We start from the raw sequence: 56,112 nt of genomic DNA, 5'->3' as shown, positions 1-56,112 counted from the left end.
GCACCCCGGTCGGCTTGCGACAGAAACAGCATGTCATTAACGATGCACGACAACCGGTGCATTTCTTCGAGATTTGAACCGATGCAATCGCGCAGGTGTTCGTCCTTGTCGTTGCTACGCAAGGCCAACTCGCTGCTGGCGATGATGTTTGCCAATGGGGTTCTCAATTCGTGAGCCACATCGGCATTGAACCCTTCGAGTTGCTGATAGGCTTTTTCCAGTCGATTCAGCAACTCGTTGAAATGATCGACGAGAACTTGCAACTCGGCAGGGATACCCTCTGTTTCCAAGCGCGTGTCGAGGGAAAGGATTGCGAGACTGCGCGTTTGCTCAGCCAGCGTCCGAATGGGGGCCAGTCCGAAATAAACGACCAAGTAGCCGCCAAGGGTGATTGCGGCACTCCCGATCAAGGCAGCCCCCCAGAGGATGGCTGCGAGGCGATCCAGAATCGCTTCATCGGGCGCAGTCTCAAGTGCCAATTCGGCAACGGCAAAATCTGTCCTCTGCGCTTCACCGGGGAGTGCAAACGAATAAAAGCGAGCTTTTGATGGCCACGCACTTGGCATCGAGATGAAGCGAGCCTCACCCAGCCTATCGATTAACTTGAGATGTGAGTCCCGATTGATTTTCAGAAGATCGTCCAGGTCGTGTTCAAGTGATCCCGCTTGCAGGTGTCCCGGTGTTTCTTCAAACAGGTGCCGAATTGCCGTGCTGAGCTTTTCAAGACGCAGGTCCTGTTGTGTTTCAAGGTTGGCTTTGACCGAGAAAAAGACGCCGAGGCACAAACACACCAGAACACCCAAACTCAGCGAAGCGAGCCAGCGTATGAGGCGACTGTTCAGCGTCGGATTGATCATTGTTCTGAGTCTCATTCGCGCAGTTCGAGGACATAGCCCATGCCGCGTACGGTATGCAACAACTGCGTCTCGAAGGGCGTATCCATTTTGGCGCGAAGTCGCTTGATGGAAACTTCGACTACATTGGTGTTGCTATCGAAGTTCATATCCCAAACCTGCTCGGCAATCTCGGTTCGTGACAGCACCTCGCCTTGTTTCCTTAGAAACAGAGAAAGCAGCAGGAACTCCTTGGCACTCAGATCGACGCGCTGACCGTTCCTGGAGACCTTGCGACGAGCCAGGTCCATTTCAAGATCGTGCAGTGCAAGACGGTTCGGCGTGGCTTCCGGTTGCTGCGGCACCGACCGGCGCAGCAGTCCCTGGATTCGAGCGATCAGCTCAGAAAAGGCAAACGGCTTGACCAGATAATCGTCGGCGCCGGTCTGCAAACCGTTAACCCGGTCCTCCACTTTGCCCAGCGCGGTCAGCATCAATACCGGTGTTTGCTTCTTTGTGCGCAAGGCAGCCAACAAGGAGAGCCCGTCCATGCCGGGCAGCATGGAGTCGAGGATGATGGCCGCGTAATCGAACTCCAAGCTCATGTGGAGTCCCGTTACGCCGTCGTGGGCAAGGTCAACGACAAAGCCTGCGGTACCCAATCCTTTTTGCAGGTATTGGGCAAGCTTTTGCTCATCTTCGACAACCAATAGTTTCATTTCTTCACGAATCGAAAGATGTCAATTTTGTAAACTTCCTGTTGGCGTTCTGTCAGTGCTGATTTTTTATAGTTCATCCATGCCGTTCAGTTGTTCGGCATACCCCAAACCCGATGAACCTAAACATCATTGAAGGAGTTCTATCATGAACGTCAAACAAGCCCTTTCCATCCCCGTTCTCTGTGCTGGTTTGGCCCTGTCAGGGCAGGTGTTGGCCGAGTCGGTCATGCACAGCACGCCGGAGGGTACGACAAAATTCTACCCGGCGCACGACTCGGGCAGCAAATCCGCCCAGCAAGTGCAACAGGAGCTCGATGACTTCAAACGCAATCCGGTTAGCGCGGATGGCCAGTATCGTTACGTGGGCGGTGACCAAGGCTGGGCACTGATTCCGCACGAATATGCCTACCGCGATGGGAAATGGCAGCATGTCGACAAACTCCAGCACAACACCCCTGCACCATCCATGAAAATGACACCGGAAGAACGGAAGCAGCACGATGCATTGTACCAGGGCGGTTAACTGCACGCCGAGGAAGGATGTGTCGCCCATCGGACGATGACTAGAGAAACTCTGGTCATCGTCAACTCGCCTTCAAATTCAATTTGCGCTGCCGGCTTGGCTTTTTGAACACACTTCAATTCTGTTAATACTCATACCATACGTCGCTGGCTTTCCATTCTCCTGTTGATTGTCTTGCCGCTCCAGATTTTCTGGGTTGTGCCCGCTACCTGTTGCCAGCACGAAACGGGATCGGCACAGCACTTCAGTCATCACGACCACAAGCATCAGGCTGAAGATAACGAGAAGCTTGTCAAAGATTCTCTTTCCGATGTGGACAATGATTGTGCTGTCTGTCATGCGGGCTGTATTGCCGCATTGACCGCCTTTAGCAGTTCGGTGCCCGAAATCGGTGTTGTTGCTGATCATTTTCGGACAGTCCCGTTTTTGACATCCCCACCTGGCGGCCAGCCCGAACGTCCCAATTGGTCCATCTCCGCCTGATCGACGGGACGGGCGTTTCCCTGATTCGCTTTCCCTTCGCGTTCGCGGCCTGAGCCGCGCTATGGGCATCAAGATCTTGTTCCTCGGGCTGGTGGTATTCGGGGAGTCCATGATGTGGATATAGTCTTCGCAGATATGGGTGCGAACTTGTTGGTGCTCGAATCGCTGCTTTACCTGCCATCAGCGCCTCAAGATAAACCAATCCGCTTACCGAAAACAGGCCGAAACCCTCGCAACATCAAATTGATGACCAATCTAACAAAGTAGAATTAATTCCTGAATTGAAATGAGATTTACTTTCATTTACAATTTATGACAGATGTTCTTACCAACTTACAAGCCAGCAACCGAGGGAGCTTTCCTAGGCAGCCAGCCAGTACCGCTAAAACTGCCTTCGGAGATTCTCCATGAAGTATTGCTTATCGAGAAATTCATTTTCTCCCACCCCGCTCGTCCTGGCGATTGCCGCTGCATATGCTTGCGTTCCGGCTGTATATGCCAAGGAAGGCGCCGCTGAAAAAACCTTGGCTACCATTCAGGTGATCGGTAGCGAAGAAAATCTGTCGACCCTGGGTGGTGCCGGCCAGATTCTTGGCAAGAAGGAACTGGAAGATTCTCACGTTTTCACCGTGAATGAAGCCTTGCGCAAAGTTCCCGGTGTTCATGCCCGCGATGAAGAGGGTTTCGGTTTGCGCCCCAACATTGCCATGCGCGGCCTGAACCCGACGCGTTCAACCAAAATCACCCTGCTCGAAGACGGTTTGCCTCTGGCCTATGCGCCCTACGGTGACAATGCCAGCTACTACCATCCCATGGTGGACCGTTACGAGCGGATCGAAGTCTTGAAGGGGGCCAGTTCCCTGATGTTCGGCCCGCAAACGGTTGGTGGCGTGGTGAACTACATTACGCCGGCACCGCGCCAGAGTTTTGGGGGTTATGTCCAGGGTGTCGTCGGCAACCGTGACTACTTCAACGGCAAGGTGAATGTGGGTGGTGGCGGTTTTACGGTGGACTACGGGCACAAGGAAGGTGACGGTGCCCGGGACAACATGAATCACAAACTGGATGACCTCAATATCAAGTATGGCGCCATATTGAGTGAGCGGCATGCGATCACCTTGCGCGGGAACTTCTACAAAGAAGATTCGATGTTGACCTATTCCGGCTTGACCCAGGCCGAGTTCGACCGCTTGGAGGCTCGCTACAATCCGTTCAAAAATGATCGTTTTGAAGCGGAACGGGTTGGGCTTTCCGCAACGCATGATTTCCTGATCAGCGATAAATCAACGCTGACGACCAGCGTGTATTACTCGAAGTTCGATCGCGATTGGTGGCGTCAGGCCAGCAACAGTCAGGATGCACAATGCGCAGCATTGAATCCTTCTCGTCTGGCCGGTGTTGCGATTGATCCCGATACCTGCAACTCCACCCAGGGGCGTCTACGCAGTTACGAAACCTGGGGGATAGAACCACGTCTGACCGTAGCGCATGGACTGGGTGAGTTTCAGGCGGGTGTTCGTGCTCATTTCGAGGAGCAGAATCGCATACAGATCAACGGCACCAGCCCGACGGCACGCACCGGCACCCTGGCCGAGAATAATCATCGCCAGACCAGCGCCTACTCCGGCTTCGTTGCCAACCGTTTCGACATTGGCCAGTTCAGCGTGACGCCTATTGCCCGTTATGAGTCGATCAAAGCCGAGCGGACCAATCGCCTGACCGGTCAGAGCGGTGAAAACAGTGTTCATACCTTCACGCCGGGCATTGGCGCGACCTGGAACCCGATGCCGACATTGACCGTCTTCACCAGCCTGCACAAGGGTTTTGCTCCTCCGCGCGTCGAGGATCTGATTGGTGGCACGGGCACCGTGGTGGATGTGGATTACGAAAAATCGCTGAATTTTGAATTCGGTGTTCGTGCCCAACCCTTGTCGGGCGTCTCCGTCCAGGCGGCCTATTTCCGCAACGATTACGACAACCTGATCGCCGTTGGTTCAATTGCCGGTGGCAGCACACCGCTTTCCCAAGGCAAGGCCTTGTTCGAAGGGCTTGAATTGGCGGCCAATGCTGAGTTCTCCAATGGCGTTTTTGGTCGTATGGCTTACACATGGTTGCCGACCGCCGAACAAACCGAGGCTTTCCGCAATGTTGCCAGCGGTGCAATCGTCGGTGCTCAGGGCAAGCGACAGGCGTATGCCCCCGAACATACACTGACGGCTGCTGTTGGTTATGGCGTAGGGCCTTTCAGAGGCGAAATCGAAGCCCAGTATGTCGGTAGCCAGTATTCCGATTTTGCCAATACAGTCTTGCCGACTGCTGACGGACAAAAGGGCGAAATTGCGGCTTACACCGTGTGGAACACAGCGCTCAACTATCGCTTTGACAAGGCGCTGTCCGCATTCGTCACCGGGAAGAACCTGTTCGACAAGACCTACATCGTTGATCGCACTCGTGGCATTCAAGTAGGCATGCCACGCCTGATTCAGGTTGGGGTGAAGTACGCTTTCTGATTAGCGTCGATCGTTCGTGCATGAAGGGGCTGGCTGATGTCAGCCCCTTTTGTTGTGCGCCCGGCACGGGCGCGATCTTGAAGGTGGAAGTCCTTCCGCAAGCCGACTACAGCGAACGAGGTGAAGCGCAACTGCATGAGGGTGACAACGGAAGAAAAGAAGCAGCGTGAAGCCCTCTACCAAGGCGGCTAATTAGCCCACCTGAAAATATATTGCCTAGGGAAATGCTGAACAATTCACCTTGCCCCAAAGCGAGAGGCGGGCGAGGTAGATTTGATTGGGAAATCAGGCCTGATTTCCCAGTCCAGTCGCTGTTTTTGCGTGGCGTTATGCCCATTTTCCGTTTTCAGGACGCACCTTGGGTGTTGGCGTCGAGTAGCCAACGGCGCGCCAGCACCAGATTGGCGAAGCCGAACAGCGAGAAGAGTTGGGCCGTGTTCTTGGCCAAACCACGGTAGCGCGTCTTGCGGTGTCGGCCTAGCAGCTCTAGGCGTGCCGCAGGGGCTCGCCCGGGATGGAAAGCCCAAATTCAGTCGCTTATGATGTCATTTTGGTTAAATCCGATGGAGCGGCCAAGGTTTATGCCCACCACGAACCTGCTAAGAACGAAAAACCTGGGAAATGACGTTCTCTGGCGGCTCAGGCTGCTGCGGTGGCAGTGGCATGCATGCATGGCATGGCATGGCATGCCATGGGATGGGATGGGATGGGATGGGATGGGATGGATGGGATGGTGGAATCCCAAGGATGTGTCAACTCAGGCAATCAACCGACGCCAGCAGATGATGGGAACCTGCATGGGTATGCAGCAGCAAATGATGCAGCACAATGGCAGCTGGATGCGCGGCCGCTGATCGGTATATTGGTGGTTCATGACCCCCTTGGCCTGTTGTGGCCGGGGGATGGTTATCTCTCCTGCTTGGGCGGAGTTTTTTCTTCGTGAGCTGGATCATGCACGGTAGGCTTGGCGCTAAACATGCTGCCCATCCAGTTGAGTATCTGAGAGATGTTGTTTTCATGGGTTGCATTCAGGCCGTGACCATGACCATCGCTATCAGTGTGATACATCGTTTTCCAGGTTGCCCAAGCCCCTATACTCACAATGACTACGATCAACACGAACAGTATCGCTTTTCGAGTATTCATTTGGTGCTCACTGACTATTTCTCATACAGTGCGCAAGAAATAATGCGCGGTTGTTGAATACTTCATGAGTGCAATGGTTACATCGCTGCTGCACATCACTACTGCGATTTGACGAAACGTAGCAGATTGGCTTTTTTAATTCTGCGATATTAGCTGATAGAATCCGCTTCATGCGTCGTTGGCTTGCCGTTTTCCTGTTGGTATTACTGTCACTCCAGACTACCTGGTCGGTGGCGGCTGCCTATTGCCAGCATGAAACGGGAGCCACTGCGCATCATTTTGGTCACCACGAGCACAAGCATCAGACTGACGATAGAACTAAAGATACCAAAGGCCAACTCTCTGGCATCGACAGTGATTGTGCTGTCTGCCATGCCAGCTGTATTGCAGTATTGACCAGTGTTGCCAATGCCCAACTTGTTGCCGGTGGCGTAGCCGATCACCCTTGGTCTCCCCACTTTTTGACGTCGCCACCTAGCGATTTGCCTGAACGTCCCAACTGGTCGATCTCCGCCTGATCGGCGGGGTTGGGTTACTTTCCCATATCAGTTCGCCGCAGCTTGAGCTGCGCACTGTGCCATGCCGCTTGCGGGGTGGTGCCCCGCCGATTCCCTGATGTACCTTTCATCAACGGAGAGTCGGATGTACCGCCAACAACCAATTATCACTTTACTGGCCCGAACCTTTTTCGGATTTACGGTGCTTGCCAGCACCAACCTCTGGGCGCAGATGCAAAATGCGCCGTCGCCGATCGAGGCAGTACCTGCGCTTGCCAAGGAACCGACCGGAACCTTGACCCTTTCCACTGCAATTGATCTCGCGCTAACGGCCAATCCCGAACTATCTGCCGCAACCAACGAATTGCGAGCAGTCGAGGGAGCAGTGATTCAAGCAGGGATACTGCCGAACCCGGAAATTTCAACCTTGGTTGAAGATACGCAGAATAAGGCAACGCGAACCACAACCGTTCAGATCAGCCAATTAATCGAGTTGGGGGGCAGGCGCGCTGCACGGATTGTTTCCGCCGAGCGGGGACGGGATGTAGCCTCTGCCGACTTGGTGGCCAAACGCCAGAGCATCCGAGCTAGCGTTGTTGGTGCCTTCTTCGATGTTCTGGTGGCTCAAGAACGGATACTGCAAACAGAGGATTTGCTCGGCCTCGCCCAACGCGCTACCCAAGCTGCATCGCGCCGGGTTACGGCCGGCAAAATCTCACCCGTTGAGGAAACCAAGGCGCGCGTTGCTGAGGCGTCTGCACGGGTCGAGTTGAATCAAGCCAAAGGCGATTTGGTCGCAGCACGAAATCGTCTGGCAGCGACCTGGGGAAGTAAGACACCACGGTTTGGACAGGTCGAGGGGCGTACCGACAATCTGCCAGAAATCCTCTCCGCCGACGAGATCGATCGTCGCTTGAACAACTCTCCGGTACTTGCCCGAGCACGCCACGAGGCCGATCGTTTTGCGGCGCTTGCCGATGTCGAGCGGTCTCGGCGGATTCCAAACGTCACGGTCAGCCTGGGTTCAAAAAAGGTTGAAGAGCTTGGGCGCAACCAAACCATCGTGGGTCTCTCGATCCCATTCCCGATATTCGACCGCAACCAGGGCAATGTGCATGAAGCGCTGCGGCGGGCTGATAAGGCTCGGGATGAATTGAGCGCCACCGAGGTTCGCTTGAGCACGGAAGTTACGCAAAACCAGGAGCGCCTAAAGGCACTGGTCGTTGAAGCTCAAGCCCTGCAAAGCGAAATTTTGCCGGGCGCACGCAGCGCCTATGACGCAGCTAGTAAAGGGTTCGAGCTTGGGAAATTCAGTTTTCTGGAAGTCCTGGATGCTCAACGCACCTTCTTTCAGGCAAGAGCCCAATACCTGAAAAGTTTGTCTGAGGCGCATCGGACTTCTGCCGAACTGGAGCGTGTTCTGGGCTCCACCAATTCAATGCCATCCGCCATGCCAAGCCGTCCGTAGGAGCAAGCTGTGAAAATCAATATCAACAAGAACGCCTTTAACCTTTCCAAAAAACAAGGTATCGCCATCGCTGTCATCTTGGCGATGGGCATTGCTGCCGGCGGCTGGATTCTGGGCTCCTCCTCTTCGGATCAGTCTGCTGAGCAGGGTGAACATGCCAGCCATGCCGAATCCAAGGGACATGCTGATGCTGAGCATCATGGTGCTCAGGCCGGCGATGGCCATGATCACGCCAAGGGCCACGGCGATGCTGAACATCATGAGGATGGACCGACGACTGGCGCTCACGGAGGCAAACTGTTTACCGAAGATGGATTCGGCCTGGAGTTATTGTTGGCTGAAGAAGGTGGTGAGCCACATTTTCGTGTCTGGCTGTTCCAACAGGACAAGCCCTTGGCCCCGTCAGCAGCTAAGGTTTCTGTGACGTTGACGCGGCCGAACGGAGAGAAGCAGGAAGTGGCCTTCAAGGTGGAACAAGACTTCCTGATGAGCACCAGTCCGATCGCCGAACCCCATGCCTTTGAGGCGGCTATTACCGCTATGGTGTCTAACACACCGTTCCTGTTCATTGATACAAGGGAAGAAGGAAAAATCGAACTGACCGATGAGCAGGTCAAATCGGCCGCCATTGGCATCCAGAAGGCGGCTCCTGCCAAAATCAGAACCGCTTCACAACTGCCGGGCGAGATCCGCTTCAACGAAGACCGGACCGCTCACGTTGTGCCGCGGTTGGCCGGTGTTGTTGAAAGTGTTCCAGCCAATCTTGGACAGTTGGTCAAGCGTGGGCAGGTTCTGGCAGTCATCGCCAGTATCGGGCTTTCCGAGCAGCGCAGTGAACTGTTGTCTGCGCAGAAGCGCCTGACCCTGGCCAAATCGACTTACGATCGGGAAAAGAAGCTCTGGGAAGAAAAGATTTCCGCCGAGCAGGATTACCTCCAATCTCAGCAGATTTTGCGGGAGGCTGAAATTGCTGTCGCCAACAGCCAGCAGAAACTGATTGCCCTGGGGGCAAGCCCGAGCGTTTCGGGAAGCCTCAATCGCTACGAAATTCGGGCGCCTTTCGATGGCATGGTCGTGGAAAAGCACATCGCGCTCGGCGAAGCGGTCAAGGAAGATGCCAGCATATTCACGGTTTCCGACCTGTCCACAGTTTGGGCGGAAATCGTTGTTCCTGCCAAGGATCTGAACATTATTCGCATCGGCGAAAAGGTCGTCGTCAAGGCCACGGCCTTCGAATCTAAGGCCGAAGGCAGCATCTCCTACGTTGGTGCCTTGCTTGGCCAGGAAACCCGTACTGCCAAGGCGCGTGTCACCCTGGCCAACCCGAAGATGGCCTGGCGTCCTGGCTTGTTCGTTAATGTCGAAGTGGTCTCCGGTGAGGCCGAAGTCCCGGTAAGCGTTGTTGCCGACGCAATCCAGACGATCGGAGACAAGAGCGTCATTTTTATCAAGGTGGCTGACGGCTTTGTTGCCCAACCCGTTACCTTGGGGCGTTCTGACGGCAAACTGATCGAAGTGCTCAGCGGTTTGAAAGCTGGAACACCATACGCCGCAGCCGGTAGCTTTGTCCTGAAATCGGAGCTCGGCAAGGGTAGTGCCGAGCATAGCCACTGAGGCGGGGGAGAACAACATGTTTGAACGCATCATTCGCCTCGCCATTGAGCACCGCTGGCTGGTCATTTTGGCCGTGCTTGGCATGGCCGTGCTGGGCATTTACAACTACCAGCGGCTGCCGATCGACGCGGTGCCCGACATCACGAACGTCCAGGTTCAGATCAATACAGCGGCACCCGGTTACTCACCATTGGAAGTTGAGCAACGGGTGACCTATCCGGTCGAGACCGTCATGGCCGGATTGCCCCATCTGGAACAAACCCGCTCCATGTCACGTTACGGTTTGTCCCAAGTCACGGTGATTTTCAAGGACGGCACGGACATCTATTTCGCTCGCCAACTGGTCAATCAGCGTATTCAGGAGGCCAAGGGAAAACTTCCGGCCGGAATTTCGCCGGCCATGGGGCCGATCTCGACAGGCCTTGGGGAAATTTACCTTTGGACTGTCGAAACTGAAGACGGTGCGAGGAAGCCAGATGGCACGCTCTATACGCCGACTGATCTGCGCGAGATTCAGGATTGGATCATCAAGCCGCAATTGCGCAATGTGCCGGGGGTGACCGAAATCAACTCGATCGGCGGCTTTGCCAAGGAATACCAGGTTGCGCCCAGTCCGGAAAAGCTGGCTTCCTATGGGCTGACGCTGCAAGACGTGGTAACCGCTCTCGACCGCAACAACAGCAACGTCGGGGCAGGCTATATCGAGAAGCGTGGCGAACAGTACCTGATCCGAGCACCAGGCCAGGTACGGACCATCGAGGACATCCGCAACGTCATTCTCGGCAATGTGCAAGGGGTAGCGATCCGCATCCGCGATGTAGCGGAGGTCGGTATCGGCCGCGAACTGCGGACCGGTGCCGCAACCGACAACGGTCGTGAAATCGTCCTCGGTACGGTATTCATGCTGATTGGCGAGAACAGTCGCACCGTCTCCGCGGCTGTGGACCAGAAAATGGCCGAAATCAACCGCAGCCTGCCGGAAGGAGTTAAGGCGGTCACCGTCTATGACCGGACTGTTCTGGTGGATAAGGCGATCAATACCGTCAAGAAAAACCTCCTCGAGGGCGCCGTTCTGGTCATCGTCATTCTGTTCCTGTTCCTCGGCAACATCCGGGCAGCGGTAATCACAGCCATGGTGATTCCGCTTTCCATGTTGTTTACCTTTTCAGGAATGGTGACTTACCACATCAGTGCCAACTTGATGAGCCTCGGGGCCCTCGACTTCGGGATCATCATCGACGGCGCAGTCGTCATCGTCGAGAACTGCGTTCGTCGACTGGCCCATGCTCAGGAACATCACGGGCGACCGCTGACCCGGACCGAACGCTTCCACGAGGTCTTTGCCGCATCCAGAGAGGCACGCCGGCCACTACTTTTCGGTCAGATCATCATCATGATCGTTTACCTGCCGATCTTTGCGCTCACCGGCGTTGAAGGGAAGATGTTCCATCCCATGGCCTTCACCGTGGTCACGGCTCTGGTTGGCGCCATGATCCTCTCCGTCACCTTCATCCCGGCGGCAGTGGCGCTGTTCATCGGTGCGAAGGTGGCAGAAAAGGAAAACATCCTGATGCGGACCGCCAAGCGCTGGTATGAACCGGTGCTGGCCAATGTCATGGCCAACAAGCCTGTGGTTCTGGTTTTCACAGCCGTTATGGTCATTCTCTCCGGCCTGCTTGCCACACGCATGGGGAGCGAATTCGTTCCCAGCTTGAATGAAGGCGATTTCGCCATTCAGGCACTGCGGATTCCGGGAACAAGCCTGTCTCAGTCGGTTGCTATGCAAAAACAACTTGAAAAGCGGCTTAAGGAGGATTTTCCAGAAATCGATCGTGTGTTTGCGCGGACAGGAACGGCTGAAATCGCCTCCGATCCGATGCCACCCAATATCTCGGACGGCTACATCATGCTGAAGCCGGAAGCGCAGTGGCCAGAGCCGAAGAAATCCAGGGATGAACTGCTGGCTGCCATACAGGAGACCGTGGGTAAGTTGCCAGGTAATACCTATGAATTCTCGCAGCCAATCCAGTTGCGTTTCAACGAACTGATTTCCGGGGTCCGCAGCGATGTGGCGATCAAGATCTTCGGCGACGATATGGATGTGATGAACGAAACAGCGGGCAAAATTGCCGCCGTTCTGGAAAAGATCCCTGGCGCATCCGAAGTCAAGGTGGAGCAGACGACCGGCTTGCCCATGCTGACCGTCAACATCGACCGGGAAAAGACCGCCCGCTATGGGCTCAACATCGGCGATGTCCAGGATGCAATTTCGACGGCCATTGGTGGTCGAGAGGCTGGAACCATGTTCGAAGGCGATCGACGCTTCGATATTGTTGTTCGGCTCCCAGATAACCTGCGTTCTGATATCGAATCGATGAAGCGGCTACCGATCGCCTTGCCAAAAAATTCTGCGGTCAGCAATGGCATCGAGGGGCGTACAACCTACATTCCTTTAAGTGAAGTCGCCAGCCTGGAGGTTGCACCAGGGCCCAATCAAGTCAGCCGGGAGAATGGCAAGCGGCGCGTGGTCGTCAGTGCCAACGTTCGGGGACGGGATATCGGCTCGTTCGTGGGCGAAGCCCAGGCACGTCTGCCAGAGATCAAAATCCCGACAGGCTATTGGACCTCTTGGGGCGGAACCTTCGAGCAACTGGAGTCAGCTTCTCAACGTCTGAAAATTGTGGTGCCCGTTGCCTTGCTGCTGGTGTTCACTTTGTTGTTCGTCATGTTCGGCAACGCGAAAGATGGATTGCTTGTGTTTACCGGCATTCCGTTCGCGTTAACGGGTGGTGTCGTGGCGCTCTGGTTGAGGGACATCCCGTTGTCAATTTCAGCCGGTATCGGTTTCATTGCCTTGTCCGGCGTGGCGGTACTCAACGGGCTGGTGATGATTTCGTTCATCCGTAGCCTGCGCGAGGAAGGACGCACTCTGGATGACGCCATTCACGACGGAGCATTAACCCGCTTGCGTCCCGTGCTGATGACGGCCTTGGTCGCTTCCCTCGGCTTTGTTCCCATGGCAATAGCAACGGGAACCGGTGCCGAAGTTCAGCGTCCGCTCGCCACGGTCGTGATCGGTGGCATCCTGTCATCGACTGCACTGACGCTTCTCGTCCTGCCCCTTCTATATCGCCTTGTCCATGGTAAGGACGTTGAGGAAGAGGATTTCACCGCCGAGTCGGCACCCGAGTCGACACCGGTATAAGTTTTTTCAGGCGTGACCGGAGGCTTGGCGCTGAAACTGCGATTCAGGCAACCGGTCACATATCGACCGACTCACATCGCGGAGGATGTTATGGGATTCTTTGAAAAGCTCTTGCAGGGGATAGCCGGCGGCCATCAAGGTGGCCATCATGGCGGTCGGGGGAATTATCCGGGCGGCGATCATGGCTGGGGGCAAAATTACCCGTCGAATGCCGGGCAGCCCAGCGGCGGGATAGCCGCCGACGGCCCCTCATGCCCGAAGTGCGGCACTGCTACCGCCTCCGGTGCGCGTTATTGCGCGCAGTGCGGCACGACGCTGCTGCCCGGCACTTGTGCCACCTGCAATGCAAGCCTGGCGCCGGGGATTAAGTTTTGCCCGAACTGCGGCAAGGCGCAGCAGCCTTGATGGCGGTAGCGTCACTCCATGCTCGACCATCTCCTCCACAGTCACCTTGAGTTTCGGCTGATCGTCGTCGGCCTGGGCTTGGCGATTGCCATCCTGGCTTTCTACGTCTTTGTCTGCTGGCGCGAGGGGAGGCGCACGTCGACGCCGAAATTTTCTGCCGAACTCCGGCGTCGGTTGCAGCCGACGAAGCGGGGATCGAAGAAACGCCCCTCCGGAAAGGAACCGCCACCATGAGTGCAAGCCACACCCACGCGCTGCCGAGTACCGGGAACGAGCGGGCCTTGCGCCTTGCCCTGGTGCTGACTTTCGGCTTCCTGATGACCGAAGTCGTTGGCGGCATTCTGACCGGCAGCCTCGCCCTCATCTCGGACGCTGCGCACATGTTTACCGATGCCGCCGCGCTCGCCATCGCCCTGGCTGCCATCCGCATCGCCCGGCGGCAGGCCGATGTCCGGCGGACCTATGGCTACCACCGGTTCGAAATCCTGGCGGCGTTCAATGCCTTGCTGCTCTTTGCCGTCGCCCTCTACATCCTGGGCGAGGCATATCAGCGCTTCCTGCATACGCCCGAGGTTCACCCGACGGGAATGCTGGTCATCGCCGGCATCGGCTTGGTCGTCAATCTGGTCAGCCTTCGATTGCTGAGTGGCGGCCAGGTCAGCCTGACCGCCCATGTAGTCCACGACCGCTCTTTCTCGCCGGAGGGCGATTTGATTCCCACCTGGCCAAGCGCTTCAAGGTCGTTCACACGACACTGCAATGCGAAACCACCCCCTGCAACCGCCAGGCGGGGGGCTGCACCTATGTCGCCGGCACGCCCGGGTACGGGGAAGAGCCGCATCGCCATTCATCAAGTTATCAACCCAAAGGGAGCAACCCCATGAAGCTATCGCATGCCATCACCGTTCTCGCTGCGTTTTGCGCCATCCACCAGGCCTCGGCCGCGGACGATCACAAGGGCCACGCCCATGACGAAAAACCGGGGCAGGCACACGCCCACGACGTCAAACCGCAGCATGGCGGCATCGTATCGGTCGTCAAGGACATCAACTATGAGTTGGTGGCGAAGGCCGATGCCCTCACGCTCTACGTCACCGACCATGATCAGCCGGTAGATACCAAGAACGCGTCAGCGACGATGACGTTGCTGTCCGCATCTGAGAAAACAGAAGCCAAATTGCTGCCGGCCGGGGGCAACAAGCTGCAGGCGCAAGGGGCCTTCAAGATCCAGCCCGGCATGAAGGCGGCGGCTTTGGTGAAACTTGGCGACAAAGCGAGTCAGGTTGTTCGGTTCACCCTAAGGTAGTTGCTTATCTCAAGAGTCCAAGCGGGACCGGTCAGTTATAGCAAACCACTTGCCTGTCCGTCCCCGCCAATTGCCCAGTTGATCGAAGGAGCGCCATGCAGCCGATTAATCGCCCCGATAATGCCTCTTCCGATATTTCTATACGGCATGCTGAAAATCGTCCAGACGTCCAAGGGACTTCGCCGCTTACCGATTCTTTCGCAAACGCTTTAGGGCAAGCGATACAACGCCGAGGAGACGATGCGTCAAAAGGCAACCCTCGTCACTTCCCGGTTTCCGATGCAGGGCCTTCGTCGAAGAATTTCATGGAAATGGCGCTCGGTATTCGGGCTTATCGCCAGCAGTTAATCGCTTCAAATATCGCGAACGCTGATACTCCCGGTTACAAGGCTATCGATATCGACCTCAATGAGGCCATGAAGAAAGCCCAATATACAACGGGATCCTTTCCGGGTTTGGCTACAACATCCCCATCGCATATTGCCTCAGATCCAGCGGGGGGATCTTATAAAGGAGTTGCGATCAAATATCAGGAGCCAAACCAGATCAGTGCCGACGGCAACACCGTCGAGATGGATGTGGAGCGATCTAAGTTTTCTGATAACGCAATCATGTACCAATTTACTCTGGATCGCGTGGGCGGAGAATTTAAAGATATGCTGGAACTGCTAAGAGCTCTCAAATGAGCCGGTTCAATGTCGTTAAGATGGGATCGCTGAGCATCGGTCGATATACGCTGCAGAAAGAGCACTCGCCCAATAGGGGGCATCTCGGAAAATGGAAAATCAAGCACGCTAAGCCGATTGCAGCGGCCGTTACCCAGTTCAAGGTGCCATCCGCGATGGCTTCAAAAATATTATCGCCAGTGACAGGCGCAGTGATGGTCCGCCGATGAAATGCTTTGACCAGTCGGCCCTGCAGCATAACAACGAAAGAGAGTGCCAATGAACGAACCAACGACCCGGCTGCGGCTCGACCTGCCGCTGCTCCTGCCCGACGCCGACGACCGCTGCGTCGGCCGACTGATCGCCGCGCTGTCGGGAAGGCCCGGTATCTCCGAGGCGCATGTCGCGCGCGACGCCGACGCGCCGCAGTTGTGCATCCACTACGACCCGGCACAGATCAACATCGGCCGCGTCCGAGAACTGGTTCATGCCGCGGGCGCGGAGATCAGCGAGCGCTTCGGGCATTTGGTCGTGCGCGCCGACGCAGCGCTTCATGCGCGTGCCGCGCGCAGCGTCGCCGACGGGCTGCGCAGTATACCTGGCGTGCTCGAAGCTGATGTCGCTGCTTCGGGCGCGGTGCGGATCGAATACGACCGCCAGAAGGTGTCGGCGCAGGTCTTGCTGGAACACGCCGCCACGCTGGGCCTCAAGGCGCCCGATGCGGCACCGGCAGACGCGGCGAAAGCGGACGACCACGCCGGTCACGACCACGCCAAGGCAGCCGGTGACCATGCCGGCCACTCGCACGCCGGCGGCCCATTCGGTGAGATGACCGAACTCGTCTTCGCCGGCACTGCCGGCGCGCTGCTGGGTGTTGGCTGGCTGCTCGAACGCGTGGTCGTCAGTCCGGCGTGGCTGCCTACGGCGCTGTACGTCGCGGCCTATTTATTCGGCGGCTACTACACGGTTCGCGAAGCGTTCGACAACCTTCGCGCAAGGCGCTTCGAGATCGACACGCTGATGCTGGTGGCCGCCATCGGCGCTGCAGCGCTTGGCAAGTGGGCCGAAGGCGCCTTGCTGTTGTTCTTGTTCAGTCTGGGACATTCGCTGGAGCACTACGCGATGGGCCGCGCCCGCAAGGCGATCGAAGCCCTGGCCAAGTTGGCACCAGAGACAGCCACCGTGCGCCGCGCCGCCGGAACCGAGGAAGTCGCCGTCGCCGCATTGCAGGTGGCCGACGTCGTGATCGTGCGCCCCAACGAACGACTGCCTGCCGATGGCGTGGTGGTGGTCGGGACGACCAGCGTCAACCAGGCGCCGGTGACGGGCGAGAGCGTTCCGGTCGACAAGCGGCCAGTGGCCGACGCGCCGGCGGCACTGGCCGCGTTCGACCGCGTTAGCGCCGAGCATCGCGTCTTTGCCGGCACGATCAACGGCTCGGGCGCGATCGAGGTGATGGTCGCCCGCCGCGCCGAGCAATCGACGATGGCGCGGGTGGTAAAGATGGTCACCGAGGCCGAGGCGCAGCGCTCGCCAACGCAGCAGTTCACCGAACGCTTCGAGCGCCTTTTTGTGCCGGCAGTGCTGGTGCTGGTGGTGGTGCTGCTGTTCGCTGGAGTGGTGATCGACGAGCCGTTCTCAGCCAGCTTCTACCGTGCGATGGCGGTGCTGGTGGCGGCCAGCCCGTGCGCGCTGGCAATCTCGGTGCCGAGCGCCGTCCTCAGCGGCGTGGCTCGCGCTGGCCGCGGTGGAGTGCTGGTCAAGGGCGGCGGGCCGCTCGAGAACCTGGGCACGCTGACTTCGATCGCCTTCGACAAGACCGGCACATTGACCGAAGGCAAGCCGCGGCTGACGGATGTGGTGGCGATGCCCGGGGTTAGCGAAGACGAGTTGCTGGCCCTGGCCCAGGCGGTCGAACAGGGCAGCGACCATCCGCTGGCTTCGGCCGTCGTCACCGGTGCCGCGGAGCGGCTGGGCGGACGGGTCGCACTGCCTGCTGTGTCCGACGTCAAAAGCATTACCGGCCGCGGTGTGCAGGCGCAGGTCGCAGGCGAGACGGCGGTGATCGGGAAGCCGGTGCTATTCTCCGAACTGCCCGATTCGACGCTGCCGCCCGAGGTGGCAGCGGCCAATGACAAGCTGGTTGCCGCGGGCCGCACGACGATGGTGGTGCGTCATGGACAGCGGTTCCTGGGCGTCATCGCAGTGATGGATACGCCCCGGCCGGAGGCCGCGCGGGTGATGGCCGAACTGCGCGAGCTCGGCATCGAGCGACTGATCATGATTTCTGGCGACAACCAGCAAGTGGCCGAGGCGGTGGCCAAGAGTGTGGGCCTGACCGAGGCGCGCGGCGATCTGATGCCCGAGCACAAAGTCGATGCGATCAAGGCGCTGCGTGACCAGCACGGCAAGGTCGCGATGGTCGGCGACGGCGTCAACGACGCGCCGGCAATGGCCAACTCGACAGTGGGCATCGCGATGGGTGCGGCGGGCTCGGATGTCGCGCTGGAAACCGCCGACGTCGCGCTGATGGCCGACGACCTGGCGCAATTGCCTTTCGCTGTCGGCCTGTCGCGCAGCACCAGCCGTATCATCAAGCAGAACCTCTATGTGAGCCTGGGTGTCGTCGCGGTGCTGATCCCGGCCACGATCTTCGGCCTGAACATCGGCACCGCGGTGCTGTTCCACGAAGGCTCGACGCTGATCGTCGTGGCCAACGCGTTGCGACTGCTGGCCTACAAGACGGCTGAGCGGGCGGCCGCTGGTGCGGTGCCGAGTGCGGCTGCCGCTTGACAGCAGACCGCACACCGAATCCCTGAGTCAACTTGTCCGAGCCGATGCAGACTTTCAAGAAACATAAATTAACGTGTTGATTATCTAGAAAGCCGTGCCGATCAAGGCCTTGCGCTGGACGTGTGACTTGGCGGTGTCAAAGCCGGGTAAAATACGTGTCGGCATTTATTCATTTCATCAGGCGATTCAGCAATGGAAATTACCGTTTTAGATGCTGTGGAACAGGCCAACCAGATGCAGGCCAGCGAACGCAGTGTGGCGCGCCTGAATATGCTAGTGGCGATCACCGTCGCTTTCCTCGCACCTTCATGGGGTTCAGGGAATGCAGCAGGCGCAGGCCAACAAGCTGGACCGCTGGGCGTTTTATCAGGCACGCAATATTCGCGAAGAAATCGCCCAAGCCGCTGGCGTTCAGCTGAGACTGGCTGCGGCAGGAAAAGCGCCACCGGAACAAGCGGCCTATATCGATGCCATCCAGACATACGAGAAACTGGCTGCAGAGCAAAACAAGAAAAAAGAAGAATTGCGCATCAAGGCCGAACAGGATCAGAAGGATTATGACTCAGGCAATTATCGCGATGATTAATTTGATCTTTCCGATGCCTTGCTGGCAATTGCGATTGCATTGCTGGCGGTGACGGCGCTGACCCATCAGCGCTGGCTCTACTTTGTCGCGCTGATCCCGACGGGATTTGGCGCCGTAATGGGGTTGGCAGGTTTACTCGGTTGGGCGATTCACCCCGCAGGCCTGATACGCCTACTATCTTGATGTTTATCAGTTGGCTGCGAAAAAATATTCGCGGAGGCTCCGAGTCGCTCGTGCATAGTCGTAGATTGGGCAAGGTTCAACTTGAAATGTTGCAAATTCCTCGTATGAGAGCTTGGATATCCAAGCAGCAGATCTTCATTCGAAGCCTGGCGTGGCTCGCGCTGGTGCTCGGGCTGAAACTCGTCGTTCACTTGCTTGGTTGGGAGATGCTGGTCTTGAGCCCCCTACACGCCACCGCGGTCGCAGGTGGCTTCTTCATCCTCGGGTTCATCCTGTCGGCCACCATCGCAGACTACAAGGAAAGCGAGCGGCTTCCCGCGGAATTCACGGCTATCGTCGAGAATATGTACGAGGACGTGCTCTTGATCAGTCGCCGCTACCCGTTGGACATTGAGCGGTTCCGCGAAGGACTGCTCGCGGCGCTGGACAGCTTGCGCGACGATGTAGTGTCGGGCAACAGGGAGACCCACCATCACGTGTTTGCGCTGGGGGAGTTCTTCGCGCAGATGGAGAAGGCCGAAGTGCCGCCCAACTACATTGTCAAGCTGAAGCAGGAGCAAGCGCAACTGGTTCGGAATCTGTTCCGCGTCAACTACATCCAGTCGATCCGCTTCATCCCGTCGGCGTTCTTTCTGGCGAAGTCAGTGCTGCTCGGCACCATCGGTCTTCTGCTCCTGACGGCCCTTGAGCCATTCTCGACCTCCTTCGTCGCCATAGGACTGATCGCATTTGTCTTCATTTACATCTTGAGGCTTATTGAGGTAATCAGCACGCCTTTCCACCCCAAAGGGAGTACGCAAGACGACATCAGCCTGTTCCAGGTTGAGCGGACTGCCGAGCACCTAAAGCGGCGCACGGGCAATGCAGAAAATGGCCACTAGCTCGTCGCGAATCTCTCCTCGTGCCTTGGAAGTTGGCCAAAGGGACCTGCAGTAAGAATCGCAGTGTAAAAATGTACGTGATTAGCGACCGATCTCTGCCCGTATGATTCATCAAATCTCAACCCACGCGCAGTTGCTGCCGGGGGTTTTCACGTCTGATGCTCAAGCGTGACAAGGGTTTCCCGGCGATCTTATTCATTTACGAAGGAATCCTTACACCTACCCCAGAAGGAAGAACATGATCGATGCGCCTCAAGTAACGACTCCAGCAACTCGTCTGCCTGACAGCAAACCCTCCGGTACGGCAGCGGGGCGCCACCGGCAGAACCTCACCTGGGCGCTGGCACTGACTTCGGCCTTCATGGCCATCGAGGTTGTCGGCGGCCTGTGGACCGGCAGCCTGGCCCTGCTGGCCGACGCCGCACACATGCTGACCGATGCCGGCGGGCTGGCGCTGGCGCTGCTGGCGATCCGCTTCTCGGAGCGCCCACGCACGCCACAGAAGACTTACGGCTATGTGCGGATGGAAGTGCTGTCCGCGCTCACCAATGCCGTCGTGCTGCTGCTGTTGACGGTCTACATCTTCTACGAGGCCTACCAGCGTTACCTCAATCCACTCGAGATTCTGGGTGTGCCGATGCTGGCGGTGGCCGCAGCCGGCTTGGTGGTCAACCTCATCAGCATGAAGCTGCTGGCGGCCGGCTCGAAGGAAAGCCTCAACGTGAAGGGCGCCTACTTCGAGGTGCTGGGCGACATGCTGGGTTCGCTGGGCGTGCTGGTCGCCGCCGGCATCATCATCTTCACCGGCTGGAAGCTTGCCGACCCGCTGATCGGCGCCGGCATCGGGCTGCTCATCCTGCCGCGCACCTGGACCCTGCTCAAGCAGGCTATCCACATCCTGATGGAAGGCACACCGCCCGAAGTCGACGTCGCGCTGCTCGAGCGCACGCTGCTCGCGATCCCCGGAGTGACTGCGGTGCGCGACCTGCATGTGTGGACCATCACTTCCGGCCTGGACTCGATGAGCGGCCACCTCGTCGTCGATGGCGGCGCGGACGCCACGACCGTGCTCGCCGCGGCGCGCGGGGCCATGGCCACCCGGTTTGCTCTGTCACACACGACGATCGAGATCGAGGATGCCGACAGCGCCGCGACCGAGGGCGCTCGCGCTGTGTAGTCCGGCGAACATGGCGCAAGCCCCGCGCGCAGCCGTCCCGGTTCGGTTCGTCGCGCTCGCGGGCTTCAATGACATGATTCTTCGGTTTCCCGGCTTCCATGGGCAGGCGGGGCACCAAGAACCTTCGACGGAGGGCGAGGTGCACGTGCCGTGCCCAGTGGGTCCCTGCACCGGCCCTGCGCGGGTAGGACCAGCTGATTCGAGACGCGGCCAAGCCCGGAGCCGACGCTGCGATGAGTCTGCGACCGCATGCAGCGGTTCGCCGCCACGCGCCGATCAAAACCGCTTCCTGAGGCCGGCCAGCCAGAAAAGGCCGCGGCGGCGCTTCGCCCGTGTCTCGTTTCAGAAGACTGGAGTCCCCGTGTCGATGAAAAAGCTCAAGCTCTTGCTGGGGTTGAAATTGAGTGTCGCAGCGAACAACCCAGCCGCGTATAGGAGGCGGCGGTCACTGCTTTCGTACAGGGCGACACCGACGTTCGGGTTCAGGGACCACTCCGGCAAGAAATCCCAGTCCGCCACGAGCCTGAAGTCGCCGGTGGCTCGTGTCGTCTGGAAATCGCGCGTGCCGTATCGGGGGAAGACGCGAGCGATGACGCCCACCGACGGTTGTTGCCGACCGTCAGCGTCGATGAAGTGGTACTCGAGGCCCACCGACACGGGCGCGATGCCCTCGGCTCTTGCCGTCCCCTGCGTCGAGTCGGTCTCCGTCGTCCGGGTACAGGTGTTGCTCTCGATGCGGAACTCGAAATTCTCGCTCAGCCCCATTCTCAGCAGCGTGGGCAGGAACAGCGTCCGGGACTGCGCGCCATTGCTGCTGCGGTATTCCCGCTGCAGCCCGGTCACCACTTGAATGCGGCCAGCCCCGACGACGTTGCTGCCGTCGGCGATGCCGGGACGGTCAGGGTTTTGATGTAGTCGTCCAGCGGCTGCGCTGCAGCAGCCGCTGCGGCCAGTTGCAGCGTGATGCCCCAAGCCAGCGCCCGCAGGCATCGACGAGGCCGCGTCGGGCCGGAGGCGGCGCCGACTCTGGTCTTGCCCGCGCCGGGAAGGGCAAGCTGGGACGACCCCCTGCCGGCTACGACTTGAGCCACTCGACGAGTTCGGGACCCAGCAGGGTGGCGTTGAGTTCCTCGTCCGACTGCGCCACGAAGGCTTCGAGATCGCGGATCACCACCACGCCGGTGTTCCTGAACCGGTGTGCAATCTTCTGCACGAATTCGAACGTCACGCCCTTGTCTTCGCAGGCGCCGATGAACAGGAAGTAGACCTGGTCGCCGCGCTTCTGCGATTCCTCGAGGATGCGCATGGTGCGCGCCTCATCGCTCCTGTCGTTTTCGCCGTCGGTGATGAAGAGCACGAGCGAGCGCCTCTTCTCGTGCGTGTGTGGGGTGCCGTGCTCATGCCCGCTCGCCGACCAGCCGAACAGGCGGCTGAGAAAGCCGGCGCCCTGGGATGAGCGGTGTGCCTCCTCGCACACCTTCCAGCCGAAGTGCTCGAGCGCGCGCTCGAGCACGAAGCTGTAGGTCGTGCCGCCGTTCCAACCCGGAACCCGGTCGACGATGTTGCGCGTGACGTAGTCGCGCGCATCGTCGGGCGTCACCGCGCCCACGTAGTGGGCGCTGTCTTCGCCGGCGCTGAAGGTGAAGACGTCCATCTTGCGGTCCGGGTCGAGCACCATGCAGTAGGGTACGAGCCGCTCGATCAGGATGCTGGTCGTGCCCTCCTCGTGTTCGTGCTCGAACGAGCCGGAGACGTCGATGATCGCGGCGGTTTCCGCCTTCACGTTCGCCACCACGCCGGCCTTGTCGAGCGCCAAGCGCAGCGCGTTGGCCGACTTGTCCAGATTCAGTGTGAGTTTGCTGTTCATGTTTGCTCCTGGTTCAGGGTTTCAACTGACTGATGATGTCCCGCAGCCGATAGGCCAGTTCGCCGGCTTCGGTCGGCGAGATCGTGGTCTTGCTGGCGGTGAGGGTGGCGATGGACGCGATGCTGCCGATGAACGCCGGCATCACGACCAGCGCAACGTTCTGGATGGCGCCGATCAGGCGGATCGGCTGCTCGATCTGCATTTCTCGCGTGGAGCCGGCTTGCCGCATCTGCGCCAGGGTCTGCGTCAGACTCATGCTGCGCTCCACGAAGCACTGCGCCAGTGCGGCGTCGTCCTGACGAAGGCGCTCCGACAGGAACAGGGCGCCGATGGCAGAAGCTTCGACCTGTGCCGCGGTCCCCTCCATCGACCCGGACAGGCGCAGCAGCCGGTCCTTCAGATCCAGCAGGGGGTCGAGTGCGCCACCCATGAGTGCCAGCAGCTGCTCCAGCTCGGCCTGGGCCTGGGCAAGTTCGCCCGGCGTGTCGATCCGGCTGTTGATGCCTTGGAACAGCCGGCCCACGAGACTGTCGCCGCCATGTCCGCAGACGGCCATGAGGTCGATCGATCCCAGAATGTCCATCATTCGCGCGAGGTAGCCCTCCACCTGACGCAGCACAGGGCTGCGCGCAAGGGCAAGCATCTCGGTGACGAGGTCGCCGTGCGCCTGCTGCAGGTTGTGGCCCCACAGGATCGCCTTGCGCTGCGAAGCCTTGTCGACGACGAATGCGCCGACCAGCGCTCGCGCCTGCTGGTATACCCCGGCAGCTGCGCCTGGCGACAACGCTTGCAAATCCGACACAGCCACTTCGATCCGCTTTCGTTCGGCACCTGGGATGGCCGTCGGCTGCCGCACCACCGGCGTGGCAGCGGGGACACGACGCGCCGGCGACAGGACGTCCTGCGCTCGCGGCGCGGCCCCCGCGGGGGTGCGCAGCGAAGCGCCCGGGGCGCCGATGACCGTCGGACGCAACTTGTCCTTCGTGGGCGGCACAGCAGGCCTTCAGGAGAAGTGGCCCAGAACGTCGTTGAACGTTCCCGTGAAGCCGCGGCCGACAGGCGCGTACTCCCAGCCGTTGTCGCCGTGCATGATGCTGCCCAGCTGCACCACGTTGAACTCGCCGAATTCCTTGGACAGCTGGTAGGCGCCCAGCTCGCGCCCGCTCTCGTCGGCGATGGTGACGGTGCAGACCTCAATGTCAGCGAAGGCCGCCTCGTCCTCGGCCGCGGAGCCCTCGTCGTGCCCCGCGGTGTGTTCGGCCTTGTGGACGGTGGCGAAGAGGGGGATCTCATTCACGCCCGCAGGAAGTTTCGAGCCATCGATGACGATGGTTTCGGTGTTGCCCTGGACCCGGACGTCGCCGGAGTGCCGCAGCCCGCCCGTGGGCGTGGCGAAGGAGCCGTCGGCCGCGGTTGGCAGCACGCCGGTCTTCGGGCTCATCTTCGTCGTGTTGTAGGTGGACAGGATCTCTTCGAGCACCGTGACCTTCGCGCCATTGCCGCCGTTGCGTGCCTCGAGCGCATGGATGTCGATGTCGTCCTGATGGCGGGCGTCGCACTGCCATGCGACGGTCACCTTGAACGTAGCGCCCTTGTTGAGCGAGAGTTGCAGCTTGCGGGCCGGCGCGGCACCGGGCTTGTCAAGGGTTAGTGTGAGCATGGGTTTCTCCGGGTTGTTGTCATACCTTGCGCAGCGCCGCGAGCTCGGCTCGCGACTGCTCGAACATCTGCCGCGCCGCCTCGAACTTCGCTTCGGTTTCCTGCTTTGCGGTTTCGACCAGTTCGTGGATCTCGCGCGTCTGCGTGATGATCGCGGCGATTTGCTGCGCCTGCGCGACACGGTTGTCACCGGGTGCCTTGGCCGCGGCGATTGCCACGTCCTTGGTGGCCTGGCCGCGCAGTTGCGTCAATTGCTGGTCGAGGCGCGCCTGGCGCTCGGCGATCTGCTGCACCGACTTGACCGCGAATGCACCGTGGATAGCCAGCAAGGTCATCTTGATCGACGCGAAGCGCGAGGACACCGTTGTGGCGGTCTCCTGCAGCGTCGCGATTCCGGCGGCCTCGATCTGTTGGATCACCATCTGGTCGGCCGGCAGGCGCGTATAGGTGCCTTCGAGCGCAAGGGCCCGACTTTCCAGCAGGCTGAGCTTGTCCTGCAACTCACGCAACCGTGCCTGGGCGGACACGTCGGCAGGGTCCGCTGCCACAGTCTGCTGCGCTACGTACTGCCGGGCCTTTTCGAGAAACGCCCGCGCCACTGCAGCATCGACGGTGAAACTGGCGAAGTGCGTGCCGTACGATTGCTTGAGGCTCTCCAGCGCCTGCAGTTCGCCGAACAGCGTCTTCATTTCCTTGGACAGTTCTCCCTCCAGGCGGACCATCTCGTCGGCCAGCGTCTGCGTCCGGATCGAGATCAACTCGCCGATCTCCTGCATGAACTCGCGAAAGGCTTCCTCGGGCTTGCGGCCGGTGAGCTTGGCGAACAGGCCGGCGAAGAACCCCGGGGCTTCACCCTGTTGGATCTTCTCCAGGATTTCAGGCAGCTTGGCGTCATCGACACCTTTTTCCAGGCGCCCGAAGAGAGCGAACACCTTGGACGCCGTCTTTTTGTCGAGCCGGGCGAGGAAGCCGTCGAGGGTCTTCTGCAGCGCCTGTTCGGCACCGAGGCCGATCTTGATGATGTCGCCGGATGGAACGTCCGCGAAGTCCAGCGCGGCAAGCGCCTGCTCGGCTTGCGGCACCTGCTCCGGCCGGAGCACGATGGCTCCGGTCTCCAAGGAATCTTGCACGAGGGGGCCCTGCCTTGGCGAGGGCGGTGGCACTACGGTAGGGGCGATGTTGCGTTCCACTAATTTCTCCTCTGCCGGTCGGATCGGGAATAACACCGCCCATCCCGCATGGTCAATGTTGGGAGTTTTTGGCTAAAACCCCGGAAAGTCCATCTTGCTCAAAAATTACGCGGTAGACTACGATCTTTACCCACCGGTAAGTTTGGCACACTTGTATCAGCAGTGTCCGGTTAGAACGCGAATAAAGTCATTTGATTGCTGTTATTGCCCTGCTCTGGAATTTAGTCGTTTCCCGCAAAGGCTTGCTGGATGGTCATATTCTCGAACAGAGTGAGCGAAAAAATCTGTAGCAATGTGTAGAGCGAGGCATCGAGGCCGAGACGTTTTTTTGACGATGGCAACCAGGACATAGACCGATACGACGATCCAGATTTGCGACTTCACCGCATTCTCCGACGTGCCGTAGAATTTCTTGATACGAAGATGCTGCTTGATCCACTTGAAGAGCAGCTCGACCTGCCTAAGTATGGTCACCTGATTTGATGTTCCGATGGTCACGGACGGTGATGGTGGTCGGAGAATCGAAAGGCAACGAAAGCGTCTAACCCGACCTCATTGCTGATCCAGTTGGCAACGGCGAGCATTGTGTCCACAACATTTTTGGTGGACACATGGACACAAACCTCATCACCGTTCCTGCGTATCGGCCTCGTCGCCGCCATTCTCCCGAATTCAAGGCCCAAGCAATTAGCAGCCTGCCTGCAACCCGGCGTATCGATCGCAGCCATTGCGTTAGCCAACCAACTCAACGCCAATTACCTGCGTCGCTGGGTCAAGGTCCATCGCGATCAACAAACGGCCGCCACCACAGCACCGGGCAAGATGTCGCACGAATCAGCGAAGCCCCCGCCGTCGACCACCCTGGTTCCCATAACGCTCCGCACACCGGAGCCGGAATCTGCAGCCAACCTCCAGATCGAAATCCGCCGCCCGGAAACAACGATTCACATCACCTGGCCGGTTAGCCAGGCCAATGCCTGTGCGCAGTGGTTGCGCGAGATTTTGCCATGATCCGGCCGGAGCAATTCTGGCTGGTCGTCGAGCCGACCGATATGCGCCGGGGCATTGACGGCCTGTCACAACAAATTCAGCAAGCACTGGGGCGATCACCTTGCGACGGTACGGCGTACGTCTTTCGCAATCGGGGCGGCAATCGGATCAAATTGCTGGTCTGGGACGGCACCGGTGTCTGGTTATGTGTTCGGCGTTTGCATCAAGGTCGCTTCACCTGGCCGCAAAGTAATGATGCCGCTTGTACCCTGAGCCAAGCCGAATGGCGATGGCTGTGAGCCGCCGGGGAAATTGCTACGACAACGCGGTCGCAGAGAGTTTCTTCCAGCTACTCAAGCGCGAGCGCATTCGCCGCAAAACCTATCTCGACCGCGAGGAAGCGCGCCGAGATGTCTTCAACTACATCGAGATGTTCTATAACCCGAAACGTCGTCATGGCTATGCAAACGACGTTTCTCCGGTAGAGTTCGAAAACCAGTATTTCAACCGGCTACAGAGTGTCTAGTAGAGCCGGGGCGATTCATCTCGATCATGGGGATTTGCCGATTGACAACAACCCGGCGGAAAATTCCATCCGGCCGATCACGCCGGGGTGCCGCAACTGGTTATTCACCGGCTCCGAGCGGGCCGGTCGCCGAGCAGCAGCGATTCAGAGTTTGCTGGCCACGGCAAAGCTCAATGGCTTGGAGCCGTACGCCTGGCTCAGGGACACTTTCGAAAAACTCCCCACTTGGCCTTATAGCAGGATCGATGAACTGCTGCCGCTCAGGGCCAACCCGCCGAGCGGTGCGGTAGCGTAGAACGCTTACAAGGCAACGAGAAACGCCGCCAAAGGTTTATGCCGACGGCATTGTTGAGTTGATCGCATGAGGATCAGAACGGCGGATCGTCGTCCCGGGGCTTGGGGTTCGGATCAGGATGAACCTAGAAAACTCAGTTGAACGGAGGGGTACGTGGAAACCGCTGTGCTGCAAGGTTTTTCTGGATTTTTGTCCAACTGATCTACAGCAACGCTGATTTACTCGAAACCATTGTGGCACAACCCTTTCGAGGTGCCAGGCGATTTCAACTGCAGTTTTAGCATGAACGAGGTTATCGTAGAAGTGGTCGACCTGATGGCCGTAATGAGTCGTGAAGAGATCGAGGATCTCGTACAGGCCGTTACGACCGCTGCAACCGGCTTAGCGTGCTTGATTTCCCGTTTTCTGAGACGACCCTCAATAGGGTGATATGCCAAGCATGCCAAGAGAAAATCGGTGACCGAGAAGCAGCGCCCGCCAAGAAAACCCGGGCCGGTAGCGAACCCAAGCGCGAGTTTTTCCCGTCCATCCGTCTATTGTTCGACGCCGCGTAGCGCCGGCCGCTTGCCCGCACGCAGCCTTAACGGCAGTTCGGATCCGTCACGCCTGACCGAGATTCCCAGCGAACTGCCCGGTGCGACTGCAGCGATCTGGTTGATGAGGTCCACCGTGTCGGTGACCGGCCGCTGGTTAATGGCGACGACGACATCACCCGGCCTGATGCCGCCCACATCGGCCGGGCCACCCCGCAGTACGCCGGCGATGACCACCTCCGGGCGCCCGTTCTCGCGGCGGATTTCCCGAGCATCGATGCCGAGCCAGCCGCGTTCGACCCGCCCGGTCTTGAGAATCTGCTCCAGGACCTGCCGGGCGATGCTGACCGGGATGGCGAAGCCGATGCCCTGAGAGCCGCCGCTTTGGGAAAAGATCGCCGTATTGATGCCAATGAGGGCGCCGGAGGCATCCACCAGCGCCCCGCCGGAATTGCCGGGATTGATGGCCGCGTCGGTCTGGATGAAATTCTCGAATGTATTGATGCCGAGCCGGTTGCGCCCGGTGGCGCTGACGATGCCCAGGGTGACCGTCTGCCCGATGCCGAAGGGGTTGCCGATGGCCAGGACCGGATCGCCGACTTCGACGCTGGCTGGGTCGGCGAAAGTCGCGGGAACCAGCCCCTTGGCCTCGATCTTCAGCACGGCCAGGTCGGTTTCCGGGTCGACCCCGACCACGCGAGCCTCGGCCGCTTCCCCCGACGGGAAGGCGACTGCAATCTCATCGGCGCCCTCGACCACGTGGTTGTTGGTGAGGATGTAACCGTCGGCGCTGACGACGACCCCCGAACCGAGACTGCTCGCCGGCTGCGGTGCCGGCCCGCCGAACGGCTGCCCGAAGGGATGGCTGAAACCCGGACCGCGCCGGGTAACGACCTGTTTCAGGGTATAGACATTCACGACCGAGGACATGGCTTTGTGTGCCGCCTGGCGGAAGCTATATGGGCCTGTCGTCGCGGGTGGTGGAGCTGTTTCCTTGATCGTGATGACTTCCCGCATCGCCCACCCCCCGCCTCGCTCCGAGAGGAAGGACCAGACCAGGAGCCCGATGCCGGCCAGGGCGACCAGGAGCAGCCAGAAGCGCCTATTCATGGTTTCGCCAGGAGCGTTGCGGCGGATGGATTGGCTGTCATCCCTTGCTCCTCAAGATATCTTGATTGCGCGCTCGATGGCGCCGACCAGGATCCATCCCGGTTCGGGCTGGCCGGTGTGCGCCGCCTTGGCGATCACGTCCACCAAGGTGTCCACCAGGTCATCGCTACACAGGAGTTCGAGCTTGTACTCGATCACGACGGGTTCCGCGAGATCCATCGCGTAGTGCTGCTGCGCCGTATCGGTGCCGGCGAAGGGATGTTGCACCCGGGAGGCGGTAATGTTGTGGCAAGCGGAGTTCCCGGCGCAATTGCACAGCCCCGAATCCCGCAATGCTTCGAGCACGTCGGCGATGCGGTCTTGGCGGATGAGTGCCTTGATCTCTTTCATGTCGTTCTCCATGCGGCGGCCCCGGCGAGTGGAGCCACCGCGGTCAGGTTGAGGGGTTGCTGCGCTCCCGCCGGGACTCCACCCATTCATACATGAGCGGCAGCAGGAGCAGCGTCAGCGCTGTCGAAGTAAACAGCCCGCCGACCACCACGGTGGCCAGCGGGCGCTGGGTCTCGGCACCCACCCCCTGCGAAAGCAGCATGGGAATGAGGCCCAGGATGGCGACCGAAGCGGTCATCAGCACCGGCCGCAGGCGCAGGGCGGCCCCCTGGCGCACCGCCTCGCGAATCGACGCCCCGTGCCGGCGCTGGTCGTTGAGGAAGGACACCAGCACGATGCCGTTCAGCATGGCCACCCCGAACACGGCGATGAAGCCGATGGCCGATGGCACCGACACGTACTGGCCGGTCAGCGCCAGGCCGAAAACGCCGCCGATGACGGCAAAGGGCACGTTGGCGATGATCAGGGTGGCATGGGTCAGCGAGTTGAAGGCAGTGTAGAGCAGGATGAAGATGAGCCCGATGGTGAGCGGCACGATCACCGCCAGCCGGGCCATGGCCCGCTGCTGGTTCTCGAAGGCGCCGCCCCACTCGGTCCAGTAGCCGGCCGGCAGCTTCACCTGCGTCCGGATGCGGGCTTCAGCCTCCTGGACGAACCCGTTCACGTCGCGGCCCCGCACGTCCAGCTGGATCACCGCATAGCGCTGCAGCTGTTCGCGCCGCACGAAGGAATAACCTTCGTTCATCTCCACCGTCGCCACCCGGGACAGGGGCACCAGCGCTCCGGACTGAGTGCGGATGGGGATGTCGGCAATCGCCTGCGGGCTGTCGCGGAAGGCTGCGTCCAGGCGCACCTGGAGAGCAAAGCGCTTGGTGCCGTCGATCACCGTCGACACGGTCTTGCCGCCGATGCCGGCCTGCACCACTTCGAGGATTTCGTCGGCGTTGATGCCATAGCGGGCCGCTTCGTCGCGGTTGACCTTGATCACCATCTGCGGCTTGCCCTTGTTGGCTTCCAGAGAAAGGTCCGCCGCGCCGGGCACCTTGTCGAGCACGGTTTTCATTTCCCCAGCCAGGCGATCCAGGGTGGCGAGATCCTCTCCATAGACCTTGAGGGCCAGGGTGGCGCGTACGCCGGAAATCAGTTCCTCGACCCGCATCTGGATCGGCTGGGTGGCGCCGAATACCACGGTGGGAACGGCCTTTTCCAGGGTTTCCTGCATTTCACGGGCGAGTTCCGGCATGGATAGGCGCTTGGGCCATTCATCCACCGGTTTCGCGGTCATCAGGATTTCCATGTAATTCACATCCGCTGTTTCGCCCTTCTCGGCGCGGCCGATGGTGGCGAGGGTCGAGGTCACCTGGGGGAAATGCTCCTTGAGCACGGCGTCGATGCGTTTCGAGACGGCGATGCTCTCTTCCAGCGAGGTGGAAGGAATGCCGGTGACGCGGAAAAGGATGGTGCCCTCCTGCAGCGTCGGCATGAATTCCTTGCCGAGGAAGGGAAACAGGGCCAGCGCCGCCGCCAGTAGCACCAGGGCGCCGCCGATCACGGTCTTTTTCCGGTCAAGCGCCCAGTCCAGCAAGGGCAGATAGATACGCTTCGCATGGCGCAGGATGAAAGTATCCTTCTCTTCCTTCGGCTTCAGGATCAGCGCCGCCAGTACCGGAACGAGGGTCAGTGTCAGGATGAGGGACCCCAGCATGGCGAAGGCGATGGTGAGCGCCATGGGCTTGAAGAGCTTGCCCTCCAGACCGGTCAGGGAGAAGAGCGGCAGGAAGACGACGATGATGATCAGGATGGCGAACGCGATCGGGTTGATCACTTCCCGCGCCGCTTCCAGCATCACATGCGTCTTGTTGACCGGCTTGCCGGCCTGATGGGAGAGGAGCCGGAAGCTGTTCTCCACCATGACCACCGCGCCGTCCACCATCATGCCGATGCCGATAGCCAGCCCCGCCAGCGACATCAGGTTGGCGGACATCCCGACATATTGCATCAGGATGAAAGCGATGAGCATGGCGAGCGGCAGGGTCACGACTACGACCACGGCCGAGCGGATTTCCCCGAGGAACAGGAAGAGGATTAGCGCGACCAGGATCGAACCTTCCAGGAGGGCGCTTTCCGCCGTCTTCAGCGCCTTCTCCACCAACTCCGTGCGGTCGTATTCCGGGGTGATGGTGACCCCCTTGGGCAGCGCCTGCTGGGCCACCTTGAGCTTGGCCTTCACCGCATCCACCACGTTCTTGGCGTTCTCGTTGATGCGCGCCAGCGCCAGCCCCAATACCACTTCCCGGCCATCTTTGGTGACCGCGCCAAAACGCAGGCTGGGGGCTTCTTTCACTTCTGCCACGTCGCGCACGTAGACGGGGGCCCCTTCGCGCTGGGTAATCACGATGTTGCCGATGTCGCGGGAGCCGGTGACCAGACCGAGGCCGCGTACCAGATACTGCTCCTGGCCGAGATTCAGGTACTGGCCGCCCACCTGGCGATTGTTGGCGGCCAGGGCCTCCATCACCGCCTTGAAGGTCAGGCCGTACTTGATCAGTTTCTGGGGCTGGATGAGCACCTGGAACTGTTTCTCGTCGCCCCCCCACGAAGTCACGTCATCCACGCCGGGCGCGGTGCGCAGCATGAGTCGCACGGTCCAGTCCTGTAGGGTGCGCAAGTCCATGGTCGAGAGCTTCCGGTCGGCCGACTCGATGGTGTACCAGAACACTTGCCCGAGTCCCGAGGTGTTCGGCCCCAGGGTCGGTTCCCCATAGCCTTCGGGAATCCGCTCCTTCGCTTCGAGGAGCTTTTCGCTGACCAGGCGGCGGGCAAAATAGATGTCTACGTTGTCCTTGAAATAGACGCTCACGTAGGACAGGCCGAACAAGGACACCGAGCGGATTTCGTCGACCCCGGGCAGACCGGCCAGGGCGGTTTCCACCGGAAAAGTGAGGAGCTTCTCGACGTCCTCGGCGGCGACCCCTGGGGATTCGGTATAAATATTGACCTGGACCGGTGTCACATCCGGGAAGGCGTCCACCGGCACCGTGCGGAACGCCTGCACCCCGAAGACCACGACGAGCAGGAATCCCAGCAGCACCAGCACCTTGTAGCGCAGCGAGAGATCGACAATCGAATTCAGCATGAGGGCACCTCGTCAGTGTTCGTCGCCGATTTGCGACTTGAGGAGCCGCGCTTTCAGCGCGTAGGCGCCCGCCACGACCACCACTTCACCACTCTTAATGCCGCTCTTGATGACGACCCGGTCGCCGACCTTGTCACCAGGCTCGACGGCGCGGGGCTCGAAGCCGCCGGCTTCCTGGACGAAGGCCATGGGCTGGCCGTTCACCAGCAGCACCGCTGCCTGCGGCAACGTCATCGCCGGGGTCGCGGACCCCGTCGCGATGGCGGCGGTGGCGAACATCTCGGGCTTCATGCGCCGATCCGGATTGGGCACCTCGACTCGGGCCGGCACCGCCCGGGTTTCCTTGTCCACCATGCTGCTGATGTAGGTAAGCCGGCCCTGGAAGGTTTCGCCCGGATAGGCGCTCACGGTCACGGTGGCCGGTGCGCCCGGGCGTACCCGGCCGAGGTCCTTCTCGAACAGGTTGGCCTCGATCCACAGGGTCGACAGATCGGCGACGGTGAAGAGGCTCTTGTCCGGCTGCGCCAATTCGCCCAGGACCGCCGCCTTCTCGATGACGGTACCGGCGAACGGCGCCTTCACCGAGAAGAGCGAAGTCGGTCCCTGTTCCGAATCCCGGTGCTCGGCGTCCAGGAGTTGCAGGCGGTCTTCGGCGGCGCGCTGGCTGGCACGGGCCTTCTCGTACTCGCTGCGGGCGCGCAGATAGTCCTTCTCGGGGATGATCTCATCGGCCTTGAGCTTCTGCGCCCGCTCGAAGTCGGCCTTGGCGAGCGCCAACTGGCTCTGCGCCTGGCGATAGACGGAATGGGCCTCGCCCAGCTCGATGCTGTCGAGGCGGGCCAGCGGCTGGCCCGCCTTCACATCGTCGCCCAGGTTGGCGTAGACTTGGTCGATCCGGGCCGGGACGCGGGGCGCGACATGGGCGATGCGGTCCTGGTTGGCCCGGATGGTGGCGGTGAGCACTACCTGGTCGGCAACGGGCTGCGCCTTCAGCACTTCGACCCGGATGCCCGCAGTCTCGATTTCCTCAGCGGAGAGCTTCATTTGCCCGGCTTCGCCGTGTTCGTCCGTCGTCTTGTCGGCGCCTGGCTTTTCCTGGACAGATGTGGCCGGTTTCGCTTCGGCCGACGGGCTATCCGGTCGGTTGCAGGCACCCAGCAGGAAGGCGCCGGCCAGGAGGGCGAGCCCGGCGGCCCGCGGTAGGGAAAGGATTGGCATGGGATTTACCCCGGAAAAGTTCTTGTTATAGGTATTCGTCAGCAGTGCTTTCATCGCGCCCCTCCCGCGGCCGGCCAGCCTGCGGCGGCTTGGAGGGCAACGGTGGCGAGGCGCAGTTCGCTGCGAGCGTCGATCAGGTCGCGGCGCCCGTCGAGCACCTGGCGGTTCACCACGATGAGCTGCAGGAGGCCGATCTCGCCGGCGCGATAGGACTTGGTCGACAGCTGCTGGTTCTGATCGAGGCTGGCCAGCACGTTGGCTTCCAGGCGTTTCACCCGGGCCCGCAGGCTCTCGACGTTGAGCCACAGGGCGCGCACCTGGGCGGGAATGTCGCGGCCAGCCACCTGGCGCTCGATCTGCGCCTGGGTCAGCTCGGTCGTCGCCTTGCCGATGCCCGTGGCATTGCGGCGAAAGAGCGGCAATGGTACCGAGAGGCTGACGCCGATGAGCTTCTCCCGCGCCTCAGTCGCCCCTTCCCGGCCTGCCGTCACGCCGACGGTGATGTCGGGGTAAGCCGAGGCGCGCTCCAGGCCAAGGCGGCTGGCGGCCGCCGCTTCGCGCCGCTCCAGTGCCTGCAACTGCGGCCGTCCGAGGGCCGTCGCCAGCAACTGATCGAGGGTGTAGTTCGCGGCACTGGGCATCAGTTCGCCGGCCACCTCGGGCAAGCTTTCCGGTGCCAGTTGTAGGGCGCTGGCCAATTCGGCGCGGACCTCGGTGAGCTGCTCGCGCAGGGCAGCGAGCTGGTTGCGGCCGCGCTCCGCTTCGACGAGGGCCAGGTTGCCGTCGAGCCGGCTATCCTCGCCGGCCGCTACTCGCTTCAGGACGGCGGTGGCGGCGTCCTCAACCAGCTGGAGCGCTACTTCTTCGGTCGCGATGCGAAGCTGGAGGGCCAGCACCCGGACGAAACGCTGTTCGATGTCGGCGCGTACCCGGCGATGCGTCTCCTGCAGTACCGCCTGCAGGGCGGCCAGATCCTGATCGGCGGCCTCGCGGCGGTGGCCCTGCTGCCCGGCGATTTCGAAAGTCTGCGAAAGGCCGGCGTTCCACTCGCGCCATCGTTCCTGGGAGAACCCAGGTTGCCGGCCCTCCCGGCGGAGGGTTTCAGCGGAGAGCTGGGGATTGTTCCAGAGGAGGCCGCGGGTGTCGGCGCGTTGCCCCTCGGCCGCCGCCTGATTGGCCTGTGCGGTGCGTAGCGTCGGGTTGGCGGCTTCGGCGAGACGCCACGCTTCGTCCAACGTCAAGGGCGTGGCGGCGTAGCTCACTTCAGGCGCACCGGCGAGCACGAGCCAAGCCCCGGCCAGGAGCGCGAAGGCGTGTCCTAAAGGACGTGCCGCAGCAAGGGAACTGCAAGACAGCATGGAATAAATCTTTCAAGCCGGCCGGCGCCAACGGCGCCCGCCTTAGGTCAAAGGAAAAGACTCAGGCTTGAAAGAAGCTGCGAGGCGGCCGGAAGGGATCCTCGTTCGGGCGGGTCGGGACCAGCCCCACCCGCAGGGGATCAAAGCGCTCGCCTGCTGGGGGAATGGGTGAGAAGGATTCGTCGTGGCATTCTGCCCCGGCCAAATGGAATTGGGCATGGCAGCCGTGGTTGCAGGGCTTGTTGGCGCCATTCTTGCCGATGGACTCGTGGTCCGGCTGGGCGTGGTGGCCCGTGGCGGAAAAGTGCGCCATCTCGTCCGACAGTAAATCGGCAGTTGCCTCGGCCCCATAGCTCCACAACGATGCGCTGACCAGACTGAAAGCCAGCAGTATCGCAAGGACCGAGCGGAAATGTGAGTAGCGGAACATGGAAGGAGATTATTCCTAACGGAATATGGCGTCAATCGAACCGCATGCCCAGCCCTGCATGCATCGCCAGTGCCGGTCCGCGCCTGAAGTAAGCCCTTCCAGGTAAACCAATTTCCGCATCGCCGCTGCTATCTTCGTGAGTGATCGCAACGAGATAGCCACGCAGCAGGCACTCCATATCTTCGCCAACGGCCCGGGCTCTGCCTCCACCACGCTCACTGTAGCCGCCACCGCCGCATTGTTCACTGTCAGGATGCAAAAACAAGGTGTGAACTGGTCTGCATAGGCCTGGTACTGCACCCATCGGATACCGTGGCCCTGCGCGCGGGCCATCAGATTCTCGAAAATCTGGGCCACCCCGCTCGCGGCGGTAACTCGCCGGCAGCCTTCTTCGTGAGCACCTTGATGCCGGAGCGAATCTTGCCGCCAGTGGGAATACACCGCGTCGGGGCGGTCGAGTGGAGATTCGCGGATTCGGAAGTTGCAGCCTGAACTACCGCGCAACCCGCCAAGCGCGTAACCCGAAAACAGGTCAGCCGGTGACGGCACTGGCGAAATAGGTGCCCGCCTTCAAGGCAGGGAAGGAACTACGTGAACGGGTGATGGCGACGGCGCCTCCCCAGGGAATGTCGCTGAGGAATTGATCGACACGCGCGTTCTGCTTTGCAAGCGTCAACTCCTTTTAGCGAGGGTCCGCCGCATTTTTCAGGGAAGGCATCGGGTGGTCTGTCGACCACACCCAGGCATCCTGCCCGGCTGCCGCAATCGCCTTCTCCTTTGCTGTTCGTTCTTTGGGGTCCATGAAGGCGCTAAACACGTGTAGCGGCACCGGCGCCGCCCCGGTATCCAGCAGCAAGGCATTCGGAAATATGGCTGCACTTCGAGCATCGTAGCGCAACGGCTTGACGAAGCGACGTTGTTGGGCCACAAGGGCGTCGATCAGCGGAATTTCATGCACGCCTTCGATGGGAATCCATTGCTCGCTCGTCAGCATCAGACTCACCGCATCGATCTCGTAGGTGTATTCGCGGCGATCTCGGATCAGGGCGGCCATGACCACTCGGACGTGGTGGCCAATATCGGCATCGCGCGCCTCGAACAGCGGCGCGAACACCCGCTCGATCCGCTCCCAACTCCGGTTAGCGATCAGCAGCGGCGCATCCGGCATGTGCCGGATCCAGACCCGGCGGCCCTGCGCAGTGGCTTCGCTTGCCTTGAACTCGCCGATGATGATGGCCAGGGGCGCCTGCCCGTCTTTGGGGCGCAGCACGGCCAGTTTCTCGCGCCGGCGCTGGGCCGCTTCGGCCTTGGCGCTCTCGCTGAAAGGTTCGGGCACATACAGGCGCTCGGCCAGCGGCACGCCCTTGACCACGATCTCCTCGGCTGCCTCCAGCAGGTACTTGCGCAGCACGCCCTGGTTGCGCTTGCCCGCCATCGCCGGGCTCCAGCGGTTGAAGCCCGCGCGCTCGAACAGGAAATGCATCAACGCCCGCAACGTCATCTGCCGCCGTGGCACGCCGATCTCCGCCACCTCCTGAGGTTCGCCGCGCGGCACGCCGCGCCCGAGCACCCGTGTCCAGGGAAAATCCACCCGCAATTCGACCCGGCCCGGTTCCGACTCCAGCACCGCTTCACCGACCAGCTCGCCCAGTCCGGACTGCTGGACCTCCGGCTCGTAGGAAGGGCAGCCCGGATGGTGGGCGCTGCCGCTGTCCGGCATGCGCTTGACCACGAGCTGGCGATGCCGCGCCACGTACATCTCGACGCCGCCGGGCACGCATAGGCATCTCGGCCGCTCGGGTGTCTCGTAGACGTGGGCGAGCGCCTCCTGCAATTGTGGATCGTCCGCGCCTATCACGCGGCCCTTGATGGCGAAACGTTGGGCGTCCATGGCGAACTCAAATCAACTCATCGAGCAGCTCCGCCAGCGTCGGCTTGGGCCTGGGCAACAGCTCCCGCACCGCGCTGCGCTCGCCGATGCCCAGGATCGCGCCCACCTGATCCTCGTCGGCCCCGCGCTCATACATCCGCGATATCACGGTGAGGCGCGCCGACTGGGTGCTCAACCCCTTGAGTTCGGCGTAGCGGAACAACTTGCGGTAGATCTCCAGCAGCGCCCGGCAGACGTAGCGGTTCTGCCCCGGCTCGCCATTGTTGGGCGTGATCTTGTAGGGCTCGCCACTCGGGGAAAGGAATAGTCGGCTACCCGGGTCCAAGCCACGGTAGGCATCCGGCGTACCCAGGCCATGCCCGCCAGCGAGACGCTCGCGGAAATAGGCAGCCAGCGCATCGTCGAGCCGGCTGCTGCTGAAGTACAGCGGCCGGAGCTTGCCGTTGATCGCCGCGTCGGTGCGCAACTCCGATTCCCTGCATACGCTGCCGTCGGCATGCAGGTAGTCGCGGACCTCGATCCGTGCGATCTCGAGGGGACGCAGACCCGTGGCGAACAGCAGGTAGTACAGGGCCAAGTCGTGCCAAGTGCGGCTGGTGCGGCCCTTGATGCGCACTGCGCCCTGAGCCACCTCCGCCGCCGACAATACGCGCGCCGGACGGGCGCCTGCCGGCGGTTGGGGCTCGAAGCCTTCCAGCGCGACCAGGATCGCGTCCCGATGCAGGCGCAGCCGCCGCACGAAAGCCGCGCCTTCTTCCTTGAGTCCATCCACGCCCACCACCTGGGTGAGTTGGACCGCGACGGACTTGATGCGCCGCTCGACCGCCGTGCGTGATACGCCGAAGCGCTTGGCCACCGCCTCGTAGGTCTCGCCGCCGATGACGGCACGGAGCATCTCAACCGATTGCAATGCGTTCTCGTGGTGCTTGCTGATCTCCTCGTTGTCTTGCATGTCTTGCTTCTCCCATCATCTCTCGATCGTCATCAGCCCGAATGTTCGAGCGCCGACGCCCCCTTCGCCAGGCGAAAACGCCGGGAAAGGCGCGGGATTTCGTCATCAGGCCGAGCGCGCCGCCGTCGCTGAAGAACTGGCCGGCCCGACCGATGACCGCACGCGCGACGCACGGGGCGGGTCGGCGCCGACCCGGTCGATTCGCGAACGACGCCGCCGTTCCGAGCCCCACCTGTCCCCGCTCATTGCCTTGCTCTTCACCCGGGCTGGCCTTGCTGCGCGATCCACCGGCGGATGTCTTCCGCGCGCCAGACGGTCACCCGCTCCGAAAGCTTGACCGGCTCGGGAAAGGTGCGAGCCTGGATGCGCCGCCAGAGCGTCGATTTGGAGATGGGCACGAAGGCCAGCACCTGGGGCTGGCGCAGGAAGCCGGTCTCGGGCAGCGTCAGGGTCGCAACCGAAGCGGCAGGCGTCGTTGTACGAGCGCTGGAAGCCGCCACCTTCGCGGCGGTACTGGTACGGATGGTACGGATGTTGGGCATGATCGGGCCTCGTCACGGCGGGTGCCGATAAAGGACATGACCTGCTCTGTTGCGGCCGCGCTAGGTCAGGATGGCGCGGGCCGATAGGGAACGCAGAACTCGACGACATGCCGCCGGCGTCCCGGTCGCACGGCATGGAAGGATGAACAAGAAAGTGACTCCCACCGCATGACGGCCAAGGGCATCCGGGTCGGGAAAGATCAGCCGATCCGCACCAGCACCGCGCAGCACGCGCGACGGCGGATCGTCGGGCAACAGGCAGGTAACGACTGCGACGCCGCCACGAGTGCGGTGAAGGTGCCCACGGCGTCAGATCATGCGGACGTGGAACCTGTCGATACGATATTGAGGTCCGTGGGCCGACGCAAGACGCCTCGGGACGCGCCAGCCGAAAGGGGCCGCACACGCCAGCGATTGGAGATGGCACCGGTACCGAACCCATTCCGGCACGCCGTCATCAAGGTTGCCGCCCAGGCGCCGAATCGCGAACGAAGCCGATCCGGCTCAAGCCCGCGTTGGCGGATGGGGCCATGATTTGTGTCTGCGTCTCATCAGGCGCCTTGGTGTCCGCCTGCCAGTCATCCCACGGGGAGAGTGACTGGAGGGTTTCACGCATAACATTTCGCGGCCGTGCGGCTCATGCTCCCCCCTGTGGGTAGAAATATTGGCTATTTCGAGCGGTTGCCCAAGTGCTCACAACAATTCCGCACGACCGTCATAACGAATGCCCGATCATCAGTCCCCAGTTCGGAAATCCATGCACCGAAGGTTGCAGCTTCGCTGGCATCTTCGGGCCCTTCATTCGATAACAGGTCGCCGGCGGAACAGCGCAGCGCCACCGCAAGCCTGTCCAGCGTCGGCAGGGACGGCAAATGCGCCCCGCGCTCAATGCGCGAAATGGTTTCGGCGTCAACGCCTACCCGCTCCGCAACCATTTCCTGTGTCCATCCCAGCTGTTTGCGCCGCTTCGATAGGTTGCCCCCCAATCGCTTCGCCAGACGGGCGGAGTCTTTTTTCTTTACCGCCATCGTGTTGTCCTTTCAATCAACAAGAATGACGGTCACTGGACTATCGAAACAGGGTTACTTATGTTGTTTTAACTATCTACATACTTGTTGAGTTCTAGCGGAAAGAAACGATGAAATAGTCATATTCTGGCGTCCGCTGCGAATTGCGGGCGGCTTACAGTGAACTCGGGCAGATGGCTCAGATTGCCGTAATCACGCTCTGGATGGTGGCAACGAAAATCAGTCACGCCTTCGCCGATCAAATGTCTAGGTGCGTCGACCGGGAAAACGTCAAACGGCTTCGGAAATGCCAAGGCGATGGCCATGAGCGCGAACGCCGCCGTGCAGGTTCAGCGGCCCCAATAACAGAATCGCTGACCGTGAAGCAGCAGCCATCGACGCTAATCGCCAACCGCAGGTTCGGTGCTTTCCAGGGCTGCTTCCGGCATTCGTGCGCTAGCGTCGGCCGCCGTCGGATCGACCGCCGCGTCGCTTTCCGGACCGGGTTCGTCCGCACCATTCGGTGCCCCCACGGCTTCGGCCTCTTGGCGGTTTGGCCCGCTGCGGCCTTCGACATCGTGCGCGTCCAGGGCATTCATCCGCCGCCGCAACCCCATCGCAAAGTTCCGCGCGCCATTGGCGACATCGCGCACCTGCCGTTTGAGACCCGCGCGCTGCATGTCGACGGCCTGGGTGGTAATCACCTCGTGAATCTCCAGGGTCTGCAACAACGGCATCAACTGGTCGAGTTTGCCCAGCACCTCCAGGAAGCGTCGACCGATGGACGACAGCACATGGACGTCCACATCCAGCGGCACGGTGTCGTAGGTCGCCGTGCTGGTAATGCCATGGACCTTGAATAGTGCTTCGGCACCGTCGATGGCTTTATTGAGGTTCTCGGTCACTGCGTCCATCTGGGCTCGAATGGCCTCCTCGACCTTGGCGACGTCCTCGTGGTCGAGCCTCGTGCGAGCGATCACCGAGATGAAGTGGGTGTTGAGTTGCAGCGTGTTGAACAGCCGCGCGAAGAAGCGCTTGCCCTCGGCGCTGGTGAAGCGCGTCGGCATCTTCAGACTGGCCGCCTCGACGCGTCGGAAGTCGGCCTTGGCCTCCTTGGCGAGAATGCGGGCGTTGACGGCCCCCTGGTCTACCTTGACGATCTGGATCTCCGACATGCCGTGCTCCTCGAAATACCGCGTTCGGGCCAATCATCCATGCAGGCACATGCACTCGCCACCGGAAATGGCCGTCACCTGAGGGGGCTTTCGGCATCGGGCCAGATTGGACCGGCTTTTCTGGATTGACCTGGCCATCCGGTGGCACTACCTTGACGTCATGCAGCAGCTGGCCCTGCATTCAAACAAGGCAAGCCCTGGAGTTTCCTGTCTGTCGCGTATGCCATCGGCTTCGCCGGTGCCGCGTGCGCCGATCTTGCCGGCACCGATATGGGTGCCTGTCGCACCCATGCCATCGAGGCGAGTTTTCGAGGCAGGGGCGAGGCGCTTTAACGATTTCGTAAGCGCCCCTCCCCCGAAAGCCTTCCTCGATCGGTAGCTGGCATACCGGTCACGGCGGTGCTCACCGCCCGTTCAAGCCAGCCCTGGAGCTTCTTCCCATAGCGCCGTTCCGCCCGTAGCGGGTCGGCAGCTTCTCACCCCACGGGGGCATATGCCCCCCGTCGTGGTGCGCGTTGCCTCCAATTTTTCCTGGAGCCAACGATGCTGAATCAGAACGTATCCCCCCGAGTTTCCCGTCCCACGCCCGTGGGGCCTGTTTTGCCGCGCATTCTTCCCTCTCTCGCGGCCGCCTCGCGCCACCGTCCGGCGGCGATCCCCGATCGTGCCGCCCTGGACGCTTTGCTCGACGACGAGGAGGCGCCCGTCGAATGGAGCGAGGAAGACATCGTCTTCCTGCATTGGCGCCTGCTGCAGGAGGTCAGCCATCTGGCTGATCCCACAACGCCGCTGGAAGAGAAGTTCGACACCCTGCGCTGGGTGTTCAGCGAACGCGAGAAGGACGGCATGCCGTTCTCCTTTGTAAGTTGCCTGCGCGTCGTCGGCTGCAGTCCGCTGTCGCCGATCGCTTACTGCGGTCGGGTCGACGCGGAGGAAGTGCGCGACTGCATCCGCCACGGCCTGAAGGCCTGGCTCGATGTCTCGCTCGAGCGCTACCCGGACTGGGTGCGCGATGCCGTCGTCCACAACCCAGCATGGGTCGAGGCCCGGCTTGCCAAGAACCCCCAGTGGATCAACGAGCAAATCAAGCGGATGGCGGTACAGGGCGACCTGTTTGCCTGACGCCTTCTTCCATTTCTAGGGCTTGTCGCCAACGCGAAAGCCTCACCCCTTCAAGGAGTCGTCATGACCACTTTCAAGGATGTCCTGTGCCTGCTGGCAATCTTCGTCGCCTACGGCATCGTCGGACGCATGGATTATGAAGACGCGGTAGGGCTGGAACAGATTATCAAGGAACGGCATCACGTCGACTGTCAGATGACGACGCCAGCCGACCGCGAAGCCCTGGCGCAGATCAACGATCTGCCCTTCGATCCATCTACCCGTCGCACGGACGCAGCCGCGCCCGAAGACGGGCAGCCCTGCGCGTCGCGCGTGCTGTGAGGAGGCCGCCATGCATACCCAAACGCGCATCGCGCACGACGCCCCTTCCCTGCTGACCGTTCAGGCGCCGGAAGACATCGAGTTCCTGGTCAAGGAAAGCGAAATCCTCACCGGTCGGGCCGGCCGCACCTTCGTCATCGCCGGCGCCGACTGGCTGGCCTACCGGGTGCATTGGCATCCGATCGGCCTGAAAGTCGAACGGCTCGATGCCGAGGGCCGGGTCCTCAGTGGGCTTCATTCCACCCAGCACCTGCTGCCCTGGGAGTTCCTCGGACACAGCCTGATGGAGGCCCTGGCCGCCGGCCAGTTGTTTACCCCGCCGATCCGCCGTCTCGGCTGACCGATCGTTCTTTCCCCCTTGGCGGGCCCGTCCCGCCGGGGCCGGGTTCCGCCTGCACTCATGGAGCACATCATGCAGATACAGGTTCAAATCAACGAGGAAGGCGCGCTGCGCAACCAGCGCTATGCCTTTACCGACCGCTTTACGCTCGTCTCCGAGCTGTTGCAGAACGCCCGCCGTGCCGGCGCGATGCGCATCGAAATTCAATACGACGCCACCACGCAGGTACTGCGGGTGGAAGACGATGGCCGCGGCCTCGACGACTTCCAAAAGCTCCTGAGCTTCCACGAGTCGGGTTGGGATGCGGCCACCAGTGCCGAGGAGCGCCCTTTCGGGGTGGGCTTCTCGAAGTGCCTGTATGCCGCCACGCGCTGCATCGTCGCCTCAAAGCATCAGCGTGTCGATATCGACACCGCGGCGGCGCTGGCCAAGGCGTCCATCGAGGTGGAGCCCATCGCCGAAGCCGTTGCCGGTACCCGGATCGAGTTGCACGGCGTTGACCTGCCCGACCTGGGCAATCGCATCGAGAGCTTGTGCCTGGGTTTTCCGGTGGAGGTGCTGTTCAACGGCAAGCCGCTGTTGCGGCGCTTTGCCGCCGCGAACCTGGCGACGATGGCCAGCCCGATGGGCACGGTCCACCTCACCGGCACGCGGGACGGCAAGTTCAGCTACAACACCCTGGTCTTCCTGCAGGGCTTCTGCGTCATGAAGCCCAACTATTGCCCGTTCGACGAGGTCAATATCGTGCACCTGGATTCGCGCCAGTTCGTGGCGCGCCTGCCGGATCGCGACAAGTTGATCGACGAGGACGTACAGAGAAAGCGGATCGATACCGAGTTGAAGGCCTGCTGGCGGCAGACGCTAGAGGTCGCCAAGACCCAGCTTTCGCCCGAGCGCTTCGTTGCAATCTATTACGCGGCGATGCGCGCCTGGGGACATTGGGACCTGCTCAACGACCTTGATGTGCTGCCGGTCGAATTATTCGACGAAATCGTCGACTATCCGATCCAGGATGACGACCGCAGCTATGTCCGGCAAGTTGCCGTAGCACCCACTCGACATGCCGTCGAGAGCGGCAAAGTGACTCTGGTTTCGCTCGACTGGTTGGGCGACGACAACGCAGCACGCTGGATGCTCGCCCGGGCCAAGGGCTATTTGCTCTTCGACTGGATCGGCCTGAGCTCCGAGCACTGGGCATGGCGCCACGTGCGTTTCCTGGACCAGGAAACGGTGCAGGTCGAGGCGGTGTCCGAACAGGTCCGCGTCCAGTTGGAAGGGCGCTGGGTGTGGCCCACCGTGATCCTGTGCGAGGCCGTGCGCCTGCGCGCCGGCAGCAAGGTCGTCGAAGTCACCGACAAGGGCGTCTGCCACCATGGTGTCTTGTACATCCCGGACGGCGAGACCTCCGGCGAAGCGGTGCGGCAGGCCTCGTCCTTCATCGACGAGAACGACCAGTTCCTCGCTTCGGACCTGGACGCGGACCGCGACGCGCTGGCGGACCTCATCCGTCGCCTGCGTTCGGTCGATCCGGTGCAGACGCTCGACTCGCTGCTGCAGGAATTGCGGCTGGGCCGGTATCCCCTGCTGCACGGCAAGGCCTTCCAGGTCACCGTGGGGGTGGGTGCTGCGCCCGGCCATTCGGTGGCCCTGATTGCCGAAGCGGGTTCTGCCAACGCGGGAGCTGGCCATGCAGGATCGTGAGTACGCGGCCCGCATCGAAGCGGTCAAGCAACGTGCCCATGGCCGGTGGACGGAAATCCTGGCGAGCCTGGGCGTGGATGAACGCATCCTCAAGCGGCGCAACCTGCCTTGCCCGTTGTGCGGTGGCACGGATCGGTTCCAGTACACCGACAAGTTCGGCGAGGGGAACTACCACTGCCGCCAATGCGGCCCGGGTGGCGGCTTCAAGTTGCTGCAAGCCATCATGGGCTTGGACTTCAACACCGCGCTGCGTGACGTCGAGCGCTGTCTGGGGATGATGCCGGTGACGGCACCGCCCCGCAGTTGCGAGCCGTCGGCCGAGCGCATGAAGAAGCTGGCCCAACGGATCTGGAACGAGGCAAAAGCGGTAACGGTGGGCGACGAAGTCGATCGCTACCTGAGCGGACGGGGTCTCGCCCTGCCGGTGTACCCGAAGGTGCTGCGCTTCCACCCTGCCCTCGGTTATTACCAGAAGGAAGCCGCCGGCAAGTCACGCAAGGTGGCTGAATATCCGGCGATGCTCGCCTGCATTCAGGGTGCCGACGGCCACGCCGTGACGCTGCACCGGACCTATCTGCGGGACGGCGGCAAGCTCGCGGCGCTCGATGCGAAAAAGGTGCTCTCGGCCGGGATCAACGGCGCCGCGGTCCGCTTGTTCGATGCGACCGAGGAACTGGCGATCAGCGAAGGTATCGAGACCGGCATCGCCTTGCATCTGGCGACCGGCAAACCGGTCTGGGCCGGGCTCAACGCCGGCAATCTGGAGAAGCTGTGGCTGCCGGACACGGTGCGTAAGGTCTGCATCTACGCCGACAACGACGCCGACGGCGACTTCGCCGGCCAGGCCTTCGCCTTCGCGCTGGCGCGCCGGTTGAAGCGTGAAGAGAAAAATAGCGGTCGGCGGCAAGTGCGGGTGTTCCTGCCCAAGCATGCCGGCACCGATTGGGCCGATGTCTGGCGCCAACGCCTGGAAGCCCAGGCGCCGCGTGCGGCATGAATGTTTGACGAAGGGTGCGGCCAGTCGGCTGCACCCGCCTTTTCAGCGGCACTGCATCGGGCGGTGACGGTGAAAAGGCCCCTATGTTTGCCCCACTGGTAGTTGTCACACCAGGCGGCGCCCCAAGGCGCCGCGAAGACAGCCCTGGAGTTCCGGCGCGATTTCTCGCGCCCTTTCTGGACCGGCAACCGCCGGTCCGTCTCGACCCTGGCGGGGATGCGCTTCCCCCGAGGGGCGATGCCGTCTCCGCTTTTCTTTTCCGACAAGGAGATTGCTATGAAAAACGGACGTTCTCTCGTCAGCCTGGCCCAGGAACTGGAGCGCCAGCTGCATTCGAAGAAGGACTTAGTCGTGCCCTCGACGCTGGTGCGTCATGCCACCGACGATCTGGGGAGCACGCGACTCGTCATCGAGGAAGGCGGCAGCCCGGTGCACTACGGCGTCACACCCCTGGCACGTCGCCAACTGGCAGACAAGCTGAAAATCCCGTATGCCTATTTCGAGCGCATGCGCGAAGACCAGCCGGCCCTGCTAGACCGCAATGTGAACACCTGGCTGCAGAGGGAGGACGAGCGGCGCATGCTGCGCACCCTGGACGGTCAGGTGCGCGCCGTGTTGTCGGATCGCTACCGCCGCCTGGACAACTTCGACCTGGCCGAGAGTGTGCTGCCCATCCTGCAGCAACTGCCCGAGGTACGCTTCGAGTCGGTCGAACTGACCGAAACGAAGATGTACCTGAAATGCATCACGCCACGCCTCAAGTACGAGATGGCGCCCGGCGATATGGTGCAGGCCGGGGTCGTGATCTCGAACTCGGAGGTGGGCCAGGGCACGTTGTCGGTACAGCCGCTACTGTTCCGGCTGGTGTGCAGCAATGGCTTGATCGCTGCCGACCGCTCGCTGCGCAAAACTCACGTGGGGCGCGCGCTGGGCACCGAGGATGAACGCATCCAGGTGTACCAGGACGACACCTTGCGCGCCGACGACAAAGCCTTCTTCCTGAAGGTGCGCGACGTAGTGCAGGCGGCAGTGTCGGAAGCGACCTTCCGCCAGACGGCGCAGAAGATGCAGAAGACGCTCAATATCCCGCTGGTGGGCGACCCGGTGAAGACGGTCGAGGTGCTGGCTCAGCGCTACGCCCTGAACGACAGCGAGCGCGCCGGTGTGCTGCGCCATCTGATCACCGAAGGTCAGTTGTCGGGCTATGGGCTAGTCAATGCGGTGACGCATTACAGCCAGGAAGTCGAGGACTACGACCGCGCGACGGAGTTTGAAGCACTGGGCGGCCGGCTGATCGACTTGCCGGCCCATGAGTGGAAAGGCTTGGCGGAAGCGGCCTGATCCAGACAATCGCTGAAAGCCGGCCGGGGTATCCGCCCCGGCCCGGCCTTCAGCCATTCCAATACCATTATACCGAGGGCGCGCTATCCCGACATCAGATCGAGTGGCAGCGGCCCCTCCACCGGCGCAGCAGGCCGGCGATCGCGCTTAGTCGCCGCGTCGGCTGCCCCGCCGGTCTTGGTCTGATTCGTTGGAATCGTCGCCCCTCAAACTATGCCTTTTCGATACGCCGAACGATCCTCCCTGCGGCGGCTATTCCCCCAAGCAACAGCTTCTGTCGGACCTTACGTGTGGCAAAAGGATCGCCCTCCAGATTTTTGAACAAATGTCTCTGCCATAACACAATGCCAATGACTATGCTGATTTTTGTTGCCATAACCCAATCATCATGACGGGTCGCTCATAAAACTTTCCACCTTCGATGCTCAGACACCCGTTTCAGCAGGACCAACTGGAGAACATGACCATGAGTCGCGTGACGCTTACCGATGTCGAATGGATCAACCTGAATGTGCTCGTCGTCATTCGCGCCGGTCTCCAGTATGACCCCGCCTCGACCTGCTGCAGGTACGGGCTCAATACGGCGCAAGCCAACCATCTTCGAGAACTGAGCCTCGACGAGGTGTGGTCCTTGGTAATCCACGTCGGCGACACGACCCTGTTCCCACCGCGCGCCGACCTCGTGACGTTGCTGAGCACGCCGCGAGTGTTGGCGGGCCCCATGGCGCTCGTCCATCCCCCCATGCCGATGGACAGCCGGCGGTAGGAACCACGACCGATGCCGACCCGCGGCGATCGGCACCTGCGCGCCATGCAGCTGGCGAAGCAATTGGCGGCACTCGGCGCACGGCTGAAGACGATCCACCTCATCACCGGCATCCCGCCGCGCCAGGTGCAGAGTCTCTTTTTCCCCGATGCCCACACCATCCCGCGCGGACGCGCCCCCGACTCGGCCGAGTGGTACCACGGCGCCAACCTCATCCTGCGGACCGACGCCTGCCTCATTGGCGCCAGGTACCGCCAGTTGCGCAACCAGGGACTCGCCGCCGGCGAAGCCCTGGTCTTCGCCTACCGCGCCTACCAGGCCGCCACGCTGCCGCCTTACCGCATCAGCCTGGACCGGGCCTTCAACCTCGTCTCCTATATCGACGGCATCTGGCTGGCCAACGCACCGGCGCTGTCCGTGCTGACCTGCCCCGGGTGTGGCTGCGAGTTCATTGCCGCGGTCGGCACCGTGGCGCACCCTGGCGAACCTTGCCCCTTCTGCAAGCTGCTGGAACGCTTTCACCTGGACCATCGCATCCAAGCGTGTTACCCGGCTCGCCCTGCACTCGACATGACCGAGCGCCAACTGGGCATGCTGGCGCTGTTTCACAAGTTAAGCCCTGAAGCCGAAGGCGATAGCCCGTCGGAATAGGTGACGTTTCGGCGGGACAGGCAAGGTAGCCAGCCCGAGAATGGCCACTGCGCATTCTCGTCGGAATCGCCGTACCGCCATGCCCGCCACGCCAACGCCTGTCACTTCATACCCCGCCTCCGACCCAGGGTTCGCCGCCGTGCCGGTCGAGGATCTGCTGGCCGGCGAAGCGGACCTAATCGCACGCATCAAGCTCTGTTACGGCATCGACCGGGACAGTTTCGAGCGCGATGTCCTAATGCTGGTGCGCCGCTATGCCGCCTGCGTACATCTGCTGCCAGCGACCGCCGACAACTACTTCAGCAAGCCCGGCGGGCTCTTGCGCCTCGGCCTGGAGACCGCGTTCTTCAGCCTGCAAGGCACCGACGCGCATATCTTCTCAGGGCGAATGAGCATCTCGGCACGCCGCCAACTGGAGCCGCGCTGGCGCCATGCGACCTTCATCGCTGGGCTGTGTTGCGAATTGCACCGGCTGATGAGCCATATCATCGTCACCGATGCCGCCGGCGAGGCGTGGCCGGCCTTCCTGCGGCCGCTGGCCGACTGGCTGGCAACCCGGGGCAGCGAGCGCTATTTCCTGCGCTGGCGGCCCCAAGCCGTCGAGGCGCGCGGCCTGGGCCTGTTCGCCCTGCCCCATGTGGTGCCGCCCGCGATGATGGCCGACCTCTCCGAGGGCAATGCGGTCATCGTGCCGCATCTGCTGGCCAGCATCGGCGGCATTCCGGTCTATCGCGACCACAACATCCTCGACGAACTCGTCCGCCGCTCGCTGGCGCTGGTCATCGACCGCAACCTGGTCGCCAGCGCCGACCGCTACGGTTCGCCGCAATACGGCTCGCACCTGGAGCGCTACCTGGTCGACGCCCTGCGGCGGCTCACCAGCGGCAACTCGGCCTGGGTCCCCAACCGCGAGAAGTCGCGCCTGTGGTTCGGACAGGACGGTCTGTTCCTGGTCTGGCCCGGCGCCGCCGAGGATGTCCACCAACTACTCGAAGCCGACCAACTGGCCGGCATCCCCAAGGCGCCCGAGACGATGCTGGAACTGCTGCTGGCCGCTGGCGTGTTCGAAGCGGCAGCAGCGGGCCGCGCGACCTGGTCCATCCAGCCGCCCGGCGCCAAGGCCCCGCTGGAAGCCGTCAAGCTCTCGGCCCCAGCCATTCTCCTCGCGGGAATCGATCCGCCCCCCGTCGCCCTGCCCCAGGCGCTGGAATTCAAGTCAGCGCGGGCGTCTACGCCAGTTGCGCCGCAGACGCCTCCATCAATGCCACCGCCGGCACCGGTGAAGAGCGGCACCCAGTTGTCGCTCATTCCGCCGCCCGAGCCGCCTGCCGAGAATGACGTCCGCGTGGGGCCGGTCGAGGAAACACCCGGATCACCTTCGCCGGAACCGGCGACGACACCGCCTTCGGCGTTATTCACCCTGCAAGCCCCGATGCGTCTGAACCCGGTGGTGCGGGACGCCCTGGCCGAGGCCGTTCGCACGCTCAACGATGGCATGGGTCCGCCCACCGTGTGCACCGTCGCCCAGGGGGTGTTCGTACCGCTGGAGGAATTCGGGCGGCGCGGCGTCCAGCCACCCCTCGCCATGCGTGCCCTCACAGAGGCGAACCTGCTGGTGAAACCAAACCGCAACGGCCCGCCGACGCTGTCGCGTGAATTCAACGGCAACCCCACCGTCGGCATCGTGCTCGACCCGCGCTGCGTGAGCGGACTCGATCTGGCGGGCTTTGCCGCGCCACCGGCGGAGGGAAGCTGAGATGCTGGTACGCCGCTACGAGATGCCCTGGCGCCGGGCCTATGAGGTCTATGCCGGCATCGCCTGGTGGCTGGCGCTGCTCTATTTCATTGGAGTCGGCGTGACCGGCGCCCTGCCCCGGCAATTGGCCCTGCCGCTTGCACTCGTCTGCTTCGCGATGGGCGTGCTGCGGGTGACCCAGGCGCTACGCACGCTGATCTTGCGGGCGTCGCTGCGCGGGCGCGGCATCGAGGTCGTCGGCACCGGCGACCTGGCTCGATGGTGCCAGGATCCGGCCTCGGTGTTCCTGGGCTTCGGCTTCGAATGGCAGCCGGTGCATTCGCAGCGGCTCTATGAGCTCGCCAAGATCGACTACCGCGAGTACGCCGTATCGTCGCGCCTGCTGCAACTTTTGGGCTACGACAGCAAGCCGCAGCCGGACGCCGAGATCGGTCTGCCCTATATCCACGGCGTCGAACCGAAGGAAGGTCCTTTGCACCGGCCGCTGCAGAACTTCGAGGGCGGCACGTTGCTGGTGGGCACCACCCAGTCCGGCAAGGGGGTGGCACTCGCCAATCTGATCACCCAGGCGATCCGCCGCGGCGACGTGGTGATCGTCATCGATCCGAAGAACAGCCGGCGCCTGAAGCGGGTCGTGGAGCGTGCCTGCGCGGACTACCGCGAGCCGGACACCTTCATGGAATTCCACCCGGCCTTCCCGGAGCGGGGGGTACGGCTGGATTTCACCTTCAACTGGCAGAAGCCCACCGAGATCGCCTCGCGCATCCAGTCCATCATGCCGCCGGACACGGCCGGCGCCTTCTCGGCCTTCGGCTGGGATGCCGTCAACGTCGTGGTGCAGGGCCTGGTCGAAATCGAGGAACGGCCGAACCTGATGAAACTGACCAAGTACATCGAGGGCGGCATCGAACCGGTCCTCGAAGGATCGCTGCGCCGCTACTACGATCAGACCCTGGGCGTCGGCTGGCGCGAACTGCCCGAGATGAAGAAGCTGCTGCACGATGCCCATCGCGGCAACATTAAACGGCCGTCGGAGGCGGCCAGCGCCGACCTGATGGCCTTCGTCGCTTACTACGAGCACCACATCGCCCAGAACCAGCGCAACAGGGTAATCGACGCCCAGGTGCGCACCTTCCGCCACAATCGCGAGCACTACCAGAAGATCACCGCCAACCTGCTGCCCATCCTGTCGATGCTGACTTCGGGCGACCTGGGCCGCAGCCTCTCGCCCGATCCCTTCGATGCGGACGACAGGCGGCCCATTATGAACTTCGAGAAAATCGAGCGCGCCGGCCACGTGCTTTACATGTGCCTGGACTCGCTGCCCGACCCGTCCGTCGCCTCAGCCATCGGCGCCTTGGCACTGGCCGATCAGGCCGCACGCGCCGGCATGCGCTACAACCTGGGCGGCTACCGGCGCATCGCGCTGTTCGTCGACGAGGTCTCGAACGTCATCAACCAGCCGCTGATCGAGATCCTCAACAAGGGCGCCGAGGGCGGCATCTTCACCACCTGCGCGATGCAGACCCTGGCGGACCTGGCCAGGCGGCTGGGTAGCGAGGACGCGGCGCGCATGGCGCTGGGCAACCTCAACAACCTGATCGCGCTGCGCACCAAGGACCGGCCGACCCAGGACTTCGTGGTCGAGACCTTCGGCAAGACGGCGATCCACACGGTGCGGGTGGGCCTGAGCCACGGATCGGATGCCCACCTGGGCGACTTCTCGTCGAGCTATTCCACCCAACTCACCGAGAGCTTCGAGGAGATGGTGCCGGCGGATGTGCTCGGCAAGCTGCCCAACCTCCAGTACTTCGCCTCGGTGTCGGGCGGCCGAATCATCAAGGGGCGGTTTCCGATCCTCGATCCCGATGCGGATTCGTGCCGCGCCCCGGGAAAGGCGGCCGCATGATCCGCGCCGTCGCCGTGTTGTCGTTGCTCGTCCTGCTGGTCCTGGTGCTGTACGTGCCGTCGGCCCATCCCCCGGAGCGCTTCCTCGCACAGCTACGCGCCGAGCATGAGGCAGCCACCGCCTACTGGGGCGCCGAGCCCGCCACCCGCATGCTGGATGGGGCGATGCGCATGCAAGATGCGACAACCCAGGTCACGCCGATTCCTGCCGCGAAGGATGCGCCTTCGCCAGCCGGCGTGACCGGCGCCGTGTCCCGGGAGATGTCCTCGGTCAACCAGCGCCTCTTCAACAACGCCTACTTCCGCGCCGTCGACGCGCTGCTCCTGCTCGCCAGCTATCGGCTCTCCACCCTACTCGAATGGCTGCCCTGGCTGGCGGTATTCGTCTTGGCTGCAGTCGTCGACGGCGGATTTGCGCGGCTCATCAAGGCCAAGGAATTCCTTCAGCACGATCCGGAAATGTTCGCGCTGTACGCCAGCCTGGGGATCGTGATCCTCTGCGCGACGGTCATCGGCTTCGTGCTGCCGGTGACGTTGCATCCGCTGCTGCTGCCGTGCGTGCCGCTGGTGGTTGGGGTGCTGACCGGGCGGGCGTTGGGGTGTTTTCATCGGCGTGGGTAGGCAGTTTGCAGAATCCAGGCGCGGATCTGGCCTTCGTGTGGGAGCCGTACTAAACCTGAGAGGGCTAGCCTAGCGACCGTCGATGGGCTGACTCCATGTTGCCGGGCGAATTGCCGGATCGACGGCACCTTCATCCCCTGGGTGGGCTTTCGCTCCTCAACGAGGCGGCGAAGTCCGCTGGCGATCTGGGCGACCAGCGGGGTATCGGACTGATGTTCCAGTTTCAGCATCTCTGAACTTCGCCGGACACGATTTGGGGCGCGATTTCCCGCATCACGCTCGCGACGCGGGGATCGCGTGTGATTTCCGCGAAAATCTCCGGTGCGGCCAGTCGTGCGGCACCATTGCGGAATTCGAGATAGACGCGTGAACCGTCGTGCGGCGGCGTTGCGAAGGTCACCAGGGGAATGCGTTGCAGACACTCGCGCAAGAAGGCGGTATTGCAGCCGATCCGAGATGACTGCGGATCGGCGTAGACTTCGTCTCTGCTGCGAGCGTGCACATTGATTTTCTCGTAACGCGCGATGTCGATCATTCCGAGTGGATCATAAATCGTCATGTGCTGGCGCGTGCCGCAGGCGATCGGGGTCGGGAAAGTGCCCTTCGGTACTCGGTTGTCGAGAAACTGGTAGCGGTAGTCGATATGCGCATAGGCGAGCCACTTGAACAGCACCCTCGGCATGCCCGCGTAGGCTTCGATGCAATGTCCGAGGAAATCTTCGACAGCCTTGTAGCGGCCTCGCTCGCGTGCCCGCAGCCAGCCGCGTTCGACCGTTTCCTCGGGCGGTGTCACGACGAAGTACATGTGAATCGTCGAAACATATCGCGTATAGGTCTCGTCCAGCACTCGGCCAATTTTGCGGGTCGAGAAGCTGTCGAAGCGGAACCGGTCGACCAGCAGATGCGGGATGGCCTGTGCGCGGTTGGCCTTGTCGCGGATGTAATGATCGAGCTTGGCGTCGATCACCATCACCTCCCGGCCGGTCAGGTGGCCGGCATACTTGTACGCAGCGCCGAGCGAATCGTAATCCAGCAGCAGCCGACGCCAGACGTCCGGGCTGATGGTGGCATAGCCGTCGCCGTCAATTCCGGTGTCGAGCATCAGGCGCTTGACCATCGGGCGGATCGAGCTCTTCCCGGCTGCTGATGCCCCTTTGAGGCTGATCAGCACGGGGGCGCCGCAGTTGCGGATGCGGGTGTAGCCCTCTGCGTCGATGGCGGCCTCGACCATGGGTGCGATGGCCTGTCCGAGAAGCAGGCTGCCGAAGCTATTGCAGACGTGGCGGGTGACGAGGGTCTTAAGCAGTTCCGGATCACGGCCCAGCGATCCGCGGGTCGCTGCCATTGCGCCCAGGATGCGATACAGGCTATTGAACAGTGCGCGCTCGAAGGGATCGAGGGCAGCCAGCCCGCTGGCCTTGAAGCCGGAAATGATGCGGTGGTCGTGCTCGGCCGGGGATTCAGTCCGTCGGGCGTGCTCTTGCCTGCGACCGAACAGCGCTCCGAGCCCCCGCTTTGCCGCTGCTGCCTCCGGCGTCGCGCGCAGCTGTCGGGTGAGAAGCTCCCCTGCCCGCCATTCGGCGCGCCGGCTCAGTTCCGCGTGTTGGCGATGAAACGAATCCGCATGGGGCAGAAGATAAGCGTCGAAGATGCGGCGGGTGATGTGCCTGAAATTCTGGCCGAAGACTTCTTCTGAGTCGCCTTCGGCGACTGCGATGTCTGCGGTCACGCGGACGATCAGCTCATGCAGCACGAGACGCATCGGGCGAAATGCGGCCAGCTCTTCGGCAGGCATTCCGATCATGGCCGCCAGCTCTTGGACCTCGACGCGATCGGTGGTGACGCATTCCTGCCGGTAGATCGTCTCCAGATCACGCCATGGCACGGGTATCCCGCTGGTGACGCCGGGATTCCAGGCGGAGAAGCCGGAGTCTTCAGTAACGCTATTGGGCATGATCATCTGTGCCGAGTGCAGACTTGGTGTCGTCGTGCCCGGCACCAGCGCCGGGAGTGGCCTGCCGTGATCCTACTGCGGCCGAGGGGGCGCGTCACGCCAAGTCGTATCTGCCGGGGTGAATCCCGTGTGCTGCAACTGTATTGGTAATCAACGCTTTCTTGCATCTCGCATGTGTCCGCATCTGGTTACTGTGAACACGCCCCAGAGTGGGCTGGCAATGGGGCATGAGGCGTAATGCATCGAGTCATGCCAGCCCGGTGCGTTCACATCAAGCGGATCTTGATGTAACGCTTGATGTCGCGCAGATTGGCTAGAACCAGGAACACGATCACCAGCACCAAGACGATCCAAAACAGGGTCCACCCGCTCATAGCAACCTCCTTGGTAACCCTCTCGATTCATGAATTGACTGACTGCTCGTCCTTATTGCATCTCCTTCAGCATCCGCTGCACCATGAATTCGATCAGCCCAACCGCCTTATCCACCGCCGCCAGAACGGGCTCGCTAAGCCCCATCCGGCCTTCCTCCTCCGGGCCGAACGAGGTCGGTTCACAGGCCACCAGGACGATCTGCCGGCAGGCTCCGCCCAGGGTAGACACAAGGCGCAGGGTGCTGGCGATGTCCATGTGGTGAGGCGAGATCGACATGTCCTGGAAGGACGGCTCGCTCGGCAATTCTGGCTCCGGCTCAATCACGTAGAGCGTGCCCGGTCTGCCGCCCTGGCAGGTGGTGTCGACCAGGATCGCCGCCCGGCAACCATCCAGAAGCGCATAGCTCAGGTCCAGCCCGCGAATCCCGAAGTCCAGCACCTCCACCTCAGGGGGTAGCGGACGCCGGGCCAGACGCTGGACGACCTCGACACCGAAGGCATCGTCACCAAAGAAGATGTTGCCGATGCCGGCGATGAGGATGGGTTTCTCGCTCACCGCCGCGCTCCATTGCTGGCGAGCGGCTCGACTTCCTCCGGGGCAAAGAAAAACCGGTGACCGGGCAGCCGCTGCATCCCCAAATCCTTACCGGGATCCTCATCCACCACCACCGCGATGTGGACCTGGCCCTCCAGGTCGCACTCAATGGCCTCGACGATGGCCTCCTTACCCGCCAGCGCCAGGTCCAGGATGTCGGCCGAGGCACCGGGGCGCAGGCGGACACGATCCCCGGCCTTGAGCTCGACTCCGCCCACCTGCCAGCGGGTCAGTCGTACCTTGTCATCCCAGCCACGCCAGGGATCCGCCAGCCCGGCTGGCTCGGAGCGGAGGCTGCGCAACGTTCCGTGCAGCCGCTGCAGTTGCGCCTGGGAAAGGGATTGAGTCCGCTCGAGCAGCGCACGGGCATGCTCGTCCACCGCCGCCATTTCCCGTTGCTCC

At 61.7% G+C, this 56,112-nt stretch carries 53 protein-coding genes and 7 pseudogenes (2 of these 60 only partly in view); 33 read left to right on the top strand and 27 right to left on the bottom strand.

Annotated features, from left to right (window positions below):
• Window positions 1-857: the 5' portion of a heavy metal sensor histidine kinase gene (locus HV742_RS12810; RefSeq protein ID WP_175145428.1), read on the bottom strand. 460 nt of this gene lie to the left of the window's left edge; the window shows 857 of its 1,317 coding nt (coding positions 1-857); its start codon is at window positions 855-857; its stop codon lies beyond the left edge, outside the window.
• An 11-nt stretch (window positions 858-868) separates the two neighbouring features.
• Window positions 869-1,552, bottom strand: coding sequence for a heavy metal response regulator transcription factor (locus HV742_RS12805; protein ID WP_175145426.1), 684 nt, complete (start codon window positions 1,550-1,552; stop codon window positions 869-871).
• A gap of 145 nt (window positions 1,553-1,697) precedes the next feature.
• Here HV742_RS12805 and HV742_RS12800 point away from each other — a divergent pair, with 145 nt between their 5' ends.
• Window positions 1,698-2,075: a hypothetical protein gene (locus HV742_RS12800; protein WP_175145424.1), complete on the top strand. Its 378-nt coding sequence runs from the start codon at window positions 1,698-1,700 to the stop codon at window positions 2,073-2,075.
• A gap of 78 nt (window positions 2,076-2,153) precedes the next feature.
• Here HV742_RS12800 and HV742_RS12795 read toward each other — a convergent pair whose 3' ends face one another.
• Window positions 2,154-2,483, bottom strand: coding sequence for a hypothetical protein (locus HV742_RS12795; protein WP_175145422.1), 330 nt, complete (start codon window positions 2,481-2,483; stop codon window positions 2,154-2,156).
• A 482-nt stretch (window positions 2,484-2,965) separates the two neighbouring features.
• Between HV742_RS12795 and HV742_RS12790 the strand changes: the two genes are divergently transcribed.
• Entirely contained in the window at window positions 2,966-5,068 is a 2,103-nt protein-coding gene (locus tag HV742_RS12790; RefSeq protein ID WP_175145421.1) for a TonB-dependent receptor family protein, read from the top strand.
• A 346-nt stretch (window positions 5,069-5,414) separates the two neighbouring features.
• On the opposite strand, the pseudogene HV742_RS12785 reads toward HV742_RS12790, so the two are convergent.
• Window positions 5,415-5,540: pseudogene (locus HV742_RS12785) on the bottom strand (IS5/IS1182 family transposase); the annotation flags it as partial.
• A 109-nt stretch (window positions 5,541-5,649) separates the two neighbouring features.
• Between HV742_RS12785 and HV742_RS12780 the strand changes: the two are divergent.
• The gene (locus HV742_RS12780; protein WP_175145418.1) at window positions 5,650-5,922 is read left to right on the top strand and encodes a hypothetical protein; all 273 of its coding nucleotides are present in this window, start codon (window positions 5,650-5,652) and stop codon (window positions 5,920-5,922) included.
• A 52-nt stretch (window positions 5,923-5,974) separates the two neighbouring features.
• On the opposite strand, the gene HV742_RS12775 is transcribed toward HV742_RS12780, so the two are convergent.
• Complete coding sequence (locus tag HV742_RS12775; RefSeq protein ID WP_175145416.1) at window positions 5,975-6,214, bottom strand: hypothetical protein; 240 nt, start codon at window positions 6,212-6,214, stop codon at window positions 5,975-5,977.
• 170 nt (window positions 6,215-6,384) lie between these two features.
• On the opposite strand from HV742_RS12775, the gene HV742_RS32630 reads away from it, so the two are divergent.
• The 14 genes and pseudogenes from HV742_RS32630 (at window position 6,385) to HV742_RS12705 (ending at window position 20,994) form a co-directional block, all read left to right on the top strand.
• Complete coding sequence (locus HV742_RS32630; protein ID WP_424191379.1) at window positions 6,385-6,732, top strand: hypothetical protein; 348 nt, start codon at window positions 6,385-6,387, stop codon at window positions 6,730-6,732.
• 124 nt (window positions 6,733-6,856) lie between these two features.
• Window positions 6,857-8,179 (top strand): TolC family protein, encoded by a 1,323-nt coding sequence (locus HV742_RS12765; protein ID WP_254601094.1) that lies wholly within the window; start codon window positions 6,857-6,859, stop codon window positions 8,177-8,179.
• Window positions 8,180-8,188: 9 nt separating this feature from the next.
• Complete coding sequence (locus tag HV742_RS12760; RefSeq protein WP_424191383.1) at window positions 8,189-9,793, top strand: efflux RND transporter periplasmic adaptor subunit; 1,605 nt, start codon at window positions 8,189-8,191, stop codon at window positions 9,791-9,793.
• A gap of 16 nt (window positions 9,794-9,809) precedes the next feature.
• Entirely contained in the window at window positions 9,810-12,998 is a 3,189-nt protein-coding gene (locus HV742_RS12755) for a CusA/CzcA family heavy metal efflux RND transporter (protein WP_175145412.1), read from the top strand.
• A 90-nt stretch (window positions 12,999-13,088) separates the two neighbouring features.
• Window positions 13,089-13,403: a zinc ribbon domain-containing protein gene (locus HV742_RS32520; protein ID WP_175145514.1), complete on the top strand. Its 315-nt coding sequence runs from the start codon at window positions 13,089-13,091 to the stop codon at window positions 13,401-13,403.
• Between the two features lie 18 nt (window positions 13,404-13,421).
• A complete protein-coding gene (locus HV742_RS12745) occupies window positions 13,422-13,637 on the top strand; it encodes a hypothetical protein (protein WP_175145410.1) in 216 nt (71 codons plus the stop codon).
• A pseudogene (locus HV742_RS32275) lies at window positions 13,634-14,065 on the top strand (cation diffusion facilitator family transporter); the annotation flags it as partial. The gene HV742_RS12745 and the pseudogene HV742_RS32275, both read left to right, overlap by 4 nt.
• A gap of 218 nt (window positions 14,066-14,283) precedes the next feature.
• Window positions 14,284-14,709, top strand: coding sequence for a hypothetical protein (locus HV742_RS12735; RefSeq protein ID WP_175145406.1), 426 nt, complete (start codon window positions 14,284-14,286; stop codon window positions 14,707-14,709).
• A 95-nt stretch (window positions 14,710-14,804) separates the two neighbouring features.
• Window positions 14,805-15,395 carry a flagellar basal body rod protein FlgB gene (gene flgB, locus HV742_RS32085; RefSeq protein WP_217482384.1) on the top strand — a complete coding sequence of 197 codons (591 nt, stop codon included), beginning with the start codon at window positions 14,805-14,807 and terminating at the stop codon, window positions 15,393-15,395.
• Window positions 15,392-15,604 (top strand): hypothetical protein, encoded by a 213-nt coding sequence (locus tag HV742_RS12725; RefSeq protein WP_175145404.1) that lies wholly within the window; start codon window positions 15,392-15,394, stop codon window positions 15,602-15,604. Before flgB ends, HV742_RS12725 begins: the two co-directional genes overlap by 4 nt.
• A gap of 49 nt (window positions 15,605-15,653) precedes the next feature.
• The gene (locus HV742_RS12720; RefSeq protein WP_175145402.1) at window positions 15,654-18,167 is read left to right on the top strand and encodes a heavy metal translocating P-type ATPase; all 2,514 of its coding nucleotides are present in this window, start codon (window positions 15,654-15,656) and stop codon (window positions 18,165-18,167) included.
• A 322-nt stretch (window positions 18,168-18,489) separates the two neighbouring features.
• Window positions 18,490-18,936, top strand: a pseudogene (locus HV742_RS12715) (DUF4337 domain-containing protein).
• A gap of 65 nt (window positions 18,937-19,001) precedes the next feature.
• Window positions 19,002-19,817 (top strand): hypothetical protein, encoded by an 816-nt coding sequence (locus HV742_RS12710; RefSeq protein WP_175145400.1) that lies wholly within the window; start codon window positions 19,002-19,004, stop codon window positions 19,815-19,817.
• A 238-nt stretch (window positions 19,818-20,055) separates the two neighbouring features.
• Complete coding sequence (locus HV742_RS12705) at window positions 20,056-20,994, top strand: cation diffusion facilitator family transporter (RefSeq protein WP_175145398.1); 939 nt, start codon at window positions 20,056-20,058, stop codon at window positions 20,992-20,994.
• Window positions 20,995-21,336: 342 nt separating this feature from the next.
• Here the strand turns inward: HV742_RS12705 and HV742_RS12700 are convergent, their stop codons facing one another.
• From HV742_RS12700 to HV742_RS12675, 6 genes and pseudogenes are all read right to left on the bottom strand, one after another.
• On the bottom strand, window positions 21,337-21,984 hold the full coding sequence (locus tag HV742_RS12700) for a transporter (protein ID WP_302478790.1): 648 nt from the start codon (window positions 21,982-21,984) through the stop codon (window positions 21,337-21,339).
• Between the two features lie 85 nt (window positions 21,985-22,069).
• A complete protein-coding gene (locus tag HV742_RS12695) occupies window positions 22,070-22,861 on the bottom strand; it encodes a VWA domain-containing protein (protein ID WP_175145394.1) in 792 nt (263 codons plus the stop codon).
• A gap of 13 nt (window positions 22,862-22,874) precedes the next feature.
• Window positions 22,875-23,855 (bottom strand): hypothetical protein, encoded by a 981-nt coding sequence (locus HV742_RS12690; protein WP_175145392.1) that lies wholly within the window; start codon window positions 23,853-23,855, stop codon window positions 22,875-22,877.
• Window positions 23,856-23,864: 9 nt separating this feature from the next.
• Complete coding sequence (locus tag HV742_RS12685) at window positions 23,865-24,521, bottom strand: TerD family protein (protein ID WP_175145390.1); 657 nt, start codon at window positions 24,519-24,521, stop codon at window positions 23,865-23,867.
• 19 nt (window positions 24,522-24,540) lie between these two features.
• Window positions 24,541-25,710 carry a hypothetical protein gene (locus HV742_RS12680; protein WP_175145388.1) on the bottom strand — a complete coding sequence of 390 codons (1,170 nt, stop codon included), beginning with the start codon at window positions 25,708-25,710 and terminating at the stop codon, window positions 24,541-24,543.
• Between the two features lie 221 nt (window positions 25,711-25,931).
• Window positions 25,932-26,169, bottom strand: a pseudogene (locus tag HV742_RS12675) (transposase); the annotation flags it as partial.
• Between the two features lie 96 nt (window positions 26,170-26,265).
• On the opposite strand from HV742_RS12675, the gene HV742_RS12670 reads away from it, so the two are divergent.
• The 4 genes and pseudogenes from HV742_RS12670 to HV742_RS12655 all read left to right on the top strand — a co-directional run.
• Complete coding sequence (locus tag HV742_RS12670) at window positions 26,266-26,721, top strand: transposase (protein WP_254601090.1); 456 nt, start codon at window positions 26,266-26,268, stop codon at window positions 26,719-26,721.
• Complete coding sequence (gene tnpB, locus HV742_RS12665) at window positions 26,718-26,999, top strand: IS66 family insertion sequence element accessory protein TnpB (RefSeq protein ID WP_175145386.1); 282 nt, start codon at window positions 26,718-26,720, stop codon at window positions 26,997-26,999. The genes HV742_RS12670 and tnpB overlap by 4 nt, the downstream gene beginning before the upstream one ends.
• A pseudogene (locus HV742_RS12660) lies at window positions 26,993-27,226 on the top strand (IS3 family transposase); the annotation flags it as partial. The gene tnpB and the pseudogene HV742_RS12660, both read left to right, overlap by 7 nt.
• A 16-nt stretch (window positions 27,227-27,242) precedes the next feature.
• Window positions 27,243-27,521, top strand: a pseudogene (locus HV742_RS12655) (transposase domain-containing protein); the annotation flags it as partial.
• 533 nt (window positions 27,522-28,054) lie between these two features.
• Here HV742_RS12655 and HV742_RS12650 read toward each other — a convergent pair.
• The 6 genes from HV742_RS12650 to HV742_RS12625 all read right to left on the bottom strand — a co-directional run bounded on the left by HV742_RS12650 (window position 28,055) and on the right by HV742_RS12625 (window position 35,696).
• The gene (locus HV742_RS12650) at window positions 28,055-29,164 is read right to left on the bottom strand and encodes a S1C family serine protease (RefSeq protein ID WP_175145384.1); all 1,110 of its coding nucleotides are present in this window, start codon (window positions 29,162-29,164) and stop codon (window positions 28,055-28,057) included.
• Window positions 29,165-29,215: 51 nt separating this feature from the next.
• Complete coding sequence (locus HV742_RS12645) at window positions 29,216-29,554, bottom strand: P-II family nitrogen regulator (protein ID WP_175145381.1); 339 nt, start codon at window positions 29,552-29,554, stop codon at window positions 29,216-29,218.
• 43 nt (window positions 29,555-29,597) lie between these two features.
• Window positions 29,598-32,690 (bottom strand): efflux RND transporter permease subunit, encoded by a 3,093-nt coding sequence (locus HV742_RS12640; RefSeq protein WP_175145379.1) that lies wholly within the window; start codon window positions 32,688-32,690, stop codon window positions 29,598-29,600.
• Window positions 32,691-32,702: 12 nt separating this feature from the next.
• The gene (locus HV742_RS12635) at window positions 32,703-33,962 is read right to left on the bottom strand and encodes an efflux RND transporter periplasmic adaptor subunit (protein ID WP_217482383.1); all 1,260 of its coding nucleotides are present in this window, start codon (window positions 33,960-33,962) and stop codon (window positions 32,703-32,705) included.
• Window positions 33,959-35,170 (bottom strand): TolC family protein, encoded by a 1,212-nt coding sequence (locus HV742_RS12630; RefSeq protein WP_217482382.1) that lies wholly within the window; start codon window positions 35,168-35,170, stop codon window positions 33,959-33,961. Before HV742_RS12630 ends, HV742_RS12635 begins: the two co-directional genes overlap by 4 nt.
• Window positions 35,171-35,327: 157 nt before the next feature.
• On the bottom strand, window positions 35,328-35,696 hold the full coding sequence (locus HV742_RS12625; protein ID WP_175145375.1) for a hypothetical protein: 369 nt from the start codon (window positions 35,694-35,696) through the stop codon (window positions 35,328-35,330).
• A 455-nt stretch (window positions 35,697-36,151) separates the two neighbouring features.
• Between HV742_RS12625 and HV742_RS12620 the strand changes: the two are divergent.
• Window positions 36,152-36,256: pseudogene (locus HV742_RS12620) on the top strand (HU family DNA-binding protein); the annotation flags it as partial.
• 122 nt (window positions 36,257-36,378) lie between these two features.
• Here HV742_RS12620 and HV742_RS12615 read toward each other — a convergent pair.
• From HV742_RS12615 to HV742_RS12590, 6 genes are all read right to left on the bottom strand, one after another.
• Window positions 36,379-37,587, bottom strand: coding sequence for a DUF1173 domain-containing protein (locus HV742_RS12615; protein ID WP_175145371.1), 1,209 nt, complete (start codon window positions 37,585-37,587; stop codon window positions 36,379-36,381).
• Between the two features lie 7 nt (window positions 37,588-37,594).
• Window positions 37,595-38,539: a site-specific integrase gene (locus tag HV742_RS12610; protein ID WP_175145369.1), complete on the bottom strand. Its 945-nt coding sequence runs from the start codon at window positions 38,537-38,539 to the stop codon at window positions 37,595-37,597.
• Window positions 38,540-38,796: 257 nt separating this feature from the next.
• Window positions 38,797-39,081: a helix-turn-helix transcriptional regulator gene (locus HV742_RS12605; protein WP_175145367.1), complete on the bottom strand. Its 285-nt coding sequence runs from the start codon at window positions 39,079-39,081 to the stop codon at window positions 38,797-38,799.
• Between the two features lie 668 nt (window positions 39,082-39,749).
• Window positions 39,750-40,109: a helix-turn-helix domain-containing protein gene (locus HV742_RS12600; protein ID WP_175145366.1), complete on the bottom strand. Its 360-nt coding sequence runs from the start codon at window positions 40,107-40,109 to the stop codon at window positions 39,750-39,752.
• A 119-nt stretch (window positions 40,110-40,228) separates the two neighbouring features.
• Window positions 40,229-40,414 (bottom strand): hypothetical protein, encoded by a 186-nt coding sequence (locus tag HV742_RS12595; RefSeq protein WP_175145364.1) that lies wholly within the window; start codon window positions 40,412-40,414, stop codon window positions 40,229-40,231.
• Between the two features lie 75 nt (window positions 40,415-40,489).
• Window positions 40,490-41,263, bottom strand: coding sequence for an AcaB family transcriptional regulator (locus HV742_RS12590; protein ID WP_175145362.1), 774 nt, complete (start codon window positions 41,261-41,263; stop codon window positions 40,490-40,492).
• A 543-nt stretch (window positions 41,264-41,806) separates the two neighbouring features.
• On the opposite strand from HV742_RS12590, the gene HV742_RS12585 reads away from it, so the two are divergent.
• From HV742_RS12585 to HV742_RS12535, 11 genes are all read left to right on the top strand, one after another.
• Complete coding sequence (locus HV742_RS12585; protein ID WP_175145360.1) at window positions 41,807-42,385, top strand: hypothetical protein; 579 nt, start codon at window positions 41,807-41,809, stop codon at window positions 42,383-42,385.
• 63 nt (window positions 42,386-42,448) lie between these two features.
• On the top strand, window positions 42,449-42,706 hold the full coding sequence (locus tag HV742_RS12580; protein ID WP_175145357.1) for a hypothetical protein: 258 nt from the start codon (window positions 42,449-42,451) through the stop codon (window positions 42,704-42,706).
• A gap of 10 nt (window positions 42,707-42,716) precedes the next feature.
• Window positions 42,717-43,046 carry a hypothetical protein gene (locus tag HV742_RS12575; RefSeq protein ID WP_175145355.1) on the top strand — a complete coding sequence of 110 codons (330 nt, stop codon included), beginning with the start codon at window positions 42,717-42,719 and terminating at the stop codon, window positions 43,044-43,046.
• 72 nt (window positions 43,047-43,118) lie between these two features.
• Window positions 43,119-44,747 (top strand): ATP-binding protein, encoded by a 1,629-nt coding sequence (locus tag HV742_RS12570; RefSeq protein ID WP_175145353.1) that lies wholly within the window; start codon window positions 43,119-43,121, stop codon window positions 44,745-44,747.
• Window positions 44,734-45,744, top strand: a complete 1,011-nt coding sequence (locus HV742_RS12565; protein WP_175145351.1) for a DUF7146 domain-containing protein — start codon at window positions 44,734-44,736, stop codon at window positions 45,742-45,744. Before HV742_RS12570 ends, HV742_RS12565 begins: the two co-directional genes overlap by 14 nt.
• A gap of 276 nt (window positions 45,745-46,020) precedes the next feature.
• Window positions 46,021-47,085, top strand: a complete 1,065-nt coding sequence (locus tag HV742_RS12560) for a DUF932 domain-containing protein (protein WP_175145349.1) — start codon at window positions 46,021-46,023, stop codon at window positions 47,083-47,085.
• A 466-nt stretch (window positions 47,086-47,551) separates the two neighbouring features.
• A complete protein-coding gene (locus HV742_RS12555; protein ID WP_217482381.1) occupies window positions 47,552-47,851 on the top strand; it encodes a hypothetical protein in 300 nt (99 codons plus the stop codon).
• A 12-nt stretch (window positions 47,852-47,863) separates the two neighbouring features.
• Window positions 47,864-48,502, top strand: coding sequence for a FlhC family transcriptional regulator (locus HV742_RS12550; protein WP_175145345.1), 639 nt, complete (start codon window positions 47,864-47,866; stop codon window positions 48,500-48,502).
• A gap of 139 nt (window positions 48,503-48,641) precedes the next feature.
• The gene (gene mobH / locus HV742_RS12545; RefSeq protein ID WP_254601088.1) at window positions 48,642-50,258 is read left to right on the top strand and encodes a MobH family relaxase; all 1,617 of its coding nucleotides are present in this window, start codon (window positions 48,642-48,644) and stop codon (window positions 50,256-50,258) included.
• Between the two features lies 1 nt (window position 50,259).
• Window positions 50,260-52,167: a conjugative transfer system coupling protein TraD gene (traD, locus tag HV742_RS12540; RefSeq protein WP_175145341.1), complete on the top strand. Its 1,908-nt coding sequence runs from the start codon at window positions 50,260-50,262 to the stop codon at window positions 52,165-52,167.
• The gene (locus HV742_RS12535) at window positions 52,164-52,787 is read left to right on the top strand and encodes an IncC plasmid conjugative DNA transfer DtrJ family protein (RefSeq protein WP_175145339.1); all 624 of its coding nucleotides are present in this window, start codon (window positions 52,164-52,166) and stop codon (window positions 52,785-52,787) included. Before traD ends, HV742_RS12535 begins: the two co-directional genes overlap by 4 nt.
• 223 nt (window positions 52,788-53,010) lie before the next feature.
• Here HV742_RS12535 and HV742_RS12530 read toward each other — a convergent pair whose 3' ends face one another.
• The 4 genes from HV742_RS12530 to HV742_RS12520 all read right to left on the bottom strand — a co-directional run.
• Window positions 53,011-54,741, bottom strand: a complete 1,731-nt coding sequence (locus tag HV742_RS12530) for a DEAD/DEAH box helicase family protein (protein WP_175145337.1) — start codon at window positions 54,739-54,741, stop codon at window positions 53,011-53,013.
• A 266-nt stretch (window positions 54,742-55,007) separates the two neighbouring features.
• Window positions 55,008-55,115, bottom strand: coding sequence for a DUF6893 family small protein (locus tag HV742_RS32590; protein ID WP_437340590.1), 108 nt, complete (start codon window positions 55,113-55,115; stop codon window positions 55,008-55,010).
• A gap of 52 nt (window positions 55,116-55,167) precedes the next feature.
• Window positions 55,168-55,671: a hydrogenase maturation protease gene (locus HV742_RS12525; protein WP_217482379.1), complete on the bottom strand. Its 504-nt coding sequence runs from the start codon at window positions 55,669-55,671 to the stop codon at window positions 55,168-55,170.
• On the bottom strand, window positions 55,668-56,112 hold the end of the coding sequence (locus HV742_RS12520; protein WP_175145335.1) for a hypothetical protein. Its footprint extends 920 nt past the window's final position; 445 of the gene's 1,365 nt are visible here — the last part of the coding sequence; its start codon lies off the right edge, out of view; it ends in the stop codon at window positions 55,668-55,670. The genes HV742_RS12525 and HV742_RS12520 overlap by 4 nt, the downstream gene beginning before the upstream one ends.

It is taken from the genome of Achromobacter ruhlandii (assembly GCF_902859695.1).
Classification (GTDB): domain Bacteria; phylum Pseudomonadota; class Gammaproteobacteria; order Burkholderiales; family Burkholderiaceae_B; genus Achromobacter; species Achromobacter ruhlandii.
Note: the sequence above shows the minus strand (reverse complement) of the source record. Positions and strands in the feature narration are given on the sequence as shown.

What these genes read in the sequence shown, in the direction of transcription:
- HV742_RS12605 (WP_175145367.1), bottom strand. Translation starts at nt 39,081, where the DNA reads ATGCCCAACATCCGTACCATCCGTACCAGTACCGCCGCGAAGGTGGCG.
- HV742_RS12755 (WP_175145412.1), top strand. Translation starts at nt 9,810, where the DNA reads ATGTTTGAACGCATCATTCGCCTCGCCATTGAGCACCGCTGGCTGGTC.
- HV742_RS12535 (WP_175145339.1), top strand. Translation starts at nt 52,164, where the DNA reads ATGATCCGCGCCGTCGCCGTGTTGTCGTTGCTCGTCCTGCTGGTCCTG.
- HV742_RS12745 (WP_175145410.1), top strand. Translation starts at nt 13,422, where the DNA reads ATGCTCGACCATCTCCTCCACAGTCACCTTGAGTTTCGGCTGATCGTC.
- HV742_RS12695 (WP_175145394.1), bottom strand. Translation starts at nt 22,861, where the DNA reads ATGAACAGCAAACTCACACTGAATCTGGACAAGTCGGCCAACGCGCTG.
- HV742_RS12595 (WP_175145364.1), bottom strand. Translation starts at nt 40,414, where the DNA reads ATGGCCATCGCCTTGGCATTTCCGAAGCCGTTTGACGTTTTCCCGGTC.
- HV742_RS12590 (WP_175145362.1), bottom strand. Translation starts at nt 41,263, where the DNA reads ATGTCGGAGATCCAGATCGTCAAGGTAGACCAGGGGGCCGTCAACGCC.
- HV742_RS32630 (WP_424191379.1), top strand. Translation starts at nt 6,385, where the DNA reads ATGCGTCGTTGGCTTGCCGTTTTCCTGTTGGTATTACTGTCACTCCAG.
- HV742_RS12570 (WP_175145353.1), top strand. Translation starts at nt 43,119, where the DNA reads ATGCAGATACAGGTTCAAATCAACGAGGAAGGCGCGCTGCGCAACCAG.
- HV742_RS12585 (WP_175145360.1), top strand. Translation starts at nt 41,807, where the DNA reads ATGCTGAATCAGAACGTATCCCCCCGAGTTTCCCGTCCCACGCCCGTG.
- HV742_RS32590 (WP_437340590.1), bottom strand. Translation starts at nt 55,115, where the DNA reads ATGAGCGGGTGGACCCTGTTTTGGATCGTCTTGGTGCTGGTGATCGTG.
- HV742_RS12610 (WP_175145369.1), bottom strand. Translation starts at nt 38,539, where the DNA reads ATGCAAGACAACGAGGAGATCAGCAAGCACCACGAGAACGCATTGCAA.
- HV742_RS12565 (WP_175145351.1), top strand. Translation starts at nt 44,734, where the DNA reads ATGCAGGATCGTGAGTACGCGGCCCGCATCGAAGCGGTCAAGCAACGT.
- HV742_RS12560 (WP_175145349.1), top strand. Translation starts at nt 46,021, where the DNA reads ATGAAAAACGGACGTTCTCTCGTCAGCCTGGCCCAGGAACTGGAGCGC.
- HV742_RS12765 (WP_254601094.1), top strand. Translation starts at nt 6,857, where the DNA reads ATGTACCGCCAACAACCAATTATCACTTTACTGGCCCGAACCTTTTTC.
- HV742_RS12685 (WP_175145390.1), bottom strand. Translation starts at nt 24,521, where the DNA reads ATGCTCACACTAACCCTTGACAAGCCCGGTGCCGCGCCGGCCCGCAAG.
- HV742_RS12625 (WP_175145375.1), bottom strand. Translation starts at nt 35,696, where the DNA reads ATGTTCCGCTACTCACATTTCCGCTCGGTCCTTGCGATACTGCTGGCT.
- HV742_RS12780 (WP_175145418.1), top strand. Translation starts at nt 5,650, where the DNA reads ATGCCCACCACGAACCTGCTAAGAACGAAAAACCTGGGAAATGACGTT.
- HV742_RS12645 (WP_175145381.1), bottom strand. Translation starts at nt 29,554, where the DNA reads ATGAAAGAGATCAAGGCACTCATCCGCCAAGACCGCATCGCCGACGTG.
- HV742_RS12795 (WP_175145422.1), bottom strand. Translation starts at nt 2,483, where the DNA reads ATGATCAGCAACAACACCGATTTCGGGCACCGAACTGCTAAAGGCGGT.
- HV742_RS12530 (WP_175145337.1), bottom strand. Translation starts at nt 54,741, where the DNA reads ATGCCCAATAGCGTTACTGAAGACTCCGGCTTCTCCGCCTGGAATCCC.
- tnpB (WP_175145386.1), top strand. Translation starts at nt 26,718, where the DNA reads ATGATCCGGCCGGAGCAATTCTGGCTGGTCGTCGAGCCGACCGATATG.
- HV742_RS12705 (WP_175145398.1), top strand. Translation starts at nt 20,056, where the DNA reads ATGATCGATGCGCCTCAAGTAACGACTCCAGCAACTCGTCTGCCTGAC.
- HV742_RS12580 (WP_175145357.1), top strand. Translation starts at nt 42,449, where the DNA reads ATGACCACTTTCAAGGATGTCCTGTGCCTGCTGGCAATCTTCGTCGCC.
- HV742_RS12555 (WP_217482381.1), top strand. Translation starts at nt 47,552, where the DNA reads ATGAGTCGCGTGACGCTTACCGATGTCGAATGGATCAACCTGAATGTG.
- HV742_RS12575 (WP_175145355.1), top strand. Translation starts at nt 42,717, where the DNA reads ATGCATACCCAAACGCGCATCGCGCACGACGCCCCTTCCCTGCTGACC.
- HV742_RS12650 (WP_175145384.1), bottom strand. Translation starts at nt 29,164, where the DNA reads ATGAATAGGCGCTTCTGGCTGCTCCTGGTCGCCCTGGCCGGCATCGGG.
- HV742_RS32520 (WP_175145514.1), top strand. Translation starts at nt 13,089, where the DNA reads ATGGGATTCTTTGAAAAGCTCTTGCAGGGGATAGCCGGCGGCCATCAA.
- HV742_RS12615 (WP_175145371.1), bottom strand. Translation starts at nt 37,587, where the DNA reads ATGGACGCCCAACGTTTCGCCATCAAGGGCCGCGTGATAGGCGCGGAC.
- HV742_RS12735 (WP_175145406.1), top strand. Translation starts at nt 14,284, where the DNA reads ATGAAGCTATCGCATGCCATCACCGTTCTCGCTGCGTTTTGCGCCATC.
- HV742_RS12805 (WP_175145426.1), bottom strand. Translation starts at nt 1,552, where the DNA reads ATGAAACTATTGGTTGTCGAAGATGAGCAAAAGCTTGCCCAATACCTG.
- HV742_RS12640 (WP_175145379.1), bottom strand. Translation starts at nt 32,690, where the DNA reads ATGCTGAATTCGATTGTCGATCTCTCGCTGCGCTACAAGGTGCTGGTG.
- HV742_RS12635 (WP_217482383.1), bottom strand. Translation starts at nt 33,962, where the DNA reads ATGAAAGCACTGCTGACGAATACCTATAACAAGAACTTTTCCGGGGTA.
- HV742_RS12725 (WP_175145404.1), top strand. Translation starts at nt 15,392, where the DNA reads ATGAGCCGGTTCAATGTCGTTAAGATGGGATCGCTGAGCATCGGTCGA.
- HV742_RS12790 (WP_175145421.1), top strand. Translation starts at nt 2,966, where the DNA reads ATGAAGTATTGCTTATCGAGAAATTCATTTTCTCCCACCCCGCTCGTC.
- HV742_RS12800 (WP_175145424.1), top strand. Translation starts at nt 1,698, where the DNA reads ATGAACGTCAAACAAGCCCTTTCCATCCCCGTTCTCTGTGCTGGTTTG.
- HV742_RS12700 (WP_302478790.1), bottom strand. Translation starts at nt 21,984, where the DNA reads ATGCCTGCGGGCGCTGGCTTGGGGCATCACGCTGCAACTGGCCGCAGC.
- HV742_RS12720 (WP_175145402.1), top strand. Translation starts at nt 15,654, where the DNA reads ATGAACGAACCAACGACCCGGCTGCGGCTCGACCTGCCGCTGCTCCTG.
- HV742_RS12600 (WP_175145366.1), bottom strand. Translation starts at nt 40,109, where the DNA reads ATGGCGGTAAAGAAAAAAGACTCCGCCCGTCTGGCGAAGCGATTGGGG.
- HV742_RS12550 (WP_175145345.1), top strand. Translation starts at nt 47,864, where the DNA reads ATGCCGACCCGCGGCGATCGGCACCTGCGCGCCATGCAGCTGGCGAAG.
- HV742_RS12775 (WP_175145416.1), bottom strand. Translation starts at nt 6,214, where the DNA reads ATGAATACTCGAAAAGCGATACTGTTCGTGTTGATCGTAGTCATTGTG.
- flgB (WP_217482384.1), top strand. Translation starts at nt 14,805, where the DNA reads ATGCAGCCGATTAATCGCCCCGATAATGCCTCTTCCGATATTTCTATA.
- traD (WP_175145341.1), top strand. Translation starts at nt 50,260, where the DNA reads ATGCTGGTACGCCGCTACGAGATGCCCTGGCGCCGGGCCTATGAGGTC.